We start from the raw sequence: 41444 nt of genomic DNA on the forward strand, positions 1-41444 counted from the left end.
GACCCACCCCGACCCGGGTCAGGACTCCCCGGCAGAGCCGGAAGCCGACCCCGACGCCGACGCCGACCCCGGAGCGGCCGCGGTTGTCCGGCGACGTCCACGTGCCCGACGGTGACCGGCCGCCGTCGACGTCGTCCGCTCCCACTCCGACGTCCGCGCCCACTTTCACCATGCCGACGAACCGGCCGACCGAGCCCACGCAGCCGCCCACCTCCGACGGGGCGGGCGGCGAGCAGTCGCCGGGGCCCGGGACACCGCCGCGAAGCGAGCCGGGCACCGACCGGCCCACCGCCGACGAGCCCACCGACGAGCCCACCGACCGGCCCACCGGCCAGCCCACCGACGAGCAGCCCACCCGCGAGTAGCCCGCCGGCGAGCAGCCCGGCAGTGCGCGGCCCAGGCCGGACGCCGCGGGTCAGTCGCAGGCCGTGTTGTTCGCCGCCGGGCTCGTGACGACGGGCACGCTTCCGGTCACACTTGCGGTGAAGCGCCGCAAGGCGAGGCGCCACAGAGGCAAGCAGCGCTAGACACGCCGGAGGGCGACGGGCGATGGACAACCCCGCGAACGGCCCGGGTCACGGGATCGCCGGCTTCCGGCTCACCCAGCACACCTGGATGACCGAGCTCGGCAACTGGATCGACGCCATCTCCCCGGACGGCCGCAGGGCCGGGGCGCTGCTGTTCGACCCTGAGATCATCGTCCTGCCGGGCGTCCGCGACCGCGTGGTCGAGTCGGTGATGACGGACCGGCACCTCGTGCTCGCCGGAGTGAGCGGGCTGATCCCGGTGGCCGACGTCGTGGCCACCGGCGACCAGGTGTGGCTGCTCACCGCGCAGGCGGTCAGCCCGACCGTGGCCGACCTGCTCGCCGCGGGGCCGGTCCCCGCCGACGGCGCGGCGGCCGTACTCGTGGAGACCGCGCAGACGCTGCTCGCGCTGCACGCGGCCGGGGTGACGCACGGCTCCGTGCATCCGCGCACGGTGGTGATCACGGCGGAGGGCGCCGCGCTGCTGTCGGAGCGCGGCCTGTCCGACGCCGTGCGCGGCCAGGTTTCGCCGCCCGAGCGGGACACGACCGGCTGGGCGTCCCTGGCGCGCGCGCTGGCCGGCTCCTGCGAGCAGAGCACACCGCCGGCGGCCGCGTTGTTCACCCGCGCCGCCGCCGCGGCCACCGCCCTCGGCCTGTCCGCCGCCAGGGACACGCTGCTCGACGGGCGCACGGCGCTGCCGGGCGGCACGATCAGCAGGGACGCGCTGGCCAGGGCGGCCCGTGGCAGGTCGGCGTTCGCCCAGCCGCCCGCCTACGCGCAGGCGCCGGCCGTGCCGCAGGACGAGGGCGACATCGTGACGCTGCTGCACGTTCCTGGCCGTCCCCCTGAGGCTGTGCACTTCGGGCCTGGAGTCGGTACGGAGCCGCAGCGCCCGCAGACCACGGCCCAGCGGATCTGGCGGGACGGGCGCGGCGAACCCGCGCGGGCGGACAAGGACTCCCGGGCACGGCGGCGGCGTACGATCCTGTCCACCGCGGTGTTCGCGGCCGTCATGGCGGGGGCGATCCTGGCCTGGTACAACCTGGGCTCGGGTCCCGGCCTGGCGGTCGTGTCGGTCGGCGTCACGGCGCCGAAGAAGACCCAGGGCTGCGACAGCTCAGTCCTGATCACCGGCAGGGTGGTCACCAACGGGGCGCCCGGGGTGATCGCCTACGAATGGCGTAAGAGCCTGGACGACGAGGTCATCGAGGGGACGCTGCGCACCGAGGCCGATCGCACGTCGTACACGCTGCCGCTGCGCTGGAAACTGCAGGGCAGGAGCACGGTCAAGGCCACGGCGACGCTGCGCGTGCTCACGCCGGGCCCCGTGCGTACGGACAAGGCGAGCTTCACCTACCGGTGCTGAGCGCGGTGCCCGATCCTTCCCCACGTACGGCCGCCTCCCGCATCGGGAAGCCCGGCTTCCCGCGAGAGAGGACTAATCTGACGAACATGACCACGCAGACCCCCGCGGGCTGGTACCCCGACCCTTATGGAGAGCCCCGGCTCCGCTGGTGGGACGGCAGCCAGTGGACCGACGCCACCCACGCGCAGGAGCCACCTGCCGGCGCCTCCCAGCAGCCGGTCGCCGGGCCCCAGCCGGACCGTCCCGGTTTCGAGCCGCACGGTTCCGGACCCCAGTCGTCCTCGGGACCGCAACCGTCCTCCGGGCCGCAGCCGTACGGTTCAGGACCGCGATCATCCGCTTCGGGGGCGCCGCCGCCCGACTCCGGCCCGCAGTCGCCTTCGAGCTCCGAGTGGCCGGTGACACCGGCCAACCCCACGCTGCAGTACGGGCAGCCGACCTACGGCCAGTCGGCCTACGGCCAGCCCGCGCCGTCCACGCACCAGTGGGACGGTGTCCCGCTGCCGGGGCCCGGCTACGGCCCGCCGCCCAAGCGGGGCAACCCGATGCCGTGGGTGTTCGGCGGACTGGCGGCGTTCGTGGTGGTGGCGCTGATCGTCGTCGCCGGTGTCGTCTTCGTCGGCGACAACGACACCGAGCCTCTGGCGGGCCCGTCGCCGACGGACACGTTCCAGCCGCAGCCGCCCAGCAACGAGCCTCCCTCCAATCAGCCGCCGCCCAGCCAGGGCCCGGCCGAGCTGCCGCAGCCGGTGAGCGGCCGCGTCACCGACCCGCAGTCCGGGGTCTCCTTCGAGGTGCCCGACGACTGGACGGTGCCCGAGGCCAACTCCGTCAACGGCCCCGACCCCACCCAGCAGAAGTGGTCGAGCGGGGTGCAGAAGACCTCGCACGAGAACTATGAGGGCGACGGCGACTGGATCGGCAACGTGTTCGCGGGCGTGCTGAACCCGATCTACCCCTACGCCGGCACCTCCGGCCTGGGCGACACGGCCAAGGCCGTCTTCATGACGTTCGGCAGGTACTATCAGCTCCCGCACGAGAGCAAGATCGTCGAGGACGAGGCGACGAAGATCGGCGACCGTGACGCGTGGATCCTGCGCTTCGAGCTCGACTTCAGCAAGATCTCGGAGGAGAAGGACTACAAGTGGAAGAAGGAGAACGGCGCTATCGTGCTCATGGACCGCGGCCAGGGCCAGCGGCCGGCCATCGTCTACGTCTCCGTTCCCGACAATCTGGGCACCGATGTGGTGAGTGAGGTCGTCGGCTCGCTCAAACCCGCGTGACCTGTGGCACTAGTCTGGTGGGGTGACAAGCGGGCGGATCGCTCCGAGCCGCTGTGCGAGGAGATCGAATGAGTGACGTGCTGGTCTGGATCGACTGCGAGATGACCGGGCTCGACCTCGGGCGCGACGCGCTCGTCGAGGTGGCGTGTGTCATCACCGACAGCGAGCTCCGGCAGCTTGACGAAGGTGTCGACGTGGTCATCAAGCCGCCGGCCGAGTCGCTGGAGCAGATGTCGCAGGTCGTGCGCGAGATGCACACCGCCTCGGGGCTGCTGCCCGAGCTGCCGGGCGGGGTGACGCTGGCAGAGGCCGAGTCGCTGGTGCTCGACTACATCCGCCGTCACGTGCCCGAGCCGAAGAAGGCGCCGCTGTGCGGCAACTCGATCGGCACCGACCGCACGTTCATCGCGCGCGACATGCCCGGGGTCGACGCCTTTCTGCACTATCGGATGATCGACGTTTCGTCGATCAAGGAACTGGTGCGCCGCTGGTATCCACGGGTCTACTTCGCCGCCCCCGAAAAGCAGGGCGGACACCGTGCTCTGGCGGACATCACGGAGAGCATCAGGGAGCTGCGTTACTATCGCGCGGCGATCTTCGTGGCCCAGCCCGGGCCCGACTCCGCCACCGCCAGATCGCTCGCCGAGCGTGTCGGCGACTAAACGAGTGGCGTAAAGACTCCCGAACGACGCTACACTTTTCCTGTGCCTCCACACAGCGGTGGCCATGGTGGGTGTAGCTCAGTTGGCAGAGCGCCAGGTTGTGGTCCTGGATGTCGAGGGTTCAAGTCCCTTCACTCACCCTTCGCCCAACGGCCGGTCCTCCGGGACCGGCCGTTGGCGTTTTCTCCCAACAACGCCCCCAAATCCTGACAATGCGAGTTATGCTCGCTGTCTACCGCTAACGCCGGAAGCACGGGGGCCCTCGGCGATCTGACCGTCTGCGCGCCCCCGGAGGCCGGATGAGAGTCGACGACGCAGCGTTCGATAGCGTGTTCATGTCCCTGAGCAAACGCGAAGCCGAGGTCATGGACCTGATCGCCACTGGCCAGTCCAACGGCCAGATCGCGCAGCGCCTGTTCCTCAGCGAGAAAACGGTGAAGAACCACGTCAACCGCATCTACGCCAAGCTCGGCGTGAGCTCACGGGTCACCGCCATCGGGTTGTGGCAGTCACGCCAGAAATAGCCGCCCGCCCGGGAACGCCCACCGGATCGGGTTCACCGGTGGGCGGTCCCCTCACGCCGCCTGAACGGGCCGGACCGTGGCGGGGACCGCCCGGCGCGACCTGGGCGGAGCACCCGGGTTCTCCCGCGATGGTTTAAAAGCCGCTGTCAGTGCCATAGGCATGCATGACGCCGTTCGCGGGGGAAAGGACCTGACATGGCACGAAGACCACGAGTCATCGTCGTAGGAGCCGGCTTCGCCGGCCTGAACGCGACCCGGGAACTGGCCAAGGGCGGCGCCCTGGTGACGCTCGTCGACCGCAACCCCTACTCGACCTTCCAGCCGCTGCTCTACCAGGTGGCCACGGCGGGGATGGGCACGGCCGACGTCTCCTACCCGATCAGGACCTTCGCGGCCAGGTGGCCGAACGTGCGGGCCCGCCGGGCGGCGGTGAGCAAGGTGCTGCCCGCGGAGCGGCGGGTGGAGTTCGAGGACGGCAGCGGCCTCGACTACGACTACCTCGTGCTCGCCACGGGCGTCACCACCAACTGGCTGAACGTGCCGGGCGCGCCGGAGAACGCCCTGCCTATCTACTCGCTCGGCGACGCGGCGGCGCTGCGCCGGCGGCTCCAGCACTACCTTGAGGACACCGCGGCGGGCCGGCGGAAGAGCACGCACGTCGTGGTGGTGGGCGCGGGCGCGACCGGCGTCGAGATGGCGGGCACGCTGGCCGAGCTGCGCCGGCACACGACGCCGCTGACGCACCCCGAGGTCCGCCCCGAACAGACCAGCGTGACGCTCGTCGAGCGGTTCGACTTCGTGTTGTCGCCGTACAAGCCGCGGCTGCGGGACGCGGCGGCCGAGGCGCTGCGCAGACGCGGGGTGCACCTGCGGCTGGGGGCGACCGTGGCGTCCGTCGAACCGGACGCGGTGGTGCTGGAGGACGGCACCCGGCTGCCGAGCGACGTGACCGTGTGGGCGCTCGGCGTGGCCGCGCCCAAGCAGGTGTCCGACTGGGGCCTGCCGCAGGGCAAGGGAGGCCGGGTGACGCTGACGGAGGCGCTGAACGTACGCGACCATCCTGAGATCTTCGTGGCCGGCGACCTGTCGGGACAGCCGGACCCGCTGCCCCAGCTCGCCCAGCCCGCGATCCAGATGGGCAAGCACGTGGGCCGGCAGATCCTGGCCGCCGCGCACGGCAGGCCGCTGCGGCGCTTCTCCTACCGCGACCCGGGCATCATGGCCACCGTCGGCAAGGCCGAGGCGGTGTTGCAGCTCCCCAACGGGATGACCATGCGCGGGTTGCCCGCCTGGCTGGTGTGGATCTTCGTGCACGTGGCGTACCTGCTGGGCGGGCGCAACCGGGTCAACGTGCTGATCAACTTCTTCTGGCGCTACTTCGGACCGCGCCGCACCGCCACCAGCGTCACGCAGTGACGCCGCTCAGAGCGCCTCGGACAGGGCCGCCATGCCGTGGTCGATGTCGCTCTCCAGGATGTTCAGCGCCGGCCGCAGGCGTACGGACCGGGGGCCGCACGGCAGCACCAGCACCCCCTGGTCCTCCCTGAGCCGGGCCACCAGGGCGTCGCGGGCGGCCCTGTCGGGCAGGTCGAACGCGCACATGAGGCCCCGGCCGCGGACGTTCGCCACCGACTCGGGACGCTCGGCCTCCAGCTTGGTGAGGCGTTCGAGCAGCACGGTGCCGAGGGTCGCGGCGCGCTGGATCAGGCCATCGCGCTCGATGATCTCGAGGATGCCCCTGCTGCGCACCATGTCCACCAGGCCGCCGCCCCACGTGGAGTTGATGCGGCCGCTCACCTGGAACACGTTGTCCGGCACCAGGTCCACCCTGCGACCGGCCATGATCCCGCCGACCTGCACCTTCTTGGCGAACGCCACCACGTCGGGCTCCAGCCCGAGCTGCTGGTAGGCCCACGGCGTCCCGGTCGTCCCGCCGCCGGTCTGCACCTCGTCGAGGACGAACAGGGCGTCGTACTCGTGGCACAGGTGCTGCATGGCCTGGAGGAACTCCGGCCGCATGTGGTTGTCGCCGCCCTCGCCCTGGATGGGTTCGGCGATGAAGCAGGCGATGTCGTGGGGGTGGCGTTCGAACGCCTCCCTGGCCTGCGCGAGGGCGCGCTGCTCGGCCGCCTCGACGTCGCCGAAGTGGATCGCGGGCACGTCGATGCGCGGCCAGTCGTACATGGGGAACCGGTCGGTCTTGCCCGGCTCGGTGTTGGTGAGGCTGAGGGTGTAGCCGCTGCGGCCGTGGAAGGCCTTCGTCAGGTGCAGGACCTTGGTGCCGAGGTCGCGTGAGCGGCCCGCGGCCTCGTTGCGGCGGCTCTTCCAGTCGAAGGCGGTCTTGAGCGCGTTCTCGACGGCGAGGGCGCCGCCCTCGACGAAGAACAGGTGCGGGAGCGCGGGGTCGCCGAGCACGCGGGTGAAGGTGTCGACGAAGTCGGCGAGGTGCTCGGTGTAGATGTCGGGGTTGGCCGGCTTGTTGCGGGCGACCTGGCCGAGAAGCTGGGTGAAGTCGGCGTCGAAGGGTGGGTTCACGCCGAGGGGGGCCGAGGCGAAGAAGGTGTAGAAGTCGAGGTAGCGGCGGCCGTCGCGGGCGTCGACGAGCCAGGAGCCACGGCTGAGCTCCAGGTCGAGCACCAGGCGGTAGCCGTCGACGAGCAGGTGGTGGGCAAGGCGGGTGTGCACGTCCATGGCGCCTCCACATAGGGTCGTACGTTCCTTTTCGCGGAACGCCTTCTCATATGCAAAATTTACGGCACACTAGGGCGAGAAGTGAAGTTCTTCACGCGGAGCGCCAGGGCGATCTCGACGATGCCGTACAGGATGGCGAAGACGCCAAGAAGCCAGACCAGGCTGAGCAGGCCCGCTCCCGGCCAGATGAGCAGCAGGACACCGAAGATCACCGACAGGGCGCCGCCGACGATGAGCATCCACTCGTTGTCGATGTCCTTGCGCAGCTGGACGCCGGCGACGATCTCGGCGACGCCGGAGAAGATGGCCCAGAAGGCCACGACGTAGAGCAGGGCGAAGGAGGTGATCCCGGGCCAGGCGAACGCGAGAACCCCGGCGATGATCGCGATGATGCCGGAGGCGATGAGCCACACCCGCGAACTGGCGCCGTGGCGGATGCTGGACAACAGGGCGAACACCCCGTTCACCAGGGCGTACGCGGCGAAAAAGATCACCAGCACGAGCAGCGTGATGCCTGGCCAGATGAGCGCGAGGAAGCCGAAGACGATGGCGGCGAGGCCGCGCACCAGCAGCATCCACCATGAACTTGCGATATCCCCCATGCTGGTCTGTTTTCCGTGAACCACCCGAAAACAGACCAGCACCGGGTCAAATATCAGTGACCTGGAGACGATTCACCCGTGCGAGTAGACCACGATCGAGACCGCGATGTACTGCACCAGGTAGGCCGCGATGGTGAAGGCGTGGAAGACCTCGTGGAAGCCGAACCAGCGGGGCGCGGGATCGGGCCGGCGCAGGCCGTAGACGATCGCTCCCGCCGAGTAGAACACGCCCCCGACGGCCACCAGCACGACGGCGGCGACACCCGCGCCCTGCAGCAACTGGGGCATCACGAAGACGGCGGTCCAGCCCAGCGCCAGGTAGAGGACCGTGTAGAGCCAGCGCGGGGCGTTCATCCAGAACACCCGGAACAACACGCCGGCCAGCGCGCCGCCCCAGATGACGGAGAGCACCGCGATCCTGGCCGCTCCGTCCAGCGCCAGCAGGGCGAAGGGCGTGTAGGTGCCGGCGATGATCAGATAGATGTTGGCATGGTCGAACCTGCGCAGGAACTCCGCCAGGCGGGGCCCCAGGGTGCTGCGGTGATAGGTGGCCGAGATGCCGAACAACAGGGCCGAGGTGATCGCGTAGATCGCGGAGGCCAGACGTGCCTGCAGGGTCGGGCCGAGCGCCACGAGCACGAACCCCGCGACCAGCGTGACGGGCAGTGCTCCAGTGTGCAACCAGCCCCGCAGCCGTGGCTTGACGGTGAGGGTCGTCATGCAACCTACGGTAGCGTAGGTTACGGTTCCGTCCCATGTGACGGACCTCTCATCGCGGGGCTCACCGGGGTCACAAGCCGCGCAGGAAACGCGCCGCGATGGGCACGGCCGCCCGGCGCCCCGATCCCCCGTGCCGCACGAACACGCAGAAGGCGAGGTCGTCGCGGTAGCCGATGAACCACCCGTGCGAGCCCTCGCCGTCCTGCGCCTCGGCCGTGCCCGTCTTGCCCGCGACGCCCTCGGGCAGCCCTGCGTCGCCTGCCGTGCCGTGGTCGACCACGGCGGCCATCATGTCGCGCAGCGCGCTCACGACCGCCTGGTCCATGGGCACGTCCTCGTGCGGCGGGCCGTCGATACGGCGCACCTGCTCCTTCGTCAGCAACCTGGGTGAGCGCCAGACGCCGCTCTGCACGGCGGCGGCCACCGCGGCCATGCACAGCGGAGTGGCGACCACCTCCCCCTGGCCGATCGCGTCCGCGCCCAGCATGTCGAGGTCGTCGGTGCCGGGCATGGTGCCGCAGGTCCCGCCGACGCCGGTCGCGATGCTCCGGCCGAACCCCCACGCGTCGGCGGTCTCACGCAGCGTTTCGGCGTCGATCCTCGTGGTGGCCTGCTCCACGAAGGTCGTGTTGCAGGAGTGGGCGAACGCGTCGGTGAAGCTGACGACGCCGCGGTCCACCTGCCCGTCGTTGCGGAAGACGCGATGGAACGGGATGGTGTACGTGCCGGGGCACCCGACCTGGGCCGACGGGTCGAGCCCCGACGCGAGCAGCGCGGCGGCGGTGATCGTCTTGAAGATCGAGCCCGGCGGGAAGACGTCGCGTACGGCGCTGTAGTTCGCGCCGAGGCGGTCGGCCAGCGCCAGGATCTCGCCGGTGCTCGGCCGGATGACGATCACGGCCGAGTCGTCCACCCCGTCCAGAGCCCGCGCGGCCGCCGCCTGGACCGCGCGCGACAGGGTGGTGCGCACGACGCTCGCCTCGGGTGCGCGGGTCAGCACCCGCGTGGCGGGCCGGCCCGGCACCTTCGACACCAGCTCCCAGCCGTGGCCGGCGGACTCGAACTCGGTCGCGAGGGGATCGAGGTACGCCTCCGCGTAGCTGTCGTTGGGGATCGGGTGGCCCTCCCTGGTGACCGGCTCGGTCGCCGGCGCCTCGATCTCGCGCAGCTCCAGCGTGCCTCCGTCCTTGAGCAGCGGGTGCAGCGTCTCGGGGGACCACAACACCTTCCAGGCCCGCTCGCGTACGCCGAGCCGTAACATGCCGGCCCACGGCCACGGCCCGAGCTCGGCGAGCTGCCGCTCCCCCGAGAAGGGCACTTCGGCGCCCCCGTCGCCCGTGTTCCTCATCCGGCCGGGAGCGAGCCGGACGGACTCGACGTGCAGCTGCTCCGTCAGCGCGCGGTGCCGCTGGGAGAAGTCGGAGGGCGGCCGGTGCACCAGGCGGGCCATGCCGGAGACGTCGCCCTCGCGCCACGCCGCGAAGTACGCCGCCGCCGTCTCGGAGGCGCTCCCCCGCACGCGGTTCGACACCACCACGGCGAACGCGCCCGCGCCCAGTATCGCGACGAAAGCGATAAAGAGCACCATCAGTCTTCGACGTCGCATACGGTTCTCCCAGGAGGGATCAGCGTGGCACGTGGACAGCGGGAACCGATGCCCGGCCTTTACCCGGTGACGTTCGGCGAGGTCGAACTCCTCCGGGATCTGGACAGGCAGGACGGCTGGGTGCTGTCCAAGGATGGCGTACCTCAGTCGTACGTCGATCTACAAGACCCGACATTTCTGGAATTCGAGTATGTCCGGCTCATGGCGGACGTGATCGACCTCGTGGAGGAAGGGCCGCTGAGCTGCCTGCACGTGGGCGGCGGCGCCTGCACGATCCCCCGTTACGTCGCCGCCACCCGCCCCGGCTCCCGCCACATCGTGATCGAACCCGACGGCCTGCTGGTCAACCTCGTACGCGAGCAGCTGAACCTCCGCTCCGTCCCCAAGCTCAAGGTCATCGTGGACGGAGGCCGCGAGGGCACCGCCAAGATCTGGGACGCTTCGGCCGACCTGGTGGTGCTCGACGCCTTCACCGGGGCGACGATGCCCGTCGAACTGGCCACGGCCGAGTACATGGGCGACCTCGCGCGCGTCCTGCGCCCGTCGGGCACCCTGCTGATCAACCTGGCCGACGGCAAGGGGCTGGCCTTCGCCCGGCGCCTGCTCGCGACCGTGACGGGCACCTTCGGCCACGTGGCCCTGTTGGCCGAGCCGGGGGTCATGCGCGGTCGCCGCTTCGGCAACCTCATCGTGGCCGCCTCCCGCACCGGCCTCCCCATCGACCTGCTGAGCCGCAGGGCGGCGGGGGGCCTGACCCAGGCGCGATGCGTGCACGGCGAGGCCCTGGGCAACTTCATCGCCGGAGCCGCCCCCATCAACGACGGCGACCCCGTCCTGGCGCCCGTCCCCCCGCCCGCCGTCTTCGGCTGACCCACCGCCTCCGGAGGTTGCACCGGCATTCCCTCTCCCCCTTTTGCCGAAAAAGTGATATCACTTAGATAGCAACGTGAAATCGGCGAGAAGGAGACGGCCATGAGCGAGACATCAAGCGGGGTCGCGGTGGAAGGAGCGGTCGTCGACATGCCGGCGCCGCGGACGCACGAGCGCCCGGTGCGGGCGGCCGGCGGGTTCATGATGCTCGGCGTGGCCACGCTGGTCACGCTCGCCGGCGCCGCGCTGCTCGTCGTCGCGATCGCCATGCTGGCCTCAGGGGCCGGGCAGAGCGGCGTGTGGCTGCTCGCGCTGTCCGTCCTGGTGCTGCTCGGCGGCATCGTGCTGTTCTTCGGGCTGACCGCGGTGGCGCCCGGCGAGGCCAGGGTCGTGCAGCTGCTCGGCCGCTACGTCGGCACCCTGCGCACGCCCGGCCTGCAGTGGGTCAACCCGATCACCCTGCGGCGGCGGGTGTCCACCAGGATCCGCAACCACGAGACGGACGTGACAAAGGTCAACGACGCCGACGGCAGCCCCATCCAGATCGCGACCGTGGTGGTGTGGCAGGTGGAGGACACGGCGCAGGCGGTGTTCGAGGTGGACGACTTCGTGGAGTTCGTCGCCATCCAGACGGAGACGGCGGTGCGCCACATCGCGGGCGCCTACCCCTACGACTCGCACGGTGAGCCGCGGCTGTCCCTGCGCGACAACGCCGAGGAGATCAACGAGAAGTTGTCCGCGGAGATTGCGATCCGGGTGGCCGCGGCCGGGGTGAAGGTCATCGAGTCCCGCATCATCCACCTGGCCTACGCGCCCGAGATCGCCCACGCGATGCTGCGGCGCCAGCAGGCCGGCGCGGTGGTCGCGGCCCGTCAGCGGATCGTCGAAGGCGCGGTCGGCATGGTGGAGACGGCGCTGGCCCAGCTCGCCGAGCACGACGTGGTCGACCTGGACGAGGAGCGCAAGGCCGCCATGGTCAGCAACCTGCTCGTGGTGCTGGTCGGCGATCGGGACACACAGCCGATCGTGAACGCCGGAACGCTCTACCAGTAATCGTCGTGGAACGGAAGAAGATCCTCCTGCGGCTCGACCCCGTGGTCCACGACGCGCTGGCCAGGTGGGCCTCCGACGAACTGCGCAGCACCAACTCGCAGATCGAGTTCCTGCTGCGCAGGGCTCTGTCGGAGGCCGGGCGCCTGCCTGACGGCGTGGGCCGGATGCGGCCCCGCGGACGCCCGAGGAAGGCCAGGGAGGACGACCAGGAGGGCAAGGAACAGGCGGATGAAGACGGAGATAGCGGTGAAGCGGGATGAGTCCCTGCCCCAAGCGGCGTTCCTGCTCGCCTTCGACCTGCGCAGGGAACGGCTGGCCAACCGTAGCGAGCTGCGCTACCTGCTGCGCGCGGCGGCGCTGGCCGAGCTGCTGGTGGCCGGCAACCTGACGGACGACGCGGGCAAGGCGCGGGCGGTCGTCGCGCCCGTCGATCCCGGCCCGCTGCAGGCGGCGGTCTGGGAGCAGATCTCGAGCTCCCCGCCCCGGTCGTGGCGGCACTGGATCGGCAAGGACCGCGCGAACGCCTTCCGGCTCGTACGCGACGAGCTGGTGGCCGCCCGGCTCATCCGGGTGGAGCGGCGGCGGGTGCTGCTGTTCCCCGTCGAGCGGATCACACTGCGCCGGCCGTACCTGTCGCGCAGGCTCGCCGAGCGGGTCAGCAGGGCCGCGACCGGCGGCCGGTCCGTGAACCGCCTCGATCAGGACGTACGGATCCTCGCGGCCCTCGCGGCGGCGGCCAAGCTGAAGATGATGCCGCCGGAGCGGGAGCAGCGCCGCCACGGCAGGCAACGGATCGAGCAACTCGCGGAGCCGGTCGAACCGGTGGCCACCGCCCTGCGCCAAAACGTGTACGACGCCCGCGGCGGCGAAGGCTGAGCGCGGAGCCCGTCCTCATCGCTCGCTCGCCCGCGGGCTCCGGGCGATCCGGCTCTCACGGTGGCGCGAAGGTGCCCGCGAGCCGCGTGGTCCGGGCGGCCAACTCGGCGACAGTGATGCGGTCGAAGTCGCGTACGGCGCTCCGGACATGCACATGCGTGGTCCCGACCAGCTCCGGCGGGATGCCGTCCCGCCCGTGCAGGGCACCATAGACGCTGCCGACCGTCGCGGCATTGGAGTCGGTGTCACGGCCGCCCGAGATGGTGAGGCCGACCGCGTCCATGAAGTGCCCGCCCCACAGCAGGCCGATCGAGATGAGCGCCGCGTTGTTGACCGTGTGCACCCACGGGTAGTCGCCCAGCGCCTCGTCCACCCAGTCGAGCGCCTCCACTCGCCCGGCACCCCGCTCGCGCAGCGACAGCACATGGGCGAGGGCGGAACGGAGTCTGGACCGAGGCGGCACCACAGACAGTGCGTGGCGAAGAGCCTGCTGGACGCTGTCGGCGGCGAGCGCCGCGGCGACGAGCGCGGCCGCCCACATCTCGCCGTACTTGCCGTTGGCCGTGTGGCTCAGCCGGGCGTCCACGAGCGCCAGGCGAGCCGCGCCCGCGGGATCGCCCGGCGACACGTAGCCGAAGGCATCGCCTCGGATGAGCGCCCCGATCCACTCCCGGTACGGGTTGTCGATGGTCGCGGTGGCGGGCGGGCGCAGACCACCGATCAGGTTGCGGTACGCCGCCCGCTCGGCGGTGTAGGTCTGCGTGAACGGCACCCTGTCCAGCCACGTGGCCGCGATCTGCTCGGTGGTGAAGCCGACTCCGTGAGTCTCCAGGACGTGCAGGGCCAGAATCGTCCAGTCGATGTCGTCGTCGCGGGGCACGTCGGCGAAGCGACCGGCCGCCGCGACCTGCGCGGATGGATGCAACGCGCCGACTCCTTCGGGCAACGGGTCCAGCAGGGGGAGGTACCCGGTCTGCGGCGACTGCCCCGCGGCGCGCAGGTAGGCCGCGATCTCGGCGCGGGTCAGGCCTTCCACCGGCTTGCCGAGCGTGTTGCCCACCACGCGTCCCAGCCAGGCGCCTCGGATCCGCTCCGGCAGGAGCTCCCGTGCGGCTTCGACCGGCGAGACCGTGGCGGCGTGCTCCAGCAGCACGCGGTCGTCCTCCGGCTCCTCGAAGTCCCAGCCGGGATCCCGTTCGAGCTCCGCCAACCGCGTCCGTACCTCGGCCAGCCCGGCGAGGTCGCCCTCGGCCGCCGCTTCGCGGGCAGCGGCCCGCAGGCCACCGACCTGGTATCCGCTGAGGGCAAGCTGCTCGGCCTCGTCGGGCACGAGGTCGCGCGGGTCGAGTACGTCGTGCACGTTGCGTCCTAACTCGAAGGAATGAGGAGAGGCCGGGTCAGCCCTTGATGGCCCCGGACAGGAAGCCCTGGGTGACCTGCTTCTGCATCGCCACGAAGAGCACCACGACGGGCAGGATGGTGATCAACGTGCCCGCCGCCAGCGGCCCGATGTCGATGGAGCGGCCCCCGAGGAAGAGGTACAGGCCCGTCGTCAGCGGCCGGTACTCACCGCTGGGGATGTAGAGCAGCGGCACCAGGAAGTTGTTCCAGTTCTGCAGGAAAGTGAACACGGCGAGTGCGCCGATCCCCGAACTGACCAGGGGGAGAATCACCTTCAGGAAGATCTGCCACTCGGAGGCACCGTCCATGCGGGCGGCCTGGTCCAACTCGACGGGGAGGTCGGAGAAGAACGCGCGCATGAAGAACGTGCCGAAGGACAGGCCCGTGCTGGCCAGCACCAGGTTGACCCCGAGCAGGCTGTCCAGCAGTCCCATGCTGCGGAGCTGGAAGTACAGCGGGATCATGTAGGTGAAGAACGGCACGAGCAGGCCCAGGACCACCAGGTAGAACAGGAGGCTTCGCCCTGGGAACGGCAGTCGCGCGAACGCGTACCCGGCCATCGTCGAGAGCACCACGACGAGGAGCGTGCTCGGCACCGACAGCAGGAAGCTGTTGACCACGTAGCTGCCGAAGTCCCCGACCGTCCAGGCCTTCTCGACGTTCTCGGTGGAGAACGACGAGAACAGGCCGAAGGGGTTCACCTTCACGTCGTTGCCGGTCTTCAGCGCCGTGGAGACCGTCAGCACCAGGGGGAAGAGCATCAGCGCGGACAGGCCGAGCAGGACAAGGTGCTTGCCGGTCAGCAGGAGGCGACCGCGCGTGCTGGATCCAGCGCTTCGGTGGCTCATGCGCCCATTCCTTGCAGTGAGAGCTTGCGTTGCAGCCGGTTCATCCAGACGGCGAACGGGATGGATATCACCGTGATGACCAGCGCGAGCGTGGTGCCGTAGGAGATCCGGTTGAGCTGGAACGCGCTGCTGTAGGCGTAGGTCCCGAGCACCTCCGTGGCACCGGCCGGGCCGCCGCCGGTCATGACGAAGATGATGTCGAAGACGCTGAAACCACCCAGAAGCGTGATGGTGGTGACCATGAGGAACACCGGCATGATCTGCGGAAGAATGATGTGGCGCAGCCGCTGGAAGCCGTTTGCCCCGTCAAGGCGGGCGGCGTCGACGAGGTCGATGTCGACGTTCCGCAGCGCCGACAGGAAGATGATGAAGACGAAGCCGACGGTGGCCCAGATCGCGGTGCCGAGTACGGCGTACAGCGCGGTGTCCGGGTCGCCGAGCCACCCCTTGGCGAGTGAGCCCAGCCCCACCGTCTCGAGGACGCGGTTGAGCCAGCCTCGCGAGGGTTCGTAGATCCAGCCCCAGACGACACCGACGGCCACCTGTGGCAGCACGAACGGCAGGAAGAACGCGATCCGGTAGAGCACGCTCGCTCGCCGGACGTTCCATACCAGCACGGCGAGGCCCAGCCCGAACACGATGGGAGAGGACGTGCCGATGACGATCCAGATGACGTTGTTCTTGAACGCGGCCCATACGTCCGGGTCCTGCGCCAGTTCGGTGAAGTTGGTCAACCCGATCCATGGCGGGGTGGGGTCGAAACCGTTGAAGTCGACGAAGACGTAGTAGATCGCACTCGCCATGGGCAGCAGCAGGAAGACTGCCACCATGGCGACCAGCGGAGCCACCATGAAGACACCCAGCCGCGCCTGAGCCCTGCGGGTGACGCGGGGAGTGTCCGCCTTGATGGTTCGCCAGCGCAGGCGGCGACGGGCCGGCGTCCCCCGTTCCGGCGTCGTGGTCGGTGCTGGAGCTGTCGCCTTGGTCGAAGCGCCTGTGGTCACTGCTCTGCCGCTGCCTTGAGACTCGCGGCGACTTCCTCAGCGCTCTGCTGACCGGTGAGGACCGCCTGCACGCCGTCGTACATCGCCTCGCTGAGAGTGTCGGAGACCATCACGTCGATGTTGTGGCCGAAGTCGCCGCCTGCGCCCACCTTGGCGGTGTCCTTCAGCACCTGGGTCAGCAGGGGCGAGACGTCGAGGTCGGCGGTGTCCATGGGCCTCGGGGGGATCGTGTGCAGGTTCTCGACCGTCCAGCGGCCGTGTTCCTCGGACTGGAGGAAGTTGAGGAACTTCTCCGCGGCTTCCTTGTTCGACGCGGTCGCCGAGATCCATGGCCCCGAGCCCAGGCCGCCGGTGAAGATCCCGGGGCCATCGGGCGCGGGGAAGGGGATGTACCCGACCTCGAATTTCGCCTGGTCGTCGATCTCGCCGACCAGCCAGCTGCCGGTCGGGATCATGGCGGCTTCACCGGAGAAGAACATCGCGGTCGAGGTGTCGTAGTCCACCGAGGTGGGCGACTTGGGAAGATAGCCCGCCTTATTGAAGTCCGCCCACAGTTGCAGCGCCGCTGTGACCTCCGGGGAGTCCCAGGACTTCTTACCGCTGAACAGCGCCTCCATCCCGTCGCCGCCGATCGCGCTGGAAAGGGCCATGCTGAGGAGGTGTCCGCCCTCCCACGCTTCCTTGTCGCCGACGGCCATCGGCACCTTGCCGGCCGCGCGGATCTTCTCCGCGGCCTTCTTGAGGTCGGCCAGGTTCCGCGGCTGGGCGAGCCCGAGGTCGGCGAAGATCTTCTTGTTGTAGAAGAGACCGATGGTTTCGAGCTCACCCGGGATCCCGTAGACCTTCCCGTCGTAGGTGACTCGCTCCTTGGCGAAGTCGAAGGTCTTCCAGCCGTACTTGTCGTAGGCGGCGGTCAGGTCCTGCACCAGGCCGGCCTTGACGAGCGCCCCGCCGAAGCTCGGACCTGAGCCCCAGCTGAACACGTCGGGTCCTTCGCCGGAACGGAGCTGGGTCTGCAGGACCGTGCGCATGTTGTCGAAGGGCAACGTGGTGACCTTCACGTCGATGCCCGACTTCTTTTCGAAGCCAGCGATGTCCTCCTTGAGAGCCTTCAGAGCTTCCGCGTCCTCCGGCTCCTCGATGAGGTATTTGAGCGACTTGGAGTCGTTGTTCTCGGAAGAGGGGGAAACCCCTCCGGTGCACGCGGCCGCCAGAAGGCACGCCGCGGCGGCGGCCAGAATCTTCAGGGGTGGGATGTGCATGCGTGAGCCTCTCGGTGAACGTGCCCTGTTATGTCACATGGGACGCGATCCGGGCCGACATAATTTCACCGCGAAATTATGAAGTCAAGAGGGGGTGTGTCCAACCTCAGGGAAAGCTCGCCTTGATCGCAACCACTGCCGCTCCCCGAGCCCACTCCAGGAAGTCCATCGGCCTGATCACCGGATCCAACACGCTGACCTGCTCGTCCGCGTATTCGACGCGGCCGGCGCGCAGACTGTCAGGGGCGATCTCGACAAGCCGCACACCTTCTCCGGAGAGGATGATGCGGTCGACTCCGGTCAGCGAGGTGATGGCCGCCGTCGCGCGGCCGACGGCGTGTGCCGCCTCGGCGACGACGCGCGCGGCCGCCGGGTCACCGGCCTCGGCGAGTTCGAGCACCTCGTCGTAGGTGGTGAGCCGCCCGTGCGCGAGGGAGACGGTGTTGGCCATCGCCCCCGAGGTCACGAAGGCCGTCATGCAGCCACGATGGCCGGCGGGACACAGCGGCCCATGCGGATCGACGGGCAGGTGGCCGATCGGGCTGACCAAGGTCGGGACGAGTTCGTGGTTGATCACGAGCCCGTACCCCACACCCGCGCCGACCGTCAGCAAGGCGAAGTCCGGATAGGTGCGCCCATAGCCGAACCACTGCTGCGCCATCGTTAGGCCCACCACGTCGTTGGCCAGGAACAACGGGGCATCGACCTGCTCGGCGAGCAACGTACGGAACGGCACCTCGTGCCAGTCCAGGAACGGCGAGTCAGCCACGGTCTCGCCCTTGTCCACGCGGCCGCCCACGGTCACGCCGACGCCCCGCACAGGCCGGCCGGCTCTGTCCTCCATCCGGGAGACGACGCCGGCGACGCAGGACACCACGTCCGGCACGTCCAGCGACGGCTCGGGCAACGTCTCGCTGGCCAGCACCTCGGCCCGGAGGTTCGTGAGCACCGCGTAGATCGACTCCCTGGTGAGCTTCACGCCGACGTACCGGTGGTCGTCAGCGACGACATCGAGGAGGACCGACGACCGCCCTCGGCCGGTCGTGCGCACGGACTCGGACTCCACCAGGACACCCGCATCGAGCAGCGGCCGCACCAGGCGGGTCAGCGTGGGCGCCGACAGACCGGTCTTCTTCGCGAGCTGGGCCCGGGACTGGGCGCCGTGCACGAGGACGTCGATGGCAATCGCTCTCGACGAGGCGGGCAGGTCGGGGCGCATTGGTTCTCCTGATCCGAGGGCTTGGCCGACCGCCCCGGAACAGGGGGTCGTCCACCGGCGATCCGTATGGCATGCTGTCCAGCTATAGTTTCGCTGTGAAATTATAACTGGAGCGCACATGAGTTTGTCGACGGCCGGGTCCGTCCGGGTTCACACGCTGACCGCCGCGGCCACGTGCCTCGTGGTCGACGTCAGCTCGGGCGTGCCACGAGTTCTGCACTGGGGGGCGCGGCTGGACGACGACCCCGCCCACGAACGTTTCCTCGCCACCCTGAGCGAGGCGCAGTTCGGAGCGGACGGACTGCCCGGACAACACCGGCACCCCGCCGTGCTGCCCGAGCAGTCGGCCGGCTGGACGGGCACCCCCGGCCTGGAGGGACATCGGAACGGGACCGCTTTCAGCACGCGGTTCCTCGCCACGGAGCACGAGCTGTCAGGCCGGCCGGACCAGGGCCAGGTGCTCGTGAGCCGGGCGGTCGACGAGGCCGTACAGCTCGCCCTCACGACGACCATCGAGCTCTCCGCCGAAGGAGTCGCGCGCCTGCGGGCGGCCTTGACCAACACCGCAGAGAGCGGGACCTTCACGGTCGATGCCATGCGCCTGGCGCTGCCGGTCCCCGCCGAGGCGCAGGAGATTCTCGACTTCACCGGGCGCCACCTGCGAGAGCGCTCCCCTCAGCGGCATCCCTTCCACGCCGGCACACACCTACGCGAGGGCCGCCGCGGTCGCACGGGCTCCGACGCGAGTTTCCTGCTCGTGGCGGGAACGACCGACTTCGGCTTCCGGCGTGGTGAGGTGTGGGCCGTTCACACCGCCTGGAGCGGCAACCACGTCACGTTCGCGGAGCTCGGCCTCAACGGGCTACGCCTTCTGGGCGGCGGCGAGGTCCTCCTTCCTGGAGAGATGACCCTCGAGCCTGGGGACACCTACACGACCCCCTGGCTGTACGCCGTCCACGGCAACGGGCTCGATGCGGTCTCCGCCGCCTTCCACCGGCATCTCCGGGCGCGGCCCGCCCACCCGGCCTCACCGAGGCCCGTCGTCCTGAACACCTGGGAAGCCGTCTACTTCGACCACGATGTGGACACCCTGATCGAGCTGGCGACGCTTGGCAGCAAGGTGGGGGCCGAACGTTTCGTCCTCGACGACGGCTGGTTCCTCGGCCGCCGTGACGACCGGAAGGGGCTCGGTGACTGGCAGGTCGATCCCGCCATCTGGCCGAAGGGCCTCCACCCCCTGGTCGAGGCCGTCCGCGGCCTGGGCATGCAGTTCGGGCTCTGGTTCGAGCCGGAGATGGTCAACGACGACTCGGAGCTCGCCCGCGCGCATCCCGAGTGGATTCTGGCGCCGGGCGATGGACGCCTCCCCCTCACGGGCCGCCACCAGCACGTGCTCAATCTCGCCATTCCCGAGGCCTTCGACCACGTGCTCGAGTCGATCAGCGCGCTCATCGCGGAGTACCGGATCGACTACATCAAATGGGACCACAACCGCGACCTGGTCGAAGCCGGCGACCGCCGTACCGGTGAGGCGAAGGTGCACGCACAGACCTCGGCGGCGTACGCCCTGATGGACGAGCTGCGCCGCCGGCACCCCGAGCTCGAGATCGAGTCGTGCTCCTCCGGCGGAGGCCGGGTCGACCTCGAGGTGCTCCAGCGCACCGACCGGGTATGGGCGAGCGACTGCATCGACCCGCTGGAACGGCAGAGGATCCAGCGGTGGACCGGCCTCGTGCTGCCGGCCGAGATGGTCGGCAGCCACGTCGGCGCCCCGACCGCCCACACGACCGACCGCACGCACTCCCTGGCCTTCAGGGCGGCCACGGCCCTGTTCGGCCACTTCGGCATCGAGTGGGACCTGCGCACCGCCTCTCCCGAGGAGCTGGCGGAGCTCGGCGAGTGGGTGGCGCTGTACAAGCAGGAGCGCGAGCTGCTGCACAGCGGCACCGCGGTGCACTGCGACTACCCCGACGACGCCTACTGGGCCCACGGCGTGGTGAGCCAGGACCGGACGCGAGCGCTCTTCACCTTCGTGGCGCTCGACACGTCCGCGGCCGCGCAGCCGGGCCGGATCAGACTGCCGGCCCTGGACCCTGACCTGTCCTACCGCGTCGAGCCTGTCTCCCTCTCGACCGGCGCCCTCGTGCGCACCCGCAGCGGTAAGCCCTCCTGGTGGCTCGACGGTCCCGTCATCTCCGGCAGGGCGCTGCAGGCCGTCGGGCTGCAGGGACCCATGCTGTACCCCGAGCAGGCGCTCGTCTTCCGCCTGGTCGCCGATCAACCCCCACAGAAGAGGAGCTGAAAGCCCGTGGGACACCTTGTACGTTTCTCCTCGCCAGGCACGGTCGACGTGGTCGAGGTCGAGGACCCGTCACCGGGTCCCGGGGAGGTCCTGCTGGAGACGGCGTACTCCGGGATCTCCGCCGGCACCGAGCTGACGGCCTACCGGGGCACGAACCCCTACCTGGCCAGTGAATGGGACCCGGCACGCAAGCTGTTCGTCCCGGGCAGCTCGACCATGTCCTACCCGATCGACGCCTGGGGTTACGAAGAGGTCGGCCGGGTGGCCGCGGTCGGATCCACGGGCGACGAGGACCTGGTCGGCCAGCTCGTCTGGGGATCGTGGGGGCACCGGTCGACGGTCGTGCGCCCGGTCGAGTACGCCAGGCAGAGGCTCCTGCCCGGTGTCGAGCCGATGATGGGCGTCTTCGGACGGATCGGCGCGATCGCCTTCAACGCGATCCTCGACGCCGACATCCACCTCGGCGAGTCGGTGGTCGTTTTCGGAGCCGGCGTACCCGGCCAGATCGTCGCCCAGCTGGCCCGCCTCAACGGCGCGCGGGTCACGGTCGTCGACCCGGTTCCGACGCGGCGCGCCCTCGCCGAGCGGCTCGGCGCCGACGAAACGCTGGACCCGGCCAGTGGCGACGTCGCCGCCGCGGTTCGCGCCGCCACCGACAACCGGGGAGCGGACGTCGTGATCGAGATGAGCGGCGCGTACCAGGCGCTCCAGGAAGCCGTCCGCACCGTCGGCTACAACTCCCGTGTGGTCGCCGGCGGGTTCTTCCAGGGGCCGGCGACGGCCCTGAAGCTGGGTGAGGAGTTCCACCACAACCGGGTCGCCATCATCTGCTCGCAGATCTCGGGGGTGGCGGCGCACCTTCAGCACCGCTGGAGCGACCTGCGCATGTCGCGCACGGTCCTGTCACTGGCGCATGACGGCAAGCTCGCCCTGGACGACCTCGTCACTCACGTCTTCCCCGCCAAGAGCGCATCGGACGCCTTCGACATGCTGGACGAAATGCCTCAGGACGCCCTTCAGGTCGTCCTCGACTACAGAGAGACCGCTTGACCTCCTCCCGGCCCTGAAGGACCGGGATTCCAGCCGTCGCCGACTGGCCTTCCTGCTTCACCGCCGGTCGCCCGCCCGGGAAAGGGAACTCCCGTTGAGGTCTTACACCAGCTCCACAGGCGTTTCACCTCTCCGCAAGCCCTGCGGCGAGGGTGCTTCTGATCGTTCGTCCGGTGGCTTGGTCATCACCACCGTCGAACACACTACCGAACCGTGCGATGTCGTGCGGCGTTCTGACGCCGGTTCGCCTGGCGGCGAATCGGCTACCCCTGTCCTGCTCCGCAGGGGTCCGATCCCTCCCCCGTTTGAAGGCGGGGGTTTCCTCGGAGGTATCCGATGACCGACGTACGACCTTCTCCCATGTCCCAGGGCGAGGTGGGCTGGGGCATCCTCGCAACCGGGGGCATCGCCAACGCCTTCACCCGCGACCTCGTCGCACACGGCCATCGCGTCGCCGCGGTCGGGTCGCGGTCGGCGGACAACGCGCGTGCCTTCGCCGGGAAGTGGGGCATCGAGCACGCCCACGGTTCCTACGACGAGCTCGTGGCCGACCCTGACGTCGACATCGTCTACGTGGCAACCCCCCACAACTTCCACGCCGCCAATGCGACGGCCGCCCTCGAGAACGGCAAACATGTGCTGGTCGAGAAGGCGTTCACCGTCAACGCCGCCGAGGCCCGCGCCGTGTTCCAGCTCGGTCGCAGCAAGGGGCTCCTCGTCATGGAGGCCATGTGGACACGCTTCCTCCCTCATATGGCGTACGTGAGGTCGGTGATCGAACGCGGCCTCGTGGGCGACGTCCGTTCGCTGCACGCGGACCACACGCAGCGGCTCCCGTCCGACCCCGCGCACCGGCTCAACAACCTCGACCTCGCCGGCGGCTGCCTGCTGGACGTCGGCGTCTACCCGGTGTCCTTCGCCCACGACATCCTCGGCGATCCCGCGGAGGTCACCGGACGCGGCACGCTGAGGGACACCGGCGTCGACGTCTGTGTGGCGACGGTGATGCGTCATCGCAACGATGCCGTCTCGACGACGTACTCCTCCATGGAGACCAGAGGCCCCAACACCGCCGTGGTGCTCGGGACCGAGGGCCGGATCGAGATCGACGAGGTCTGGTACTTCCCCGCGGCGGTCACCGTGAAGAACGTGGCGGGGCAGGAGCTGGAACGGTTCGACGAGCCGGTGACCGGCAGAGGCATGCAGTACCAGGCCGCGGAGGCTGAGCGGCTGATCGCCGAGGGCGAGATGGAGAGCCCGCTGATGACCCATGAGCAGTCGGTCGCGGTGATGACCACGATGGACGCCGTCCGCGAGGAGATCGGGGTGCGCTACCCCGGCGAATGAAGCCGGGGGCTGCTCGCCTGCCGCGGAGTCGATCTCCAAGAGCGTCCTAGGACGGGTCGGGCCCCAGGTAGGCGAGCACGGCGGCCACCCTGCGGTGCACGTCCCCGCTGTTCTCCAGGCCGAGTTTGGTGAAGATGGCGTTGACGTTCTTCTCCACCGACGAGATCGACAGGTGCAGGGCCCGCGCGATGGCCGAGTTGGAGCGCCCGTGCGCCATCTCGCGCAGCACGTCGCGCTCGCGGTCGGTCAGCTCCTCCCGCTGGCCGCGCACGTCGCGCCTGGCCAGCAGGCCCTCGACCACCTTCGGGTCGATGACCGAGCCGCCCGAGGCCACCGCGCCGATCGCGCCGAGCAGCTCGTCCAGGTCCCCGACCCGGTCCTTGAGCAGATAGGCGTAGCCCTCGGTGCCGTGCTTGAACAGCTCGAACGCGAACAACGCGTCCGCGAACTGCGACAACACCACCACGCCGACACCCGGATGGTCGGAGCGGATGCGGTGGGCGGCGTCGATGCCCTCGAAACCCTGCCGCCAGTCCCCTCCCGGCATCCGGATGTCGGTGATCACGACGTCGGGGCCGAGCCGGCGTACGGCGTCGAGCAGCTCGTCGGCGTTGCCCACCGCGCCGACGACCGTCACCTCGCCCGACATCTCCAGCAGCCGGCGGGTGCCTTCGCGCACCAGGTAGTGGTCGTCGGCGACGACCGTGCGGATCGGGTCACTCATCGACCGGCACCCACGCGTTCACCCGTGTCCCCTTCCCCTGCTCGGTGTCGATGCCGAGGCCGCCGCCGAGGGCGTCCAGCCGGTCCGACAACGTCGCCAGCCCCCTGCGCGGCGTGTGCGACGGGTCGAAGCCCTTCCCGTCGTCGGCGACGGCGGCGGTCAGGCGGCCGTCCGCCAGCGTCAGGCGTACCTCTATGGTGGTGGCCTTCGCGTGCTTGAGCGCGTTGGCGACGGCCTCGCTCACGGTGAAGTACATCGCACCTTCTATCTCGTCGGTGAAGCGCCTCGACCTCAGGGCGGGGGACGAGGACACCGTCGTACGCACGGGCAGGCGCGAGCAGCGCTCCTCGACCGCCTCCACCAGGCCGCCCTGGCTGAGTGAGGACGGATGGATGCCGGCCGCCAGTTCGCGCAGGTCGGCGAGCGTCTGCCGGGCCTGTTCGCGCAGCTGGGCGAGCAGGTCGGCGCCCGCTCCCGTGGCGCGGGCCAGCTCGATGCCGGCGATGAGGGCGACGAGTTGCTGTTGCACGCCGTCGTGGATGTTGCGTTCGATGCGGCGGCGTTCGGCCTCCTGGGCGTTGACCAGCCGGGTGACCAGCCCGGCGCTCTGGATCGCGAGCCCCGCGGGCACGGCCAGGGCCTCCAGGAGCCGCCGGTCCTGGGTGGTCAGCCGCCCCGCGTCCCTGGGGCCGCACTCGATGTGCCCGAGACCGCCGCGTACCGGCACGGTCAGCACGGCCGGGCCCTGCGCCTGGCCGGCCACCACGCGGGTGCCGTCGGCGAGCGTCACGGCCGCCCATTCGAGCTCCAGCCCGTCGCGTACGGCGGCGGCCAGCCGGCCGAGCTGTTCCACCGGCTCGGGGGTGTCCTCCAGCGCCGTGCCCAGGTCCGACAGCACCTCGCCGACCGTGGGCCGCACGTCGAACACCAGGTGCAGGCGCGATCCCCTGACGCCGATCCGGATGTCGAGCAGGCGGTGCCGCACGATCGCCACCACCATGGCGGCGGGAAGCGACCCGACCAGCGCCATGCCCGCCGCGCCCACGAGGAAGGGCGTGTACAGCCCGAAGATCATGAGCAACGTCAGCACGCCGCCCGCCGCGGTCGCGGCGACGCCCGCGACCATGCAGGCGTACTGCCCCCGCTCGGCCCGCTCGCTGCGCCGCCAGCGGACCACGAGCCCGCAGAACACGATCGCCGCGATGATCCACGTGACGGCCTGCCCAGTGCCCCCGACGAACGCCGCGACCGGGTTCTTCAGGACCGTCGGGTTGGCGAGGTCCACCCCGCCCACCGCGGTCCCGATGCCGTGCGCGGCGATCGCGACGCCCGCGATCCACGGGACGGCCCGCCAGCGCCGCGAGGGCAGCCGGCCGTCGGGGAACAGCAGCGGGACGAAGATCCACGTCAGCCCGTAGAACAGGGCGAGCCCGATGGACTGCACATAGGCGAACAATTCCGGGAAGGCGCCGGCGCCGCGCAGCCCTGTGCCCAGCATGCCGGCGCCCAACCCCAGCGCGGCGGCGAGCAGCACCCAGCCGTAGCGGATCTCCGGGCGTCTGTACGCCAGCAGCCACCCGACCGCCGGCAAGATCAGGGCGACCAGGATGAACGGCACCATCGCCGGCAGGCCGTACTCCACCGACGTGCCCACCGTGATCCCCGCGGCCGAGGCCACCGCGAGCAGCCCGGCCACCAGCCTGGATCTCATAAGCCTCCATGGTCGATGGGGGATCAGGAGGGCGTCTATGAGGTTATCCGCATTTTTCCTACGGACAGCCCCACCTGCGAGAACGGCGGCTCACTTGGTGGCCCGCGACCCCCGCGCTCCGGTTCGCTACTGATGTACGACATCGAGCCGAAGGAGCTTGTCCATGCATACCCCGTCGAAGCCTGCCCTGGCCCTCGCGGCGACCGCAATGGCGGCCGGCATGACGGCGTTCGTGAGCCAGCCGGTTCCCGCCCAGGCCACGGTGGCCACCGCCGGAGCCGCCGCCACCGCCGCCCCCGAGGTCCCCGGTACGCCGGCGGGCAAGCAGCTCGGCTGGCTGATCGACGCGAGCAGCCGCCCCCCGATCTCCGAGGACGAGCTGAAGAAGCACTTCGCCGCCTCCTTCCTCAAGAGCGTCCCCGCCGATCAGATCAACCAGATCCTGGCCGCGTTCAAGGACCTGCGGCTGACGAAGATCGTCGAGTCGACGGACAACGCCCTGATCGCCCTGGTGCAAACGGGCGGCGCGGCGTACGAGGTCGTGCTCGCGGTGAACGGCTCCGGCCTGATCAACGGCATGCAGTACCGGCTGCCCGCGCCGAAGAGCTGGTCGCAGCTGGACAAGCGGCTGCGCAAAGCCGCACCTCAGACCGGGTTCCTCGCGGCGGAGGTGAAGAAGAACGGCGACTGCCGTCCCCTGCACACCGTCGCCGGCGACAAGGCGCGCCCGCTGGGCTCGATGGTCAAGCTGTACGTGCTGGGCGCGGTGGCGCAGCGCATCAAGAGCGGCGCGTTCGACTGGGACACCAAGCTCACCATCACGCCCGAGCTGAAGAGCCTGCCCACCGGCGAGCTCCAGGACCGGCCCGACGGCAGCAAGGTCACCGTGCTGGAGGCCGCCAAACTGATGATCTCCATCAGCGACAACACGGCCACCGACCTGCTGATCCACAAGGTGGGCCGCGAGCGGGTCGAGCGCACGATGCGGGCCTGGGGCAACAACGACAAGCGCAACGCGCCGCTCATCACCACGCGCGAGTTGTTCGCGATGAAGGGCGCCGACTATCCCCGTCACGCCAAGCGGTATCTGTCGCTGAGCACCGCGAAGAAGCGGGACTACTTGAAGAAGGTCGTCGCCAAGGTGCCGCTGGACTCGATCGCCGCATGGGACAAGCCGCGTGAGCTGGACACGATCGAGTATTTCGGCTCGCCGTCCGACATCTGCAAGGCCTACGGGCGCCTCGTGAAGATCGGTGACAAGCGCATCCACGAGGCGATGTCGATCAACGACGCCGGGCTGGGGCTGCCGGCCAAGCAGTGGCCGACGGTGTGGTTCAAGGGCGGCTCGGAACCGGGCGTGCACGACCAGAGCTTCCTCGCCCGCACCTCGGGCGGGAAGACGTACGTCGTGACGGCGATGGCCGTCAACCCGAAGGCGCTCCTGGACGACGGGGCGCTCGGCATGGAGCTGACCGCCCTGGCCCGCGGCGCCTTCACCATCGCCGGCAAGTCCTGAACATCGCCTAATCCCTCGGAAGGGGAGCGCACGTGGGCGTGCGCTCCCCTTCCGGCGGTGGGCAGCAGCGCGGTCAGCCGGTCACTGCGTCTTCTCGAGCGTCACGCAGGCGACGCGGTCGCCGGCCATGCCGGCCTCGGGGCCCTTGGGCGTGGTGGGCTTGGCGTGGATGACCAGCGAGCGCGGCAGCTTGCCAGGGTCGAGCGCCCAGTCGTTGCGGGCCGTCGAGCGGCCCGCCCCCTGGGCGTCGGTGCTGAGGTCGAGCCAGACCTCGCTCTCCGGATCGATCTTGCCCGGGGTGTGCTGGTAGTGGGGACCGGAGTCGTCGGGCTTGTCCCCGCACGGCTTGGTGTGCAGGTGCACGCCGTAGCGCCGGTCGGGCAGCAGGCCCTCGGCGACGAGCGAGGTGCGGGTCTCGTCTCCCGACGACTCGACGGTGACGCTGGCCTGGGCGCCCTTGGGGGCGAGCTTGCGGTTGTAGGCGATGGCCGAGGTGTCGTCGTCGGTGAACTCGCCGGAGCCGGACAGCGTGATCGTGCTGTCCGGGCTCGTGGCGGCCTCGGGACCTACCGCGTTCTGGACCGGGGCCGGCGGCGCCGCGCAGGCTCCGGCACAGGCCACGGCGAGCAGGGCGAGCGGAAGTGTGGACACGCGCATGAGAGACCCCCATGGTTCGAGCCCCTCCGGCATGAGGGCTCCGAGAGGCATCCACTCTACTGAGTGACCGGCCGATCACCTAGCGTGTTGGGCATCCGGGCGCCAGGTTACGCGGGGACGGCACCTGATCGCGGGCCGTCAGCCCACGTGGGCGCGGGTCTCCGCGAACGCCCGGTCCGTGCCCTCCAGGGCCTTCGCGACGTCGTCCTCCGTGTGCGCCGCCGACATGAACCAGTTGTGCCACGGGTGCAGGTAGACGCCGTGGCGCAGGCAGGCGTCGCTCCAGTGCATCGCCACGGACAGGTCGGCGTCGCCGTCGAAGCTCAGCCACGGGATCGTCACCGGCCCCGTCTGGTTGACGGTGAACCCGTGCGACTTGGCCTGCGCGTGGAGCCCTTCGCGCAGCTGGGTGCCCGCCCGCTCCATGGCGGCGATGCCGTCCGTGTCGCGCAGCGTCTCGATGGTGGCCTTGGCCGCGGCCATCGCGACCGCCGAGAACCAGAACGAGCCCGTCGAGTACAACGTCTGCGCCGGTCCGCGCAGCGCGTCCGTGCCGGTCACGGCGGCGATCGGGTAGCCGTTGGCCATCGCCTTGGACCAGGCCGTCAGGTCGGGGCGCACGCCGTACGGCTCCCACGAGCCGCGCAGGTCGATGCGGAACCCGGCGCGTACGTCGTCGATCACCAGGGCGGCACCGAGGCGGTCCGCCAGGGCGCGGGCGCCGCGGGCGAAGGCCGGCTCCACCAGCTCCTGGTCCTCGAACGAGTCGTGCTTGAAGGGCGTGACGATGATCGCCGCCACGTCCCCTTCCACGGTCGCCGCGGCGGCCTCCAGCGACTCCAGCGAGTTGTAGGTGAACTCCACCAGGTCGGCCCGCTCGTTCGGCGTCGTGCCCGCGGGCGACGGCGTGCACCAGGGGTCGGCGCCGTGGTAGGCGCCGTGCGCCATCAGCACCTTCGTGCGCCCGGTGGCGGCTCTGGCGACCATGAGCGCCTGCGTGGTGGCGTCCGTGCCGTTCTTGGAGAACATCGCCCAGTCGGCGCTAGGCACGGTGTCCACCAGCAGTTCGGCCAGCTCCACCATGATGGGGCCGGGCCCGTTGAGGCAGTCTCCGAGCGCGGCCTGACGGTCGGCGGCCTCCTCCACGCGGGGGTGCCGGTGCCCGAGCACGACGGGGCCCCAGCTGCACATGAAGTCGATGTACTCCCGGCCCTCGACGTCCCACTGGCGGCAGCCCTGGCCGCGTTCGAAGAACTGGGGGAAGCCGGGGGCGAAGAGCGCGGCGTTGAGGTGGCCGTACATGCCGCCCGGGACGACCTTCGAGGCCCTCTGGCGGAGTTCTGCGTCGGTCATCGTGAGGTCCTTAGAGGAGGCTGAGGGTGGATTCGAGGTCGGTGAGGCCGGCGTCCGAGCCGAGGCCCGTGGCCACCCGGGCGGCGGCGGCCGTGCCCCAGCGGGCGGCGGCCGGCACGTCCTGGCCGTGCAGCAGGCCCGTGAGGAAGCCGGCGCAGTAGGCGTCGCCGCAGCCGGTCGTGTCGGCGACCTCCGTCTTGATCGCGGGCACCCGCTCCGCGCCGCCGGCGGTCACGACGAGGCTGCCCGACGCGCCGAGGGTGACGAGCACGCCGCGCGGCCCTTCGGCCAGCAGAGCGCCGGCGGCCGCCGCGACGTCGGCGGCGCCCGTCGTGAGCCCCGTCGTGAGCCCCGTCGTGAGCCCCGACATGAGCCCCGACATGAGCAGGGCCTGCGACTCGTTGGGCAGGACGTAGTCGACGTGGGGCAGGAAGGCCCTGGCCATGCCCAGCAGGTCGGGCATCTCCGACAGCAGGTCCATCGTGACGATGGTCCCGGCCGCACGTACCTCGTCCAGCAGCGCGAAGAAGGCCGGGTCGCCGAGGCCGAACGTGACGTCCATCCCGCCGAGGTGGATCGCCCGCGCGCCGCGCAGCACCTCCGCGTCGAGGTCGGCGTACGTCACCCCGAGGTTCGCGCCGGACACGTGGAAGCTGGGCCGGCCGCCGTCGGGCCTGATGGGCAGGATGGACGCGGCGGTCTGCTCCCCCGCCCTGCGCACCAGGCGCGAGACGTCCACGCCGCGCTTGGTGAGCACCGCCAGCAGGAAGTCGCCCAGCTCGTCGTCGCCGACGGCCCCCATGGTGATCACGGAGTTGCCGAGCCTGACCAGGTCGACCGCCGTCCCGGCGGCGGCGCCGGCGGCGGTCAGGCGGATCTGGTCGACCAGCACGGTGTCCTGGCCTTCGGGGATGTGCTCGACGGGCCTGGCGAGGATGTCGACGATGTGCACGCCGACGGTGACGACGGTCATGGTCTAAATAGACAGACGTCCGAATAAAAAGTCAATATGGTGAGGTACGCCTACGAGAGGGGCAGCCTGATGCCGAAAATCGTCGACCACGACGAACGCAGGCGCGAGGTCATGTCGGCGGCCGGCCGGGTGATCGTCAGGGACGGCATCGACGCCGCCACCACGCGGGCCATCGCCAAGGAGGCCGGCTACTCCAACGGGGTGCTCGCCCACTACTTCGCCGACAAGGACGAGATTTTGCTGTCGGCGCTGCGCCAGTCGCACCAGCGCATCCGCGCCCGGCTGACCGCCAAGGTCGGGGGCGCCACGGGGCTGGCCGCCCTGCGCGAACTGCTGCTCGACAACCTGCCGCTGGACGCCGAGCGCGACGAGGAGACCCGGCTCGAGGTCAGCTTCTGGAGCCGCAGCCTGACCTCGGACCGCCTGGCGGAAGTCCAGCGGGCGGAGGCCGCCGAGCTGCGCGCCGCCGTACGCGACCTGCTCGGGCAGGCCCGCGCGACCGGAGAGCTGCGCGCGGAGGAGGACCTGGACGACCTCGCCGAGCACCTGCTGGCCCTGGTGGACGGCCTCAGCCTGCACCTGCTCCTCTACCCCGGCCGGCTCACCCGGGCGAGCGCGGAGCGCATCCTGCTGGGCGCACTCGACCGCCGCTAATTGCCGCGTTTCGGACGACCCACTACATTCTTCGCACATGAGCCTCCGCGAGCAGCTGTGCGAGTACGGGCGGCGAGCCGTCGAGCTCGGCCTGGTCATCGGCACCTCGGGAAACCTGAGCGTGCGCCAGGGCGACCTCGTGGCGGTCACGCCCTCAGGTGTGGCGCTCGACCGGCTGACGCCCGAACTGTGCCCGATCGTCGACGTGTCGGGCCACCTCGTCGAAGGCGACACCCAGCCGTCCAGCGAGACCCCCATGCACCTGGCCGTCTACGAGACCACGGACGCGCTGGCCGTGGTGCACACGCACTCCGTCTTCGGGACGGTCGTGGCCACCACCATGACCGAGCTGCCGCCGGTGCACTACAACGCGCTCGCGCTCGGCGGCGTGGTCAAGGTCGCCGAGTACGCCACGTACGGCACGCCCGAGCTGGCCGCCAACGTACGGGCGGCGCTGGAGGGCAAGCAGGCGGCCCTGATGGCCAACCACGGAGGGGTGACCATCGGGCCGACGCTGGAGCAGGCGTTCGAGGCCACCCGCCTGCTGGAGTGGTTGTGCGAGGTGTACGTCAGGGGACTCGGCGTCGGCAAGCCGGCCATCCTCACGGACGACCAGCTCGCCGCCGTCGTCGAACGCGCGCAGAACCCTCCGGCGTTCCCCCGCCGCCCCTGACCTCAGGCGAGTGCGGCCTGCTCGGCCAGGCCCAGGGGCAGGCCGCCGGACCCGGCGATCCGGTCGTGGAACTCCTTGCGCGAGCCGCCGGCCATCTCCCGGATCCGGTCGATCTCGATCGCGCCCGTGAGGTAGGACGGCGCCTGCGTGGGCCAGGCGCAGTAGCGGTTCACCTCGCCCTGGGCGGTTCCCGGCGACAGCGACGCCTTCGTGGCCATGAACGTCTCGGCCTGCTCGACGGACATGTCCTCACAGTGCAGCGCGGTGTCCACCACGATCCGCGCGGCGCGGAAGATCCGGCAGTCGAGGTGGGCCAGCTCGGTGGCGGGGGTGTCGAAGTAGCCCTCCTCGTGCAGGACCTTCTCGACGTACAGGGCCCAGCCCTCGGTGAAGTACGGCGTGCGGAAGACCTTCCGCACCGTGCGCGGATTGCCCGCCATGTACGACAGGTGCCAGTGGTGCCCGGGATAGGCCTCGTGGACGGCGATCGACGGCATCTGGGCCCGCGAGTTCGTACGCAGGCGCTGGCGTACCTGCTCGGGGGTGAAGTCGTCGGGCGTGTAGGGGACGAAGAAGACGCCCGTGCGTGAGGCGCTCAGCGGGGGCGGCGACAGGTAGTGGGCGACGGACAGGACCGGGCGCGTGTACTCGGCCGACGGCAGCACGTGGCACTCCTCGCCGTCGGCGAACGTGACCAGGTCGTGCTCCTTGACGAAGGCGCGGGCCCGCTGCGTCTCGGCGTCGTACTCGGCGCGCATGTCGGCCAGCGTGGGCGGGTGGTCGTCCATGAGGGACTCCATGGCCGCCCGCCAGTCCTCGGTGCCGTTGACCCCGCGCGCGACCCTGCGCATCCGCTCGTCGAGCTCCGCCCAGGCGGCCTTGCCCTTCTCGTGCAGCTCGGCGGCGCCGTACGCGAGCATCTCGCGCTCGCGCAGCAGCGTGGAGTAGAGCTTCTCCCCCATCCGCCAGGTGCCGCCGCACTCGAAGCCCTCCAGGAACACGACCAGCTGGTCGAACGCCCGCGCGGCCGGCTCGGCGGCCTCGGCCAGCGTCGCGCGCAGGCTCTCGTCCCGGACCATGGAGGGGATGGTGCGGGTGAGGAAGTTGCGGCCGGTACGGGCCTGGCCGAGCCCGCGCTGGACGAGCAGCGGGGCCGCCAGGTCGGGGTCCAGGTTGGCGCGGCAGGCGGCCAGCACGCCGGGCACCTCGGCGAGCCGGGAGACGGCCGCCGACACCAGCTCGGGCTCCGGCTTGAGCCGGTGCTGGAACGGCGTGAACATCGAGGCGAAGATCGCGGACAGGTAGGTGGCGGGGTCGCGCCGCCACGCGGGCCAGGACGCCAGCGCGATCGAACCTCTCAGCTGGGAGAGCACGAGGTCTCTGTCGATCGTGTCGTCGAGTGAGGCCGTCCGGAGGGCCGACAGGCGGTCGAGCCAGCGGACCTCCTCCTGCTCGCGGGCGGTCCAGGCGGCGGCGGTGAAATCGCCGAGGGTGTGATCGTAGCCGTCCGCCCCCAATGTACTGGCGATGACGGGACGGTCGGAAAAGTACCACTTGAGAAACTCGTCCACTGCTGCACAATATCCTGATGAAATGCCCCTGCAGATCACCGGCGCGCTAGGCGACCCTGACCTGATCCGCCTCCCCTGGGAGGTGCCCCTCCAAGACTGGCCGCAGCGTCACCTGGTCGATCTGCCCCGCGGCATCTCGCGCCACGTGGTGCGGTTCGCCCGGCTGTCCGGCAAGGTGTACGCGATCAAGGAGATCAGCGAGCGGTACGCCAAGCGCGAATACCGGCTGCTGTGGGACCTCGCCCGGCTCGACGCCCCCTCCGTGGAGCCCGTCGCGTACGTCGCCGGCCGCGAGAACGGCCTCGACGCGGCACTCATCACCAGGCACCTGCAGTTCTCCCTCCCCTACCGCGCGGTCATGTCGGGCACCCTGCGCCCCGACACGCTCACCCGCCTGCTGGACGCCCTCGCCGTGCTGCTGGTCCGGCTGCACCTCAACGGTTTCTACTGGGGTGACTGCTCGTTGTCCAACACGTTGTTCCGCAGGGACGCGGGGGCGTTCGCGGCCTACCTCGTGGACGCCGAGACCGGCGAGATGCACCCGATGATCAGCGAGGGGCAGCGGCGCGGGGACATCGACGTGGCGCACACGAACATCTTCGGCGAGATGCTCGACCTGGAGGCCGGAGGGCTGCTGCACCCGTCGATCGACCCCATGGGCACCGCCGAGGACATCGTCGCCCGCTACCACCGCCTGTGGGACGAGATCACCCAGAGCGAGATCATCGAGGAGGTCGACTGGCACCGGGTGGAGCAGCGGATCAGACGGCTCAACCTGCTCGGCTTCGACGTGGCCGAGATGATGGTGCGGCGCAAGGTCGGCACCGGGCGGCTGATCGTCCGGCCGAAGGTCGTGGACGCCGGGCACCACCAGCGGCGCCTGCTCCGGCTGACCGGGCTCGACGTGGAGGAGAACCAGGCGCGGCGGTTGCTCAACGACCTCGACGGCTTCCGGGTCGCCAAGGGCCTGCGGCACGAGGACGAGGCCATCGTGGCGCACCGGTGGCTGGCGGAGGTGTTCCAGCCGACGGTCGAGGCGATCCCCGCCGAGCTGCGCGGGAAACTGGAGCCCGCGCAACTCTTCCACGAGATCCTCGACCACCGCTGGTACCTGTCGGAGGAGGCGGACGCCGACGTGGGGCTGGCCACCGCCGTGACGTCGTACGTGGACAACGTGCTCGTGCACAAGCCCGACGAGAAGGCGCTGCTCCCCGACGAGGACGCCGCACAGGCCGCCGAGGAGCCTCCGGCTGTCTCCGGCGGGCTGCGGGGCGCCGGCGAGGCGGCTCAGTAGGCGACGGTGATGCGGCTGCGCGGGTGGGCGTCCTGCTCCACCTCGTCGGCGATCGCGACGGCGAAGTCCTCGGCGCTGATGGCGCTGCGGCCCTGGTCGTCGGTCAGCAGCATGTCGCCGCCGACGCGGAAGGCGCCCGTACGCTCGCCCGGTCCGATCTCGGCGGCCGGCGAGACGAAGGTCCAGTCGAGGTCCGTGACCTCCCGGTAGAGGCGCAGCACGTCACGCGCGGCCAGCGACTCCTTCTTGTAGCCCTCCGGGAAGCCGGGCGTGTCGACCAGGTCGACGCCGGGCGAGACCTGGAGGCTGCCCGCGCCGCCCACGACGATGAGGCGGCGCACCTCGGCCGTGCGCGCGCCCTCGATGAGGGCGCGGTTGGCGGCGAGGAACGGCGGCCCCGGCTCGGTGCCGTCGCGCGGCGGCGCGATGGCGGAGATGACGGCGTCGTGGCCCTTGGCCAGGGTGGCGGTGTCGTGGACGTCGCCCTTGACGGGCCCGGTGCGGCTGAGGGCGGTCACCTCGTGCCCGCGGGCGGCCAGTTCCGCGGCGATGCGCTGACCGACCATGCCGGTCGCGCCGAAAAGGAGGATCTTCATGGCGTCACGATATCCATCGGATACTGGTTACTTCATCGTGCTATACGTACCTTGTGGATACCGGTGATGCCTTCGACCCGAACTGTCCGACGCGGGTGGTTCTCGACCGGATCGGCGACAAATGGTCGGCGCTGGTGCTGCTCTGCCTCGCCGAAGGACCCATGCGCTTCACCCGGCTGCGCTCGCGCATCGGCGGCGTCACGCCCAAGGTGCTGACGCAGACCTTGCGGACCATGGAGCACGACGGGCTCATCACACGCGAGGTGTTCGCGGAGGTGCCACCCCGGGTGGAGTACGCGCTGACCGACCTCGGCCGTTCCCTGCACGACCCGATCTCGGCGGTGGTCGCGTGGGCCGAGACGCACGTGGCTGAGATCCTCCGGCACAGGGAACGGTCCGCGTAGGCGGGCGGCCGGGGGGTCGTCAGGCGGTGGTCAGCTTGGTGATCTCCCGCGCGATCTCCGGCCACAGCGGTTCGGGCAGGTCGTGGCCCATGCCCGGATAGGTCACCAGCCGCGCGCCGGGGATGGCCGCCGCCGTGGCCCTCCCGCCCTCGACCGGGACGAGCGGGTCGGCCTCCCCGTGCAGCACCAGCGCCGGCATCGTCAGGCTCGCCAGCAGGTCGGTGCGGTCGCCCGAGGCCATGATCGCGGCGAGCTGCCGGCCCTTGCCCGCCGGGTCGAAGCAGCGGTCGAACGCGCGCCCGGCCTTCTCCACGATCCTCTCCCGGTCCATCGGGTAGCCGGGTGAGCCGATCACCGCGTACGTCTCCAGCGACTGCTCCATGACGGCCGCGCGGTCGGCGGCGGAACGGGCGGTCAGGGCGGCGAACGCGGCCTCCGTCGGCGGCGCGACCGTGGGCCCGGGCGTCGACATGATGGAGGTCAGGGTCAGCACGCGCGCCGGATGCCGGATGGCCAGGCTCTGGGCGATCATCCCGCCCATGGAGACGCCGACCACGTGCGCGGCCGGCCAGCCGAGGGCGTCCATGAGACCCGCGGTGTCGTCGGCCAGGTCGTCCAGCAGGTACGCCGAAGGCGCCCCCGTCGTGGGAGCGCCCTGGTCGTGGAAGTGGGTCGACAGGCCCGCGTCGCGGTTGTCGAACCGTACGACGTGGTGGCCCTGCTCCGCCAGGAGCTCGCAGAGCCCGTCGTCCCAGTGGATGAGCTGCGCGCCGAGCCCCATGATGAGGAGCAGGGGCCGGCCGTCGGGGGAACCGATGCTTTCGTAGGCGATCTCGATGCCGTTCGCGGCTGCGCGGAGGGTCACGGTGGCCAGAATGTCATTCTGCCGCCGGGTTCGTAAAGTCAGCCCCGCCGGGCGTAGGCGCCGGTCGAGAAGGGCACCGGCCGCCCCTTCTTGCCCAGGCCGTCACCCCACTTGGTGATGACGTAGTCGATCTTGATGTGTCCCTTGCCGCCGTTGCCGTCGATCATCAGCGAGTCGCGGTTGAAGGTGCCGCCGGTCAGGTCGGCGAACGTCTTGGCGTCGAGATCCAGCATGATGCCGCGGCTGGACGGCTCCCCCGGCCCCCGGTCGCCGACGAAGAAGGGCATCTTCTTGCCCTTGTAGATCACGTAGCCCTCGGTCAGCAGCGGCCAGCTGGGGCTGGCGGCCATGCCCTTCTGCATCGGCTTGCCGCTGGCCGGCAGGCCGGTGTCACCGGCCCGGCCCGAGCCGTCGTCCCAGAAGTACGACGCCGTGGTCGAGCCCTTGAACAGGGCTTTCTTCTCGGTGTCCGGATCGGCGTGCGCAGCGGTGCAGACGACGCTCATCGAGCTGACGGTGGAGGCGGTGAGCAGGGCAAGGGAACGCAGACCAAAACGGGAAGCCATGAAAATGAGAAGTCCTTCGCGAGGGGACGAGGGGGAGGCACGCCGGCAGAAAGGCACGGCGCAGCGGCACGCCCGAGCGACTACATCGGGCGAGGCAGGATGTTCAGGGAAGGAGGGCCGCTCAGACGGCGGCCGGCGCTACGCGCTTCAGGGGTACGACGCGGTGATACATGCGTTATGTCCTCTCCATCACGCCTACCGGGTTAGCTGACGGGTTCGGGCGTGGAGATGCCCTACCGGCAGATGGCCGGATTCACCCCAGTGAGGTGGGTCCCCGGTTCCCGATCGAGTCGGGATTCGGCGCCAGCCGGAGGCCCTCTCTTGGGTAAGGGCCAGGTCACCGGCTGGTAATGGCGGCAACTCTAGCAGCGAATCGGACATACGCAAACGATTCGCCATCAACCGGGCAAAGATCTACCTAGCCCGGGAATACGAAAGGGGGTACGGCATGCCGTACCCCCTCGGTTCCTCCAGCTCAGCCGCCGCTCTTGCGCCTGAACGACCTCTTACTGGCAGCCGGGCCGTGCGCCCCGTGAATCTTCGATGGGTCGACGCCCCTGCCACCAGCGCCGGAGGCCGCGTGCTGGTTGCGCTTGCGCTCCAGCGCTTCGCGGAACTTGCGCTTCATCTCGTCCTCGGGAGTTTCGCTGACTTCCGGCTCCGGTGATTCCGCCATGAGGACCTCCATGGTGTTGGGGACAACCACAGCTTCGCACGGCGTCGCTTTCGGCGCGAAACCGGCTCTCCCATCACCTGTCGCGCGTGAACGCCAGCAGCCGGAACACCGGGTCGGGCCCGTCGCGCCCCTGCCCGTGACCCACGAACGTGACCTCGCCGCCCTGCCGCAAGCCGTGCCGCGCCGCCTCGGTCACGACCAGTTCCGCCCCGTCGGCCGGACGCCCCCGCCCTCCGCCCCCGTGGGCGGCGCGCTTGTCGACCGTCGTGACGTACACCCCGCCTGGCCGCACCACGCGCGCGGCCTCGGCGATCACCGGGCGGGCGTCGTCGAGCAGGTGCAGCAGCCAGATCGTGATGACCGCGTCGACCGACCCGTCACGTACGGGCAGCAGCGAGCCGTCACCCCGTACCACGGGCACGCGCCCCGCGGCCAGCCCCGCCATGCCGGCGGAGGCGTCCACACCGAGCACCCGCAGCCCGCGCCGGGCCAGTTCCTTGCTCACCAGCCCGGTGCCGCACGCGACGTCGAGCAGCGTGCCCCCGGGCACCAGACCCCGCACGGCGGCCGCCGCGGCCTCCGCCCGCGGCAGCCCGCCACGGGTCTCGTCGTAATGCGCGGCTTCGAGATCGTAGTCGAGCACGACCGAAGGGTACGCCGCCGGGTAAAAGGTGACCATTCGGTTCCTGGTGTTGTGTTGGAGCGGCCCAGGAAATACACCCCGCATGTTGGTCGACGCCCCGGACGCCACGATGGACGTGCCGCGATGAACGTGCTCGGTCATGACCTGGCGATGGATCTGGGTGCCGCGAGCACCCGCGTCTACGTCAAGGGCAAGGGCATCGTGCTCGACGAGCCGTCCGCCGTCATGCTCGACAGCCGCACGGGCCGGGTCGTCGGGTACGGCGCCGAGGCCGCCCAGGGCGCCCGGGGAGAGACGCGCTGGCCGGTCAGCGGCGGCCTGCCGGTCGACGACGAACTCGCCCGGCATCTGATCAGGTACTTCCTGCGCAAGGTGCACGGCCATCCCTTCTCCAGGCCGCGGGTCGTGCTCGCCCTGCCGGACAACTCCACCCCGATCGAACGGGCCGCGCTGCGCGACATCGCGTTCGAGGCGGAGGCCAGGGGGATCCTGCTGATCCCCCACGCGCTGGCGGCGGCGCTCGGCGTCGGCCTGCCGGTCAAGGACTGCGCCGGGCGCATGGTGATCGACATCGGGCGCGACTCCACCAGGATCGCCGTGCTCTCCCACGGAGACGTCATGGCGGCCACCACCGTTCCCGGCGGCGGCGAGGGCATGAACCGGGCCATCATCCGCCAGGTCGAACGCGACCACGGGCTGCAACTCGACAACGAGGAGGCCGAGTCGGCCAAGCGACGGGCCGGCACCGCGTGGAAGCCGCTGTACCGGCAGGTCACGGTGCGCGGACGCGAGAGCGGCACCGGCCACGAACGTACGGTGCCGCTTCCCGTCCAGCGGATCTACGAGGCGACCAGGCAGCCGATCGAGTCCATCGTGCGGGCCGCCGTCGACACCGTGGAGCAGTGCCCGCCCGAGATCTCCGTGGACCTCGCCGAGCGCGGCGCCGTGGTGGTCGGCGGAGGCGCGCTGCTGCGCGGGCTCGGCCGGCGGTTGCGGGCGGCGCTGGGCATCCCGGTGAGCAGGGCGGAGCGGCCGCTGGAGTCGGTGGCGCTCGGGCTCGGCCGCTGCGCCGAGAACCTGGGGCTGATCTCCAGGCTCCGCGGCCGATGACCCGTCCCTGGAACTGGAGGACCGTACGACGGCGGCCCAGGGGCGGCTCGGCGGCGGTGAAGGAGGATGGTTCTTGACATCCTCCCGGCCCTGAAGGACCGGGATTCCAGCCGTCGCCGACTGGCCTTCCTGCTTCACCGCCGGTCGCCCGCCCGGGAAAGGGAACTCCCGTTGAGGTCTTACACCAGCTCCACAGGCGTTTCACCTCTCCGCAAGCCCTGCGGCGAGGGTGCTTCTGATCGTTCGTCCGGTGGCTTGGTTATCACCACCGTCGAACACACTACCGAACCGTGCGATGTCGTGCGGCGTTCTGACGCCGGTTCGCCTGGCGGCGAATCGGCTACCCCTGTCCTGCTCCGCAGGGGTCCGATTCCTCCCCCGTCTGAAGGCGGGGGTTTCCTCGGAGGTATCCGATGACCGTGCACGGCATCGACCATGTCGGGGTGACGGTGCCCGACCTCGACGAGGCGACGAAGTTCTTCGGGCGCGCGTTCGGGGCCGAGGTGCTCTATGACACCCTGCCCAAGGAGCGGGGACCGAAGGAAGGATGGGCGGTCGAGCGGCGGTTGGGGGTGCCGCAGGGGACGGTCGAGCTGGCGGTGCGCATGCTGCGGCTGCCCAACGGGCCCGGGATCGAGTTGTTCGAGTTCGGCGGGCCGCGCCAGGCCGACCCGGTCCTCATGTGCGATCTGGGGTGGCAGCACGTCGCCCTCTACGTGGACGACGTGGACGCGGCGGTCGAGCAGGTGATCGAGGCCGGCGGGTCGCCGCTGGGCGAGCCGGTGCCGCTGCCGGGAGCGGAGTCGGGCACTCGCAACCGGTTCGTCCACTGCCGTACGCCCTGGGGCAGCGTGGTGGAGCTGGTCAGCTACCCGGACGCGCAGCCGTACGAGGAGGACACCCGGCTGCGCCGCTGGCGCCCCTGACACCGGACGCCCAGGCGGCACCGGTCACCACGCCCCCGGTACGGGCGAGGGCCTGGTGGTGCCGGGGGCGGCGCGGTTCACGGGGTGGAGAGGGCCTCCGTCGGGGACAACCGGGAGGCGCGGACGGCCGGGTAGAGGCCGGCCACGGCGCCGATGAGCAGGGTGGCCGCCAGCCCGCCCACCGTGGCCCAGGCCGGCACCACGGACGGCCAGCCGCTGAAGTACGCGTACCCCATGGTGACGCCCATGCCGAGCAGGATCCCCCCGCTCCCGCCCATCGCGGACAGCAGCAGCGACTCCGACAGGAACTGGGTGCGGATCTGGCCGCGGGTGGCGCCCAGGGACCGCCGCAGGCCGATCTCCGCGCGGCGTTCGAGCACCGAGATGACCATGGTGTTGGCCACGCCGACGCCCCCGACGAGCAGGGCGACCGCGCCCACTCCGAGCAGGAGGTTGGCGAACGCCTGGCTGGTCGCCTGCTTGGCGGCCAGCGCGTCGGACGGGCGCGAGACGTCCACCTCGTTCGGCGCCTCGGGGTTGGCCGTGCCTGCCAGCACCTGCCGTACCGACTCCAGCTTGGCCTCGTCCGAGCGGGTGTAGAGCGTGGTCGGATGTCCGTCGAAGCCCAGCCGCGACTGCGCCACCGGCCAGCCGACCAGGACTCCGCTGTCCAGATCGGTGGCGAGCGCCACCGGGTCGAGGATGCCGACGACCGTGAACCGCGCGCCGCCGACGATGATCTGGACGTCCGGTCCCGCCGCGCCGATGCCGAGCCGCTGGGCGGCGACGGAGCCGATCACGGCGGCCGGGTACCGTTCGGTGGCCGCGTTCAGCCACGTGCCGCTGCGCACGGTCGCGCCCACCGTGCCGGGCAGGTCGAGACTCGTGGCGTACGCGCTGAGGCCGCCCGTCTGCGCCTCGGGGATCTGCTCCGACCGGTACACCTTGGCCTCGGAGATCTTCCCGACGGACGACGCCCGCTCGACGGGGCCGATGCGTTCGATCATCGCCTCCGCGTCCTGCGGCATCTGCGCCTCCTCGCCCATGAGCGTGGTGCCCGACGACACGGTGAGCAGGTTGGTGCCGAGCGCCGACAGCGTACGGTCGAGCTCGGCGCCCGACGAGGACGACAACCCGACGACGCCGACCATGGCGGCGATGCCGATCGCGATGCCCAGTGCCGACAGGAACGCCCGCAGCGGGCGGGTACGCAGGCCGACCGCGCCGACCCGCATGACGTCGCCGAACCGCATCCTGGCCGGCGACGGTTTCGGCCGCGCCACCCCACCGCCGCCATGAACGCCGCGCCCCTGAAC

General features: G+C 70.5%; 41 protein-coding genes, 1 tRNA gene and 1 riboswitch. Of the genes, 21 read left to right on the forward strand and 21 right to left on the reverse strand.

Features of this window, described 5'->3' with window-relative positions; translation table 11 throughout:
* Nucleotides 1-170 precede the first annotated feature (170 nt).
* The 7 genes from E1295_RS26165 (at nucleotide 171) to E1295_RS26195 (ending at nucleotide 5781) form a co-directional block, all read left to right on the forward strand.
* Entirely contained in the window at nucleotides 171-365 is a 195-nt protein-coding gene (locus E1295_RS26165) for a hypothetical protein (RefSeq protein WP_132633653.1), read from the forward strand.
* 184 nt (nucleotides 366-549) lie between these two features.
* A complete protein-coding gene (locus E1295_RS26170; RefSeq protein ID WP_132633655.1) occupies nucleotides 550-1896 on the forward strand; it encodes a protein kinase family protein in 1347 nt (448 codons plus the stop codon).
* 86 nt (nucleotides 1897-1982) lie between these two features.
* Nucleotides 1983-3179 carry a DUF2510 domain-containing protein gene (locus tag E1295_RS26175; protein WP_132633657.1) on the forward strand — a complete coding sequence of 399 codons (1197 nt, stop codon included), beginning with the start codon at nucleotides 1983-1985 and terminating at the stop codon, nucleotides 3177-3179.
* Nucleotides 3180-3247: 68 nt separating this feature from the next.
* A complete protein-coding gene (orn, locus tag E1295_RS26180) occupies nucleotides 3248-3841 on the forward strand; it encodes an oligoribonuclease (protein WP_132633659.1) in 594 nt (197 codons plus the stop codon).
* A gap of 67 nt (nucleotides 3842-3908) precedes the next feature.
* Nucleotides 3909-3981 (forward strand) — tRNA-His (locus tag E1295_RS26185).
* A gap of 159 nt (nucleotides 3982-4140) precedes the next feature.
* Nucleotides 4141-4365 (forward strand): helix-turn-helix domain-containing protein, encoded by a 225-nt coding sequence (locus E1295_RS26190; protein ID WP_132335839.1) that lies wholly within the window; start codon nucleotides 4141-4143, stop codon nucleotides 4363-4365.
* Between the two features lie 195 nt (nucleotides 4366-4560).
* Nucleotides 4561-5781, forward strand: a complete 1221-nt coding sequence (locus E1295_RS26195; protein ID WP_132633661.1) for an NAD(P)/FAD-dependent oxidoreductase — start codon at nucleotides 4561-4563, stop codon at nucleotides 5779-5781.
* A 6-nt stretch (nucleotides 5782-5787) separates the two neighbouring features.
* On the opposite strand, the gene lat is transcribed toward E1295_RS26195, so the two are convergent.
* From lat to E1295_RS26215, 4 genes are all read right to left on the reverse strand, one after another.
* Nucleotides 5788-7056, reverse strand: a complete 1269-nt coding sequence (gene lat / locus E1295_RS26200) for an L-lysine 6-transaminase (RefSeq protein WP_132633663.1) — start codon at nucleotides 7054-7056, stop codon at nucleotides 5788-5790.
* A gap of 59 nt (nucleotides 7057-7115) precedes the next feature.
* Nucleotides 7116-7658, reverse strand: a complete 543-nt coding sequence (locus E1295_RS26205; RefSeq protein ID WP_132633665.1) for an HdeD family acid-resistance protein — start codon at nucleotides 7656-7658, stop codon at nucleotides 7116-7118.
* Nucleotides 7659-7730: 72 nt separating this feature from the next.
* A complete protein-coding gene (gene trhA / locus E1295_RS26210; protein WP_132633667.1) occupies nucleotides 7731-8378 on the reverse strand; it encodes a PAQR family membrane homeostasis protein TrhA in 648 nt (215 codons plus the stop codon).
* 70 nt (nucleotides 8379-8448) lie between these two features.
* Nucleotides 8449-9984 carry a penicillin-binding transpeptidase domain-containing protein gene (locus E1295_RS26215; protein ID WP_132633669.1) on the reverse strand — a complete coding sequence of 512 codons (1536 nt, stop codon included), beginning with the start codon at nucleotides 9982-9984 and terminating at the stop codon, nucleotides 8449-8451.
* A 24-nt stretch (nucleotides 9985-10008) separates the two neighbouring features.
* Here E1295_RS26215 and E1295_RS26220 point away from each other — a divergent pair, with 24 nt between their 5' ends.
* From E1295_RS26220 to E1295_RS26235, 4 genes are all read left to right on the forward strand, one after another.
* The gene (locus E1295_RS26220) at nucleotides 10009-10854 is read left to right on the forward strand and encodes a spermidine synthase (RefSeq protein ID WP_246080364.1); all 846 of its coding nucleotides are present in this window, start codon (nucleotides 10009-10011) and stop codon (nucleotides 10852-10854) included.
* A gap of 102 nt (nucleotides 10855-10956) precedes the next feature.
* Nucleotides 10957-11907: an SPFH domain-containing protein gene (locus tag E1295_RS26225; protein ID WP_132633671.1), complete on the forward strand. Its 951-nt coding sequence runs from the start codon at nucleotides 10957-10959 to the stop codon at nucleotides 11905-11907.
* A gap of 5 nt (nucleotides 11908-11912) precedes the next feature.
* On the forward strand, nucleotides 11913-12167 hold the full coding sequence (locus tag E1295_RS26230; RefSeq protein ID WP_425465368.1) for a type II toxin-antitoxin system antitoxin: 255 nt from the start codon (nucleotides 11913-11915) through the stop codon (nucleotides 12165-12167).
* Nucleotides 12136-12783 (forward strand): GPP34 family phosphoprotein, encoded by a 648-nt coding sequence (locus E1295_RS26235; protein ID WP_132633675.1) that lies wholly within the window; start codon nucleotides 12136-12138, stop codon nucleotides 12781-12783. The genes E1295_RS26230 and E1295_RS26235 overlap by 32 nt, the downstream gene beginning before the upstream one ends.
* Nucleotides 12784-12838: 55 nt before the next feature.
* Here E1295_RS26235 and E1295_RS26240 read toward each other — a convergent pair whose 3' ends face one another.
* From E1295_RS26240 to E1295_RS26260, 5 genes are all read right to left on the reverse strand, one after another.
* Complete coding sequence (locus E1295_RS26240; RefSeq protein ID WP_132633677.1) at nucleotides 12839-14143, reverse strand: ADP-ribosylglycohydrolase family protein; 1305 nt, start codon at nucleotides 14141-14143, stop codon at nucleotides 12839-12841.
* 37 nt (nucleotides 14144-14180) lie between these two features.
* Nucleotides 14181-15032 carry a carbohydrate ABC transporter permease gene (locus tag E1295_RS26245; RefSeq protein ID WP_132633679.1) on the reverse strand — a complete coding sequence of 284 codons (852 nt, stop codon included), beginning with the start codon at nucleotides 15030-15032 and terminating at the stop codon, nucleotides 14181-14183.
* Nucleotides 15029-15883, reverse strand: coding sequence for a carbohydrate ABC transporter permease (locus E1295_RS26250; protein ID WP_132633681.1), 855 nt, complete (start codon nucleotides 15881-15883; stop codon nucleotides 15029-15031). The genes E1295_RS26245 and E1295_RS26250 overlap by 4 nt, the downstream gene beginning before the upstream one ends.
* Nucleotides 15884-16032: 149 nt before the next feature.
* The gene (locus tag E1295_RS26255; protein ID WP_132633683.1) at nucleotides 16033-17298 is read right to left on the reverse strand and encodes an ABC transporter substrate-binding protein; all 1266 of its coding nucleotides are present in this window, start codon (nucleotides 17296-17298) and stop codon (nucleotides 16033-16035) included.
* A 106-nt stretch (nucleotides 17299-17404) separates the two neighbouring features.
* Nucleotides 17405-18517 carry an ROK family transcriptional regulator gene (locus E1295_RS26260; protein WP_166427419.1) on the reverse strand — a complete coding sequence of 371 codons (1113 nt, stop codon included), beginning with the start codon at nucleotides 18515-18517 and terminating at the stop codon, nucleotides 17405-17407.
* 118 nt (nucleotides 18518-18635) lie between these two features.
* Here E1295_RS26260 and E1295_RS26265 point away from each other — a divergent pair, with 118 nt between their 5' ends.
* The 3 genes from E1295_RS26265 to E1295_RS26275 all read left to right on the forward strand — a co-directional run bounded on the left by E1295_RS26265 (nucleotide 18636) and on the right by E1295_RS26275 (nucleotide 23216).
* Nucleotides 18636-20819: an alpha-galactosidase gene (locus tag E1295_RS26265; protein WP_132633687.1), complete on the forward strand. Its 2184-nt coding sequence runs from the start codon at nucleotides 18636-18638 to the stop codon at nucleotides 20817-20819.
* 6 nt (nucleotides 20820-20825) lie between these two features.
* Nucleotides 20826-21869 (forward strand): zinc-dependent alcohol dehydrogenase, encoded by a 1044-nt coding sequence (locus E1295_RS26270; protein ID WP_132633689.1) that lies wholly within the window; start codon nucleotides 20826-20828, stop codon nucleotides 21867-21869.
* 336 nt (nucleotides 21870-22205) lie between these two features.
* Nucleotides 22206-23216 carry a Gfo/Idh/MocA family protein gene (locus E1295_RS26275; RefSeq protein ID WP_132633691.1) on the forward strand — a complete coding sequence of 337 codons (1011 nt, stop codon included), beginning with the start codon at nucleotides 22206-22208 and terminating at the stop codon, nucleotides 23214-23216.
* 46 nt (nucleotides 23217-23262) lie between these two features.
* On the opposite strand, the gene E1295_RS26280 is transcribed toward E1295_RS26275, so the two are convergent.
* Nucleotides 23263-23940 (reverse strand): response regulator transcription factor, encoded by a 678-nt coding sequence (locus tag E1295_RS26280; RefSeq protein WP_132633693.1) that lies wholly within the window; start codon nucleotides 23938-23940, stop codon nucleotides 23263-23265.
* The gene (locus E1295_RS26285; RefSeq protein WP_132633695.1) at nucleotides 23933-25651 is read right to left on the reverse strand and encodes a sensor histidine kinase; all 1719 of its coding nucleotides are present in this window, start codon (nucleotides 25649-25651) and stop codon (nucleotides 23933-23935) included. Before E1295_RS26285 ends, E1295_RS26280 begins: the two co-directional genes overlap by 8 nt.
* Before the next feature lie 163 nt (nucleotides 25652-25814).
* Between E1295_RS26285 and E1295_RS26290 the strand changes: the two genes are divergently transcribed.
* Nucleotides 25815-27167, forward strand: a complete 1353-nt coding sequence (locus E1295_RS26290) for a serine hydrolase (protein ID WP_132633697.1) — start codon at nucleotides 25815-25817, stop codon at nucleotides 27165-27167.
* A gap of 81 nt (nucleotides 27168-27248) precedes the next feature.
* Here E1295_RS26290 and E1295_RS26295 read toward each other — a convergent pair whose 3' ends face one another.
* The 3 genes from E1295_RS26295 to E1295_RS26305 all read right to left on the reverse strand — a co-directional run bounded on the left by E1295_RS26295 (nucleotide 27249) and on the right by E1295_RS26305 (nucleotide 30150).
* On the reverse strand, nucleotides 27249-27818 hold the full coding sequence (locus tag E1295_RS26295) for a superoxide dismutase family protein (protein ID WP_166427420.1): 570 nt from the start codon (nucleotides 27816-27818) through the stop codon (nucleotides 27249-27251).
* Between the two features lie 144 nt (nucleotides 27819-27962).
* Nucleotides 27963-29177, reverse strand: a complete 1215-nt coding sequence (locus tag E1295_RS26300) for an aminotransferase class III-fold pyridoxal phosphate-dependent enzyme (protein WP_132633701.1) — start codon at nucleotides 29175-29177, stop codon at nucleotides 27963-27965.
* Between the two features lie 10 nt (nucleotides 29178-29187).
* Nucleotides 29188-30150, reverse strand: coding sequence for a carbohydrate kinase family protein (locus E1295_RS26305; RefSeq protein WP_132633703.1), 963 nt, complete (start codon nucleotides 30148-30150; stop codon nucleotides 29188-29190).
* 69 nt (nucleotides 30151-30219) lie between these two features.
* On the opposite strand from E1295_RS26305, the gene E1295_RS26310 reads away from it, so the two are divergent.
* Together E1295_RS26310 and E1295_RS26315 are read left to right on the forward strand one after the other, a co-directional pair.
* Nucleotides 30220-30804, forward strand: a complete 585-nt coding sequence (locus E1295_RS26310) for a TetR/AcrR family transcriptional regulator (RefSeq protein ID WP_132633705.1) — start codon at nucleotides 30220-30222, stop codon at nucleotides 30802-30804.
* Between the two features lie 37 nt (nucleotides 30805-30841).
* Nucleotides 30842-31477 carry a class II aldolase/adducin family protein gene (locus E1295_RS26315; protein WP_132633707.1) on the forward strand — a complete coding sequence of 212 codons (636 nt, stop codon included), beginning with the start codon at nucleotides 30842-30844 and terminating at the stop codon, nucleotides 31475-31477.
* Between the two features lie 2 nt (nucleotides 31478-31479).
* Here the strand turns inward: E1295_RS26315 and E1295_RS26320 are convergent, their stop codons facing one another.
* Nucleotides 31480-33048 carry a DUF885 domain-containing protein gene (locus E1295_RS26320; protein ID WP_132633709.1) on the reverse strand — a complete coding sequence of 523 codons (1569 nt, stop codon included), beginning with the start codon at nucleotides 33046-33048 and terminating at the stop codon, nucleotides 31480-31482.
* Nucleotides 33049-33070: 22 nt separating this feature from the next.
* On the opposite strand from E1295_RS26320, the gene E1295_RS26325 reads away from it, so the two are divergent.
* Nucleotides 33071-34342: a DUF4032 domain-containing protein gene (locus E1295_RS26325; protein ID WP_132633711.1), complete on the forward strand. Its 1272-nt coding sequence runs from the start codon at nucleotides 33071-33073 to the stop codon at nucleotides 34340-34342.
* On the opposite strand, the gene E1295_RS26330 is transcribed toward E1295_RS26325, so the two are convergent.
* Nucleotides 34336-34938: an NAD(P)-dependent oxidoreductase gene (locus tag E1295_RS26330; RefSeq protein ID WP_132633713.1), complete on the reverse strand. Its 603-nt coding sequence runs from the start codon at nucleotides 34936-34938 to the stop codon at nucleotides 34336-34338. The genes E1295_RS26325 and E1295_RS26330 overlap by 7 nt on opposite strands.
* Before the next feature lie 53 nt (nucleotides 34939-34991).
* On the opposite strand from E1295_RS26330, the gene E1295_RS26335 reads away from it, so the two are divergent.
* Nucleotides 34992-35342: a winged helix-turn-helix transcriptional regulator gene (locus tag E1295_RS26335; protein ID WP_132633715.1), complete on the forward strand. Its 351-nt coding sequence runs from the start codon at nucleotides 34992-34994 to the stop codon at nucleotides 35340-35342.
* A gap of 19 nt (nucleotides 35343-35361) precedes the next feature.
* Here E1295_RS26335 and E1295_RS26340 read toward each other — a convergent pair whose 3' ends face one another.
* From E1295_RS26340 to E1295_RS26355, 4 genes are all read right to left on the reverse strand, one after another.
* On the reverse strand, nucleotides 35362-36207 hold the full coding sequence (locus E1295_RS26340) for an alpha/beta fold hydrolase (protein WP_220448896.1): 846 nt from the start codon (nucleotides 36205-36207) through the stop codon (nucleotides 35362-35364).
* A 38-nt stretch (nucleotides 36208-36245) separates the two neighbouring features.
* Entirely contained in the window at nucleotides 36246-36773 is a 528-nt protein-coding gene (locus E1295_RS26345) for a hypothetical protein (RefSeq protein ID WP_132633717.1), read from the reverse strand.
* A gap of 177 nt (nucleotides 36774-36950) precedes the next feature.
* Nucleotides 36951-37086: riboswitch (cyclic di-AMP (ydaO/yuaA leader) on the reverse strand.
* 162 nt (nucleotides 37087-37248) lie between these two features.
* The gene (locus E1295_RS26350) at nucleotides 37249-37449 is read right to left on the reverse strand and encodes a DUF5302 domain-containing protein (RefSeq protein ID WP_132633719.1); all 201 of its coding nucleotides are present in this window, start codon (nucleotides 37447-37449) and stop codon (nucleotides 37249-37251) included.
* 73 nt (nucleotides 37450-37522) lie between these two features.
* Nucleotides 37523-38092 (reverse strand): class I SAM-dependent methyltransferase, encoded by a 570-nt coding sequence (locus E1295_RS26355; RefSeq protein ID WP_132633721.1) that lies wholly within the window; start codon nucleotides 38090-38092, stop codon nucleotides 37523-37525.
* A gap of 123 nt (nucleotides 38093-38215) precedes the next feature.
* Between E1295_RS26355 and E1295_RS26360 the strand changes: the two genes are divergently transcribed.
* Together E1295_RS26360 and E1295_RS26365 are read left to right on the forward strand one after the other, a co-directional pair.
* Nucleotides 38216-39202, forward strand: coding sequence for a rod shape-determining protein (locus E1295_RS26360; RefSeq protein WP_166427422.1), 987 nt, complete (start codon nucleotides 38216-38218; stop codon nucleotides 39200-39202).
* 413 nt (nucleotides 39203-39615) lie between these two features.
* On the forward strand, nucleotides 39616-40128 hold the full coding sequence (locus tag E1295_RS26365) for a VOC family protein (protein ID WP_132633725.1): 513 nt from the start codon (nucleotides 39616-39618) through the stop codon (nucleotides 40126-40128).
* Between the two features lie 77 nt (nucleotides 40129-40205).
* On the opposite strand, the gene E1295_RS26370 is transcribed toward E1295_RS26365, so the two are convergent.
* Nucleotides 40206-41381: an ABC transporter permease gene (locus E1295_RS26370; protein WP_132633731.1), complete on the reverse strand. Its 1176-nt coding sequence runs from the start codon at nucleotides 41379-41381 to the stop codon at nucleotides 40206-40208.
* Nucleotides 41382-41444 lie beyond the last annotated feature (63 nt).

The sequence above is a fragment of the Nonomuraea mesophila genome (genome assembly GCF_004352805.1).
GTDB classification, from domain to species: domain Bacteria; phylum Actinomycetota; class Actinomycetes; order Streptosporangiales; family Streptosporangiaceae; genus Nonomuraea; species Nonomuraea longispora.

Excerpts from the sequence above, each read along its gene's own strand:
- E1295_RS26165 (WP_132633653.1), top strand. The coding sequence starts at position 171 with ATGCCGACGAACCGGCCGACCGAGCCCACGCAGCCGCCCACCTCCGAC.
- E1295_RS26170 (WP_132633655.1), top strand. The coding sequence starts at position 550 with ATGGACAACCCCGCGAACGGCCCGGGTCACGGGATCGCCGGCTTCCGG.
- E1295_RS26175 (WP_132633657.1), top strand. The coding sequence starts at position 1,983 with ATGACCACGCAGACCCCCGCGGGCTGGTACCCCGACCCTTATGGAGAG.
- orn (WP_132633659.1), top strand. The coding sequence starts at position 3,248 with ATGAGTGACGTGCTGGTCTGGATCGACTGCGAGATGACCGGGCTCGAC.
- E1295_RS26190 (WP_132335839.1), top strand. The coding sequence starts at position 4,141 with ATGAGAGTCGACGACGCAGCGTTCGATAGCGTGTTCATGTCCCTGAGC.
- E1295_RS26195 (WP_132633661.1), top strand. The coding sequence starts at position 4,561 with ATGGCACGAAGACCACGAGTCATCGTCGTAGGAGCCGGCTTCGCCGGC.
- lat (WP_132633663.1), bottom strand. The coding sequence starts at position 7,056 with ATGGACGTGCACACCCGCCTTGCCCACCACCTGCTCGTCGACGGCTAC.
- E1295_RS26205 (WP_132633665.1), bottom strand. The coding sequence starts at position 7,658 with ATGGGGGATATCGCAAGTTCATGGTGGATGCTGCTGGTGCGCGGCCTC.
- trhA (WP_132633667.1), bottom strand. The coding sequence starts at position 8,378 with ATGACGACCCTCACCGTCAAGCCACGGCTGCGGGGCTGGTTGCACACT.
- E1295_RS26215 (WP_132633669.1), bottom strand. The coding sequence starts at position 9,984 with ATGCGACGTCGAAGACTGATGGTGCTCTTTATCGCTTTCGTCGCGATA.
- E1295_RS26225 (WP_132633671.1), top strand. The coding sequence starts at position 10,957 with ATGAGCGAGACATCAAGCGGGGTCGCGGTGGAAGGAGCGGTCGTCGAC.
- E1295_RS26235 (WP_132633675.1), top strand. The coding sequence starts at position 12,136 with ATGAAGACGGAGATAGCGGTGAAGCGGGATGAGTCCCTGCCCCAAGCG.
- E1295_RS26245 (WP_132633679.1), bottom strand. The coding sequence starts at position 15,032 with ATGAGCCACCGAAGCGCTGGATCCAGCACGCGCGGTCGCCTCCTGCTG.
- E1295_RS26250 (WP_132633681.1), bottom strand. The coding sequence starts at position 15,883 with ATGGTGGCTCCGCTGGTCGCCATGGTGGCAGTCTTCCTGCTGCTGCCC.
- E1295_RS26255 (WP_132633683.1), bottom strand. The coding sequence starts at position 17,298 with ATGCACATCCCACCCCTGAAGATTCTGGCCGCCGCCGCGGCGTGCCTT.
- E1295_RS26260 (WP_166427419.1), bottom strand. The coding sequence starts at position 18,517 with ATGCGCCCCGACCTGCCCGCCTCGTCGAGAGCGATTGCCATCGACGTC.
- E1295_RS26265 (WP_132633687.1), top strand. The coding sequence starts at position 18,636 with ATGAGTTTGTCGACGGCCGGGTCCGTCCGGGTTCACACGCTGACCGCC.
- E1295_RS26275 (WP_132633691.1), top strand. The coding sequence starts at position 22,206 with ATGACCGACGTACGACCTTCTCCCATGTCCCAGGGCGAGGTGGGCTGG.
- E1295_RS26280 (WP_132633693.1), bottom strand. The coding sequence starts at position 23,940 with ATGAGTGACCCGATCCGCACGGTCGTCGCCGACGACCACTACCTGGTG.
- E1295_RS26285 (WP_132633695.1), bottom strand. The coding sequence starts at position 25,651 with ATGAGATCCAGGCTGGTGGCCGGGCTGCTCGCGGTGGCCTCGGCCGCG.
- E1295_RS26290 (WP_132633697.1), top strand. The coding sequence starts at position 25,815 with ATGCATACCCCGTCGAAGCCTGCCCTGGCCCTCGCGGCGACCGCAATG.
- E1295_RS26300 (WP_132633701.1), bottom strand. The coding sequence starts at position 29,177 with ATGACCGACGCAGAACTCCGCCAGAGGGCCTCGAAGGTCGTCCCGGGC.
- E1295_RS26305 (WP_132633703.1), bottom strand. The coding sequence starts at position 30,150 with ATGACCGTCGTCACCGTCGGCGTGCACATCGTCGACATCCTCGCCAGG.
- E1295_RS26310 (WP_132633705.1), top strand. The coding sequence starts at position 30,220 with ATGCCGAAAATCGTCGACCACGACGAACGCAGGCGCGAGGTCATGTCG.
- E1295_RS26315 (WP_132633707.1), top strand. The coding sequence starts at position 30,842 with ATGAGCCTCCGCGAGCAGCTGTGCGAGTACGGGCGGCGAGCCGTCGAG.
- E1295_RS26325 (WP_132633711.1), top strand. The coding sequence starts at position 33,071 with ATGCCCCTGCAGATCACCGGCGCGCTAGGCGACCCTGACCTGATCCGC.
- E1295_RS26330 (WP_132633713.1), bottom strand. The coding sequence starts at position 34,938 with ATGAAGATCCTCCTTTTCGGCGCGACCGGCATGGTCGGTCAGCGCATC.
- E1295_RS26345 (WP_132633717.1), bottom strand. The coding sequence starts at position 36,773 with ATGGCTTCCCGTTTTGGTCTGCGTTCCCTTGCCCTGCTCACCGCCTCC.
- E1295_RS26350 (WP_132633719.1), bottom strand. The coding sequence starts at position 37,449 with ATGGCGGAATCACCGGAGCCGGAAGTCAGCGAAACTCCCGAGGACGAG.
- E1295_RS26360 (WP_166427422.1), top strand. The coding sequence starts at position 38,216 with ATGAACGTGCTCGGTCATGACCTGGCGATGGATCTGGGTGCCGCGAGC.
- E1295_RS26365 (WP_132633725.1), top strand. The coding sequence starts at position 39,616 with ATGACCGTGCACGGCATCGACCATGTCGGGGTGACGGTGCCCGACCTC.
- E1295_RS26370 (WP_132633731.1), bottom strand. The coding sequence starts at position 41,381 with ATGCGGTTCGGCGACGTCATGCGGGTCGGCGCGGTCGGCCTGCGTACC.